Below are 57,671 nucleotides of genomic sequence, written 5' to 3' on the forward strand. Positions count from 1 at the left end.
GTTTCCATGACAGCGGCACGAATGGTTGCAGGATCTTCTGACCGGGGATTGTCATCCGTGACAATGGCATAATCGGCAAAATCATTTGCTGCCTTGCCCATCATGGGGCGCTTGCCCGTATCGCGGTCCCCTCCCGCGCCAAAGACCACAATCAACCGGCCCTTGACGAACGGTCTCAAGGCCTTGAGCGCGACCTCCAGGGAATCAGGAGTATGGGAATAATCGACATAGATCGCCGTATCAGGCCCGGCATGTGCCACAAGCTCCATGCGGCCACAGGCCCCTTTGAGCTGAGCGATGCTTGCAAGAATGCCGGACGGCTCAAGACCACCGGCATAAGCCATCAACCCGGCAACCAGCGCATTTGATACCTGAAAGGCTCCGACAAGCGGAAGCTTGCATTCCACATCGCCCCAGAGGCCAGAAAGTGTCACTCTCTGATCAAGCCCCTCGACAACAATCGAGCGGATCACAAGATCGGCGTCCGGGCTCTGTCCAACCGTGAAGCATGAAAGCCCACGATCCTTGGCAAGCTTGAGGAAATGCGACCCGACAGGATCATCCAGATTGATGACGGCCGTCCCCCCGTCTCGCACCAGACGGGTGAATAACTGGGATTTGGCGTCGCGATAGGATTCAAATGTGCCGTGATAATCCAAATGATCGCGCGTCAGATTGGTGAAAGCCCCCACATCAACCGTAAGACAATCCAGTCTTTTCTGCTCAAGACCGTGACTTGACGCTTCAAGGGCCAGATGTGTGACACCCTCTTGGACGAGATGTTGAACGCTTTGCATCAATCCGACAGGATCGGGCGTGGTCAGACCGCCATAGACGCTCCCCTTTGGCCCTTCGATGCCGATCGTCCCAATATTGGCACCCTGCCTGCCATTTGCGGCCCATATCTGGCGCAAAAAGGAGGCAATGGATGTCTTGCCATTGGTGCCGGTGACCGCGGCCACATGCTCAAGGTCGGCTGAATAAAAGGCCCCTGCAAGACGTGCAAGAGCCAAATGAGGATCCTGAATTCGAAATATCGGCTTGGAACTCGGGTCGAAATCAAACGGCAATTTGGACTGATCCGAAATGAGAGCCAGAATGGCGCCTTGCTTCAAGGCCTGCGGGACGAACTTTGCGCCATCAACCTGCGAGCCGGGAACACCGACAAAGACAAACCCCTTTTCGACTTTGCGACTATCGGCAGTCACGCCTGCAACATGCTTTTCACCCAGATTGACCAATAGAAAATCTGCGATGGGTTCATCCAGAACGCCCAACAATTTAACCAAGTTCATTCAACAGTTCTCCGGCTCTATTATTGTCGACCGGCCTAAGCTTTAGAAGGATGCCTCAACTGTTGAAACAGTCTTTTCATCAAAACGGGGTTTAACCCCCAGGATTGAACCGATCCTTCGGATGACCGCACCTGCAAGAGGCGCAGTATTGACCCCGGCAGTGGCATACCCGTAAGTTTCTTTAAGACCCTTTGGTTCGTCCAGCATGACAAGAACCACATATTGGGGATCATCAATTGGAAATGCGGCCAGGTAGGAGTTGCGCAACCGATTGCTCGCATACTTGCCATCGATCACCTTCTCGGCGGTGCCTGTCTTGCCACCAACCAGATACCCGTCGACCCGACTACGTTTACCTGAACCCTTGACGGCATTCAAGCGCATAAGATAACGCACTTCGGCGCTGGTCTTATCGCTGATAATTCTCTCTCTTTCGCTATCCTGAAGCTTGTGTTTCCGCTTCAGGAAAGTCGGTTTGACATAAAGTCCGCCATTCACCAAGGCAGCGGCAGTTGCTGTGAACTGCAACGGGCTGACCTGAACCCCGTGTCCGAAACTGATTGTCATGGTAGACAGATCGGTCCATCTCTTTCCCTTCGGATAGACGGGAAGACGTGACTCCGGCAGTTCCGTCTGAACCCGTTCCAGCAAGTGCGCCTTGCGAAGGAATTCCTGATGGTTTTCCCGCCCGACCTTCAAGGCCATTTTTGCTGACCCGACGTTGGAGGAATAGACGAACACTTCTGGCACCGAGAGGATCTTTTTCTTGGCATGAAAATCACTGATGGTGCTGCCACTGACACGGATCGGTTTGCGCGCATCAAAACTGTCATTCAGATGCACACTGCCGGAATCAAGCGCCATTGCAACCGTCACGGTTTTGAACACGGACCCCATCTCATAAACGCCCGCCGTCATCCGATTGAGATGATCGGGCTTATTGACATCGACCGGATTGTTGGGATCAAAGTCGGGCAAGGAAGCCATGCCAAGCACTTCGCCATTCTTTGCGTCAAGCACGACACCAGCCGCAGCCATGGCCTTGAACTTGGTCATGCTCTTTTGCAATTCGTCCCGCAAGGCATGCTGAACCCGCAGATCGATGGAAAGCTGGATAGGGCCATTCCCAAGAGTGCTTTGCGACTCCGCCCTTTGCTCGTCATCCTCGCTCAGCACGGTGTCATCGACAAACTTCTCCATCCCCGCGATACCGGCATTATCGACATTGACAAGGCCGAGAATATGGGATGCTGTGCTGCCAGCAGGATAGAAGCGCTTGTTTTCGCTCAGAAAATCAAGACCTGGTATACCCTTTTCGTGGATTGCCTGCTGTTGGCGCGGCGTAATCTCCCGCTTGATCCATGCAAAGTTGGACTTCTTGTTGGAAAGGCGGGCTCGAAGCGTATCGGCATCGAGATCGGGAAAGACACTCAACACGCCTTCAATGGTCTCTTCAACATCAACAATCTTGTTCGGTTCGGCAAAAACCGATGCTGTCTTGATATCAGTCGCAAGAATTTCACCATTTCGGTCAACAAGATCAGGGCGAGTACTGGCAAGTTCTCCCTGTGCGACGGTATTTTTCCCGACAGCCTGCTGCTCCAGCCCCAACGCAACAAGGCGACCAAACATCAACAAGAAACAGCTGAAAAAGACCAGCATTGCAAAAAAAATGCGATCCCGCGTCGCCCGTGAACGCACCTTGTTCGCGCCCTCGAAGTCGAACCGATGACTGACCGATTTTGCAATGTCGAAATTTTGGGCCGCATCAACCATTCTCGTCCCCTATTGCGTTTTCACGGACTGAGGATGTGTCTGGTCCATCAGCGCCTCAAGATCATGCACGACAGCGCCCGGCATAAGCTCATCATCCCTGTCAGGCACATCGGACAAATCTCCGATCTGATAGGGCTCAATGCTTTTCAGCCCCAGTTTGTCGGTGAATTCATCGTTCAGCATTTGCACTCGTTCCGGACGGTTCAAATAGCTCCATTCGGCTTTGAGCAGCAGAAGCGCATCCTTTTCGTCCTGGATCTGCTTTTCCAATGTGGCGATTTTCTCCCCTTCCACCTTGGCCTCATGCTTGACCTGATAGAGCCAGAAGGCCCCGATCAAAACAAAAAGGAAGAGGAGAAAATTGATGAGTCTGCTCATGAACGGCCTCCAGAGCGGTTCTCCGCCAACATGTTGGGCAACCCAAGCCCGCGCGCATCTAGCATGTGAGGCGCTGCATCGGTCCTCAAACCAGCCCTAAGCTTGGCTGATCGGGAACGCGGATTGCGCGCCAATTCTTCTTCTTCAGGACCAACCCCGCCCTTGACGAGCATTTCGAAGCTTGGAGCTGCGAGGTCCTGCTCCGGCAAATATCTCGATCCGCCGGAATGGGTCTTGGAACGCTCCTGAAAGAAGCGTTTGACAATTCGGTCTTCAAGCGAATGGAAAGTCACAACCACAAGCTTTCCACCCGTTCCAAGGCAGAGCTCTGACGCAACCAAACCATCGACCAGTTCATCAAGCTCGCCATTGACGAAAATTCTGAGTGCCTGAAAGACACGGGTCGCGGGGTGTATTTTCTGGTGTGGCTTATGCCCGACCACCCGCTCGATCACATTCGCCAAATCGAGTGTTGTCGAGAAGGGCACCACACCGCGCCGTGCGACAATCGCACTGGCAATCCGCCGCGCCTGTTTCTCTTCACCCAGTTCGCGAAAAATCCGAACCAGTTCGCCCTCACTATATTCATTGACAATATCGGCAGCGGTGGGGCCACTTTGTGACATTCTCATGTCGAGCGGACCATTCTGCATGAAGGAGAAGCCACGCTCTGCCTCATCGAGTTGCATGGAGGAAACACCAATATCAAGAACGACACCATCAAGCGGTTCCTCAAGCGCTTGCCTGGCGATATCCGCCAGTTCACTAAAGCAACCCGCAACAAACTTGAACCGAGAACCATAGCGAGCCTCAAACTCGGTCGCCCTGACCAAGGCATCAGGATCACGGTCAACCGCCAGCACATTGGCTCCAGCCTGAAGAATGGCCTCGGAATATCCTCCATAGCCAAAGGTGCCATCAAGAATCCACTGACCCTCCCGCGGTGCAAGAGCATCGACAACAGCGTCAATCAGAACAGGTAGGTGACGGGCAGTATCGTCCTCGACATCAAGCCGTGAAGGATGGGTCATGCCTTGCCCTCCAGACCAGCCTCTCTTTGCGCGCGCCGTTTAGCCGCCATGGCCTTGCGCAAGGCCAGTGCCTGTCGAGTGGCTTCTGCAATATAGACTTCGTAACGTTCCGGGCTCCAAATCTGGAATTTATACCCGTGCCCCACAAAGACGACGCTATCGGTTATTCCGGTATGATCCTTGATCTTCTCACTGAGCACCACGCGTCCGTCCTTGTCGATTTTCAAATATTCGCTTTCACCCAGGAGAGCTGCACCTAGCATTTCCCTCTCTTCGGTAAAGCCATCAAACTCTTCCAGATGACTATCGATCTTCTTTCTTAGCTCTTTGCCACCGGCATCCACCGCCTCCAGCTCCAGAGATGGCGAACAAAACAAAGTCTCCAGACCATCGCGCGCAAGAACCTGCCGAAAGGACGCAGGGATAGAGACACGCCCCTTTGAATCCAGCCGATTAACAAATTTGGACACGAAATCGTCCATACGCACTGCCTTTTGAGAGCCAAACACCAGACTCGAATACTTGCCGACATCCTTCACCGAGAAATCCAGGTCATTTCTAACGATATGGTCCAGAGGATGCTAAATATGGGATACCATGGGATTTTATGGGCGTCAACGGATTCAAATGGAGTCAGAACGTTAGACAAGAGTCTCGCATTTTGAGAAGATCAATATTAACAAAGGGTTGATGAAGGGTCGAATTTATTGCTGCGACAAAATAAAATTGGGAAAAGTAATTTGGTCGAATGCGAAAGTCTACCGATTGTGCTGATTGAACATGCAGGCAGACACGAACAGCAAATCACTAGCTGCTTCGACAAAAATCGCGCAGTTTCGTAAGATCTCAATTAAGAACTCAAATATTCAGGAAAGAATTACCAGTCGGTCTGTAAGCCGGGTTCTGTATGGCAAGAATAAATTCCTTGCGTGGCAACCATTCATCTGGTGCATCCATTGCTGAATGCCTCTAGCAACCCACCCGAATGACTGGCCTGAAAGCAAGCCGGGCTTGCACCCACGTCATTCCTATTCGGTTTTGCTCCCGGTGGGGTTTACCCTGCCACCTTCATTACTGAAGGCGCGGTGAGCTCTTACCTCACCCTTTCACCCTTACCCGACAGATGTCAGGCGGTTTGCTTTCTGTGGCACTTTCCCTAGAGTCGCCTCCGCCGGGCGTTACCCGGCACCGTGCTTTCATGGAGCCCGGACTTTCCTCACCGGATTGCTTTCGCGCGACCGGTGCGGCTGCCCGACCGACTGGTCTGTTGGACCTAAGCTTTTCCGGCTCCGAGGTCAAGGGGCGATATCACTCAAGAGGCGCGCAAGGCTTGCCACCCCGGCCCTGATCTCCTCCTGATCGCTGGCTGCATAGCCGAACAACAGACCTGACCGCTCCATTTTACCGTCGGCCCAGTAAAGTGATGACAGGGCGGACACTTCAATCCCTCGCCGGCCAAGCAGTGCGGCAACCTGCCCGTCATCAAGCAGGCTGGCATCTCCCTTGAAAAGGCCGGACAGCTGGATGCCACCATCAGGCACCACAGGATCAATCCATTGACCGCAAACCTCTCCCAGATGGTGGACCAGACAATCCCGCCGCTCTCGATAGAGCTTTGTCATGTGAGCCACATAGGCCCGAAAGTGGCCTTCATCGATAAAATGGGCAAGGGCCGCCTGCACCACCCCCGACGGAACCGCTCCCACATTGCGCACCATCCGTTTCACCGGTTCCACAAGTCGCCTGGGAACGATCAGATAGGCAACATGCAGGGATGGCATCAGTGATTTTGAAAAAGTACCCATATAGATGACCTGCTCGCCCTGATCGAGCCCTTGCAGGCTGGAAATGGGTGAGCCGGTAAAGTGGAACTCGCTGTCATAATCATCTTCAAGAATGAAGCAACCCTGCTTTGCGGAAAATGCCAAAAGAGAGAGACGTTCCTGCAAGGACATCAACCGACCAGTGGGAAATTGGTGCGAGGGCGTACAATAGACAAGACGCGGGCGATGCTCACCGCCCAGCAGGTGATCCAATCCTTCATAGGGACGGTCTCTATCCACATTGATCGGCAGAGTGCGCGCGCCAACCGCCTTGAGCGCAGCCAACATGCCTGAATAGCCGGGTTGCTCATGCAGGGCGGCATCCCCTTCATCCAGCAACAATCTTGCAACCAGATCGAGAGCAGCCTGTGCGGAAGAAAAAATCATGACCTGATCTGCCTCAGCAACAATCCCCCGCGTGAGAGAGCCATGATCAAGGATCGCTTTTTTGAGGGCTGGCAGGCCTGAATAATAACCGTAACCGGAAAATTCAGGATGATTGAAGGCTTGTCGCGAGGCGCGACGCAACAAACGCCCCCAGACATCATGAGGAAACTGGCTCACATCCGGCATGCCGGGAAGAAAGGTCATGGAGACGGGTAAATCGCGACGCGCAACTGAAATCATGCGGCTTGCAGTGCTCGACAGCCGAACGTCGTTTGAGTGGATTGCATCACCCCGCTCATTCTTTGCCATTCCCAGAAACCCGCGGGTGGCACCGCTCACCAAGGTCCCCCGTCGGCCGTGAGTTTCTACATAGCCTTCGAGAACCAATTGCTCATAGGCGAAAAGCACCGTGTTGCGCCCGATCCCAAGGTCCGTTGCCAGAGATCGTGAGGCTGGCAACCTTGAACCCGCAGACAGTCGCCCATCCATGATGAGCTGGCGCAATTGCAGAAAGAGCTGCCTATCGAGGCGGCTTTCATCTTCACGATCAAGTCGGATCAGACTGGCAAGCACAATTGGCTCCCTTAAATTATTCATTTTGGCACTTTATTTAGGACCAAAATTGGCGTTTTATCAAGCCAACCAGAAACAAAGGGCATTTTTTTGTGACAAGTGCCATTTCAAGGACCAGAAGAATGACGGATAACCAGACACAATTTTCAGTCACCCCGATCAACAAAGTCCGCGTTTCAAAACGAGCCAATTATGACAAGGAAACCGTCCATGCCATTCTTGACGAGGGACTGATTGCACAAGTCGGCTTCGTACAGGACGACCAGCCCTTCGTGTTACCCATGGCCTATGGCCGCATTGGCGACCAGCTTTACATTCATGGCGCAAAGGCGACACGCATGCTCAAGCAATTGAAACTTGGGCTTCCAATCTGCATCAATGTCACACTTGTCGATGGCCTTGTCGTTGGCCGCTCCGCCTTTCACCATTCGATGAATTTCCGCTCGGTCAACATTCACGGCACGGCACGGCTCGTTGAAGACGAGAAAGAAAAATATGACGCACTGGTCGCGATCACCGACCATCTGGCCCCGGGCCGCTGGGACGAGACACGCGAGACAACACAAAAGGAAATCAATGCGACGACCGTCATCGCGCTGACAATCGAACAGGCCGCCGCCAAGATCCGCACTGGGATGCCAATCGATGACGAAGCGGATTATGCTCTCGATCATTGGGCTGGCATCGTGCCCATCACGACCGCTTTCGGACCGGCCATTGACGACACACGCCTCAAGGAGGGGATCCCTGTGGCCGAAAGCATCCGCAAACTGACAAGCCGCCGCTAGGGTCCAAAATGGTTGGGTTCTTTCGCTTGACAGCCCACATCGCCCCAACTATATCAGCGGCAGGTCGCAGACACCTGCCGCTCGCAGACCTCGGTCATGGTGAAGATCTGTTATCATATATGATACATCACGCCCCACATGCATTTCATGCGGCTGGCAACGCGAGCCCCATCCAATAGAAGAAATGCGTAAAAACTGGAGGCTGGGATGTCATCGGACACCTCAATCAACAAAAATTCGCCGACCAAAGCAAGGCCAGCAAGCCTTGCCGAAGCCAAAAGGCAAGCAAAACTGCTTAGAAGCGAGTTGCAAAAGGACGGCATAAACATTGCTCACAGCAAGTCGCTGGAACTGATCGCCCAACAATATGGCTATCGGGACTGGAACACGCTCTTTGCCCAATATGGCAATCAACTCTCACGAGACTGGCAGATCGGCGACCGGGTTTCCGGTCTGTATCTTTCACAGCCCTTTGAAGCGATCATCTTGGCGGTGCAAAAGCTCGCGGATGGCAGACACAGATTGACATTCCAGTTTGATGAACCAGTGGATGTCATAACCTTCGAAAGTATGAGCAATTTCCGAAGTCGCACGTCACAGGTGATCGGGCCGGACGGCACCACGAGGGAAAAAACCTCGAATGGTCAGCCTCACATGATACTCGATCTTTGATTGCATCAGAGAGGGAACAGACACATCACGCAGCCCTAGAGATTGGGCTGCGTGGCGTTGAGCTTGTAAAGAGTAGAGATGAGGGCAGTGTCTGCAACGCCATCGACCTTTTCAGGCCGAAAATGCAACTGGAATGCCTTGACGACAGTCTCGGTCTGGTCATCAAAGACACCCGTCACTGCGACATCATAACCATAAAGGGCCAGCATCGACTGTAGCGCCTGAATGGGTTGCCCCTCGTCGCCAAGCTGGAAAAAGAGGCTACCGGTATTCCTGTCAGGGTCAGCCCAATGCCCGACCCCGGCAACAGCCAATTGCCTCCATGGGAATTTGACCCCCGGATCGATCTTGCGCCCGGGCGATACATCGGAATGGCCAAGCACGCGCCAAGCCGGAATATCGTGCCGCGAGCAAATATCCATGCTCAGCATCAACAGCGCTTCAAGCTGATCATTCGGGAAAGGCTCCTGCCCTGAATTGGCGATCTCGATGCCAATCGACCGGCTATTGATGTCTCGTTCGCCCTTCCAGAAGGATTGTCCTGCATGCCAGGCACGGGCATTCTCATCAACCAGCTGGATGAGAGAGCCGTCACGATTGACAAAATAATGGCAGGAAACCTCGCTTTGCTCATTGCAAAGCCAATCCAGTGCCTGCTTGTCATCTTCCATGCCGGTATAATGTAAAACCAGCATATCGACGGCTAGACCATCCTTGCGCTCACCGAAATTGGGGGATGGGTAAAGCGCACAGGGGCACAGGGTTTGCACGTCTGTCAGCATGGAAAACTCCGCAAGGCATCAGGCAAAATCAAAAACGAAAGAATCTGGCAGCAGCCAGCCCCACTTACCTAGCGCAAGCCGCGCTCGATCTCAATCATCGACCACGCATTGTTTATCGTTGCCAGTTTTTCGGTTGAAATCCGCACGAATTCCTCCGGTACACCGCGAGCAATCAACCGATCCGGATGATTCTCCCGCACCAGCTTGCGATAATGGCTCTTCAGTTCCTTGTCCGACATGGAACGCTCGGCTTCCAGGATGGTATAGGGATCCTGCTCGTCCGGCTTCACATGACTCATCTTGATGCGTTCAAAGCAACGCTCCGAAATTCCGAAAATGGATGCAACATTTTCAAGATAGATCATCTCCCGACTGTGCATGACGCCATCTGCGGCCGCGATCATGAAAAGGCCATCGAGAATATCGGCCAGTGCTTCGCGCTCTTCCGCATAGAGTTTGGCAATCTGATTGGCATAGGTCTCGTAGCCGGCAACATCCTTTTTGGCCAGATTGAAAATGCGAGCGACATTGCGCTCCTCGCCTTCTGGAATTTCAAAAAGATCCCTGAAAACAAGGATTTCATCCTGAGTTACAACGCCATCCGCTTTTGCCATTTTGGCAGAAAGGGCAATCACGGCGATGGTGAATGTCACCTGCTTGCGATCAAACCCACTACCTAATCCACTCACCGCAGAGGATACTTTCTCGATAATCTGAGAAATTGCCTCGCTCTGACGAATCTCCTCGAAAAGATTGCCAATCTGACTCCAAATACTCATGACGTCTCCCACAAGGCTGAAGCCCATTCTTCAACCACATAGGCGTCAATCTATGTAATCCCCTATGGAATTACGAGCCTTGAAATTGGCAAAACACACTCTGGTACCAAAAAACCGCTGATAAATAAGGGAAATCACTACTGACAAAGACGCCAAGTGCCCTTTTTCCCGTGGCTGCCATGGTCAAAATGGAAATGATTCTGATGATATTTGTCACCGGCAGGACCAATGACAGTTGTAAAATAACGACAGGCGCCCAGATTGACCGCACGCAGAAACCGTCCGTCCTTGTTCCGCTTGCGCCAATCCTCCTCAACGGTCATCGTCCGACCATCTGCCAGCGTGAATGCACTGATATCGATCGCGTTGGCACGACCATGCTCGGAAAGCTTGGCCCCTGTTCGGCTGTTGCGCGGTCGGCAAGAGTAAGACGCAGCAACCTGGATTGAAGCAACTGGTTGGCCGTAAGTCTTGATTGCCAAAGGCTGCACGGTCTCAGAAAAGAAACGATGAAGCTGTGACGTCATCACACAGTTAAGTGTTGCCTCTCTGGAGAAGTCAATGGCGTGCTGCCCTTTCAGCATCGACACGGCAAAGGGCGCCTTGCTACCGCATCCACCCTTTCCAACAATGGAAGGCAGCGCGCGAGCCTCAACAAGCTGCTGCTCCACAACAGGGCAATTTGCGGACGAAATCGCCGGATCTGGCCAAATCGCATTTCGTTGCAAGTCGGATTGCTCCAGATCTTCAAAGTCGGAAAAACCCGAACATCCTGCAAGAAGAAACAAGCTCAACAAGCAAGACAGAAGTAGATTGATCATTGAGTTGCGCATAAACATATTTTTGATTCTCGCTTGCGACTGCTTCCAATTAAGCGCATCCTCTCCGGGAATGGTTAAGATTAAGGCAGCGTTATGACACATGCATCGCATCAATCTGAACTCATCGCCCCCGTCAGCCTTCTGGACACGCTCAAGGCGATCGAGGAAGGAACGCTGACCACTGGCGCTTCGATCGAGCAGTGCATGGAACGGCTCGCGCTTTGTGAAACACAAATCCATGCCTTCACATCCATCAATGGACATTCAATCAAGGAAGCGGAAACCAGCAAAGGGCCATTGGCTGGCATTGGCGTCGCCATCAAGGACATTTATGAGACGGAACGGCTACCAACCGAATATAATTCCGAGATCTACCGATATAATGAAACCGTCCGGGACGCCCCGCTCGTTGCGACAGCTTTCAGCAAGGGCTGCACAATGATCGGCAAATCGGCAACGACGGAATTTGCCTATCTCGACCCCGGCCCGACACGAAATCCCCACAACCCGGACCACACGCCGGGCGGCTCCTCTTCCGGCTCCGCTGCCGCCATTGCCACCGGCATGGCGCATCTGGCCTTTGGCACACAAACCGCAGGCTCAGTCATCCGACCCGCATCCTATTGTGGTGTCACCGGATATAAGCCAACTGCCGGTCTGTTGCCCAAAGGGGGCGTAAAGGAGCTGTCCTGGACGCTGGACACGGTGGGTCTGTTTGCGAAAACCGTTGCAGACTGTGCCTATGCAAGCTCAGTTCTGGCAGACCGCAATCTACAGGTTGACCCCGATGCAGATTTCTCTCTTCCAAAACTCGGCCTCATTCGCAGTCACAAATGGCAGGAAGCAGACCCCGACTATCTTGCACAATTCCTGTCCCTGCTCGACAGCTTGAGGCGCTTCGGGGTAGAAATTCATGAGTTTGAACCAAGCAAGCATTTTCTGGCTGCGTCCAATGCGCATCAGATCATTCACGATTTCGAAGCGCTCAAATCTTTGACCTGGGAATACGCCCACCACAAAGACAAACTCAGCCCGCTTTTGCGACAGGCGCTTGAGTTCGCTCAGACCATAACACCTGCCGACTATGACGAAGCGCGTATCTGCGCAGACTATGCACGCCGGGAAACAAACGAGTTTTTTGAGGAAGTGGACGCCTTCATCAGCCTCTCGGCCACGGGTCCGGCACCAAAAGGTCTCTCTTCCACAGGCTCCCCGGTTTTCAATCGCATCTGGACCCTGTTCGGCCTGCCTTGCATAAATGTGACAGGACTGAAGGCAGACAATGGCCTGCCTCTCGGCGTCCAGATCATTGGTCCATTTATGGGTGATCACTCAAGTCTGAAAATTGCGCATTGGCTTGAAGGTGCCATCGAACGCCATTGTCATTCCTGACGCTGATCGAGCGCCTGAAAGCGCGGATGAAGCGATGGGAAATTCAAGCTTCACCATCCGCCATTTTTACAGTTCCATGAATGCTGCACCGCAACATAACCACTCTATCCCCTATTTTTGTGACGAATTAGTGTCGCACCTTAACCCAAGGGTAGACAAGGAATTCTCGCATAACCGGAAACTGAAATTCGTCTCTTCTCGGCAGTGCAACAGTTTTTTTATTTCACGTTTTTCTCAAGTTGACGTAGAGTCACAAAGTATGAAGGAAAGGCTAATAGGAGGAGCTACATGATTAAATCTTGGAACATCATGTTTGTGTGTGCAGCCTTTGCATTCATCGCTGCAATTGTTGTTGGAATTATTTAAAACCGACACCAGCGAGCAGCGCGGGACAGTGCAAGGCTGTCTTATTATACCCTTGAAAAGACACAACTTTCTTTGTTTTATTACAAAGACAAAACCGGGAGAAATCCCGGTTTTTTACTTGGTGTTTACTTGAGAGGAATGCAACCTTAGAATTAAGGGTTAAGCCTTATAATTCAGAATTGGTGCCAGCCATTTCTCCGCTTCCGACAGGCTCCAGCCCTTGCGCTTGGCATAATCGGCCACCTGATCCTTCTCGATTTTACCGACACCGAAATAGTAGCTATCCGGATGAGCAAAATAGAGCCCGGAAACGGCAGATCCCGGTACCATGGCGAAGCTCTCGGTTAGCCTGATTCCCGTTGCGGCTTCGGCATCCAGCAAAGAGAACAGGGTGCCCTTCTCCGTGTGGTCCGGCTGTGCAGGATATCCCGGAGCGGGACGAATGCCCCGATATTTCTCAGCGATCAGATCGTCCTTGCTCATCGCCTCCCCCGCAGCATAGCCCCAGAACTCTGTCCTTACACGCTCGTGCATGGCTTCGGCAAAGGCTTCGGCCAAACGGTCGGCCAGTGCCTGTAGCAGAATTTTCGAATAATCGTCGCCCGCATCCTGATAGGCCCTGATCCGTTCCTCTTCGCCAAAGCCGGTGGATACAGCAAAGCCACCGATAAAGTCCGCAAGTCCCGTTTCTGCCGGGGCCACAAAATCACTCATGGCGGTGTTGGACCGGCCAGACCGGCCCACGATCTGCTGACGCAAGGTGTGGAGCCTTGCCGCTTCTTGTGTGCGCGTGTCATCGCCAAAGACCACAATGTCATCACCGAATCCGTTTGCTGGCCAGAAGCCGATCACGGCACGTGCCGTCAACCATTTCTCCGCAATGATCTTCTCGAGCATGGCCTGCGCATCTTCGAACAGGCTTGTGGCAGCCTCGCCATAAACCTCATCGTCAAGGATTGCAGGATACCGCCCCTTCATCTCCCAGGTGGAGAAGAAGGGAGTCCAGTCGATATAAGGAACCAGAGAGGCCAGATCATACTCATCAAAGACCTTGGTACCAACAAAACTCGGTTTTGGTGCCTGGTAATCGCTCCAGTCGATTTTCAGCCCGTTCTCGCGGGCCTGCTCTATGGTCAAGCGTTTCTTTTTGTCCTGCGCCTGTTCATGTTTCACACGCACCTGCATATAGGTATTCTGAATGTCTGCAACATATTCATCCTTGTCGCGAGACAGAAGCTTGGTAGCAACTCCGACGGCCCGGCTGGCATCGGTCACATAAATAGCCTGACCATTGTCATAGTTGGGCGCAATCTTGACTGCGGTGTGAACCTGTGAAGTCGTCGCGCCACCAATCATCAGCGGCTGAGTGAAGCCTTCGCGCTGCAACTCGGCGGCAACATGGCACATTTCATCAAGCGACGGCGTGATCAGGCCGGACAGGCCAATGATGTCCACCTTCTCACGGCGCGCAGCCTCAAGAATGTCGTTGGCGGGCACCATGACACCCAGATCAACAACTTCGTAGCCATTGCACTGAAGCACGACGCCGACGATATTCTTGCCGATATCATGGACATCGCCCTTGACCGTCGCCATCAGAACCTTGCCTGCGCTGGTTTTCTCGCCATCCTGCTCCTCTTCCATGAAAGGCATCAGATAGGCCACGGCCTTTTTCATCACACGGGCAGACTTGACCACCTGCGGCAGGAACATCTTGCCATCGCCAAACAGGTCGCCGACGACATTCATGCCGTCCATCAATGGACCTTCGATGACGTCCAATGTGCGCGTGGCATTCTGTCGGGCTTCCTCGACATCTTCCTCGACAAATTCGTTGATCCCCTTGACGAGTGCATGTTCAAGACGCTTTTCAACCGGCAGCTGGCGCCATGCGAGATCCGCGACCTTGTGCTCACCTTTCTGATTGAGATAACGCTCGGCAATCTCCAAAAGACGATCCGTCCCATCCTCGCGCCGGTTCAGCACCACATCCTCTATCCGCTCCAGCAGATCCTTGTCGATCTGGTCATAGACCATCAACTGGCCCGCATTGACGATGGACATATCAAGCCCGACCTTGATGGCATGATAGAGGAACACCGAATGCATCGCCTCGCGCACAAGATTGTTGCCGCGGAAGGAGAAGCTCAGATTCGAGAGACCACCGGAAACATGGGCACCGGGCAGGTTCTTGCGGATCCACTTGGTCGCATTGATGAAGTCCACCCCGTAATTGTTGTGTTCCTCAATACCGGTGGCAACCGCGAACACATTCGGGTCGAAAATGATGTCTTCAGGCGGGAAGCCGACCTCATTGACCAGAATATCATAGCTCTTCTTGCAGATCTCGATCTTGCGCTCATAGCTGTCGGCCTGGCCTTTTTCATCAAATGCCATGACGACAACCGCTGCCCCATACCGAAGGATCGTCTTTGCATGCGCAACGAACGGTTCTTTTCCTTCCTTCATGGAAATGGAATTGACGATCGACTTGCCCTGCAAACATTTGAGACCAGCCTCGATGACGCTCCATTTGGAGCTGTCCACCATAACGGGAACGCGGGAAATATCGGGTTCGGCCACGATCAAGTTGAGGAAGGTCGACATCGCTTCCTCGGAATCGAGCAGCCCCTCATCCATGTTGACATCAATAACCTGAGCCCCATTCTCCACCTGCTGGCGCGCAACATCGAGAGCGGCTTCGTAATCGCCTTCCTTGATCAGTCGACGAAACTTGGCCGAGCCGGTCACATTGGTTCTCTCGCCGATATTGACGAAATTGGTCTCGGGCGTCAGCGTAAAGGGCTCAAGCCCTGAAAGACGCATATAGGGAGCGACCTCAGGCAGCTTGCGGGTCTGATAAGGCTTGATGGTCTCGACAATGGCACGGATATGATCCGGCGTCGTACCGCAGCACCCCCCGACAATATTGATCAAGCCGTCGCGGGCAAATCCTTCCAGGATTTTGGCCATATGCTCGGGGCTCTCATCATACTCGCCGAACTCGTTGGGCAAGCCCGCATTCGGATGCGTGGACACAAGCGTTTCACACACGCGGGAAATCGAATCCACATGCTGGCGCAATTCCGCAGCACCGAGCGCACAATTGAGCCCGACGGCAAAGGGCTTGGCATGACGAATGGAATTGTAAAACGCCTCGGCGGTCTGTCCCGACAGGGTTCGCCCCGATTTGTCCGTGATCGTCCCCGAGACGATCACCGGCCAGCGCATTCCCTTTTCTTCAAACACCTCTTCGATGGCAAAAAGGGCAGCCTTGGCATTGAGCGTATCGAAAATCGTCTCGACAATCAGCACATCCGTACCACCATCGAGAAGCCCCTTCGCTGCTTCGTGATAGGCATCTTTCAAAGCGTCAAAGCTGATCGCACGAAATCCGGGATTGTTGACATCTGGCGAAATGGACGCAGTCCGGTTGGTTGGTCCCATCGTGCCAAGCACAAAAGCCTCGCGCCCCGGATGATCCTTTTTAAAGTCTTCAATTGCCTCCTTGGCCACGCGCGCATTGGCAACATTCATTTCATAGGCCAGATGCTCCATGGCGTAGTCAGCTTGCGCGATGGAGGTGGAGGAAAAACTGTTCGTGCCAACAAAATCGACACCCGCCTCCAGATATTGCCGATGAATATTGCGGATCGCATCCGGCTGGGTGATCGAGAGCAGGTCATTGTTGCCCTTCAGATCCTGATTCCAGTTTTTGAACCTTTCACCGCGAAAATCCTCTTCGCTCAACCCAAGGCGCTGGATCATGGTGCCCATAGCGCCATCCATGAACAAGATACGCTCGGAAGCAAGTCGGTTTAGAAGCTCATAGGATGGGCTTAAGGGCAAGCTTGACATGTTACATCTTCTTTCATCGAGAACAGGGCGGCTTTGACACAGACCCCGTCCCATATAGCGCAAATGCTATGATTGTTTCTTAATCTTGGAACTTTTACAGATGAATTAGCCGCGAACAGGCCGCATGCCGAGCATATGACAAATCGCGTAGGACAGATTCGCCCGGTTCATTGTATAGAAGTGGAAGTCATCCACCCCGCGGGAGCGCAGATCCTCGACCTGCTCGGCAGCCACAGCAGCAGCAACGAGGCGATGGGTCTCATCATCACTCTCCAGCCCTTCGAAACGATTCGCCAGCCACTGCGGCACGCTGGCCCCTGTTTTGGAAGCAAACCCGGCCATCTGCACAAAATTATGGATTGGCAGAATACCGGGCACGATGGGTATAAAAATACCAGCCCGGCGCACCCGTTCGACATACCCCTCGTAAAGATCGTTATCAAAGAAAAACTGGGTGATCGCGCGCGTCGCCCCGGCATCCACCTTCTGCCGCAGCATCTCGATATCGGTTGCAAAATCAGGGCTTTCGGGATGCTTCTCCGGATAGGCCGATACCGATACCTCGAAGTCACCGATTTGCTTGATGCCCGCAACCAGATCCGCAGCGTTGATGTAACCACTTTCGTGCGGCACATATTTCTCCCCGACCCCCGCCGCAGGATCTCCGCGCAAGGCGACAATATGCTTGACGCCAACCTCGGCATAGGAGCGAACAACCTCCTCGACCTCGGCCTTGGAAGCGCCAACACAGGTCAGATGCGCAGCAGCCGGAATTCCGGCCTCCTTGATGATGCGTTCGACAGTGGCATGGGTGCGTTCCCTTGTCGACCCACCGGCCCCGTAAGTCACGGACACGAATTCCGGAGCAAGCGGAGCCAGACGTTCAACGCTCTTCCAGAGATTTTCCTCCATCTTTGGAGTTTTGGGTGGGAAAAACTCAAAAGAGACATTCAGTTTGTGGGTGTCTTTGCTGCGGCGTCCGCTGCGTTCGGTATTGTGGTTCATTTCATTTCTCTCAGTTGCGCCAGCCACTTGATAGAAGGCAGCGCCAAATCATAATCTCAATCCAGTCAAGGAAACCTTATTGCAATTTCTATTTTTCTCGGTGAGCATCCGCCATTTTCGTAGCCAGCCAGATCGTCACGGTAAGGGACGGATCGCTCCCCTCACCTTCCAGCTCATCCGGATGCAAATCCTTGGCGATCTCAACCGACAAACCCGCCTCATCCATCCAGCGGCGCATGGCTTCATGGGAAAATCCAAGTCGCCTATGCGCGTGATCCTTGCGTAGAAACTCATGTTCGTGAGGAGCGAAATCAACAACCAGCATCCGCCCGCCTGGCAACAGAACACGCGACGCCTCCTGCAACGCAGCGGACGGGTCGTCCAGATAGTGCAAGACCTGATGAACCGTGACCAGGTCATATTCGCCGTCAAGAGATGCCAGGTCGAGAATATCGCCCTGCTGCACATGCAGATGTCCGTTGGCAGGACCGTCAAGCCGGGCGCGAGCAATGGCAAGCATGGATCTGTTGGCATCAATACCGAGCCCGTCTCGACACCGGCTTCCCAGCAGTGACAGGATACTGCCCGTGCCCGTTCCCAAATCCAGCAGTTGATCGATTGGTTGCTCTCCGAGACAGTCAAGAATGGCGGCATCCACTGCGCTTTCAGGCACATGCAACGCCCGCAACTCATCCCAATGCTCTGCATTCTGCTGAAAATAGTCCGCGGCCTGCTGGGCATTGGCCTGCTTGATCTGCTCAAGTCGTTCCCGGTCCCTGCGGATCATGACATCCTGCAAATCCAGATCGCGCAATGTTGCGGCAATCAGATCGCCCTTTGATTCATCGCGTGTCAGACAATAATAGACCCACGCTCCCTCAGGCAGTCGCTCGACCAGACCGGATTCATAAAGGAGCTTCAGGTGTCTTGAAATACGTGGTTGGCTTTGGTGAAGAATAGCAGTGAGATCCTTGACGGAAAGATCGCCCTCCGCCAGCAATGCCAGCAGTCGCAACCGCGTCGGCTCGCCACTTGCTTTCAACAACCCAACCATTTCGTCAAGAGTCAGCATCCATAGTCCCTCAAAAGATATAAAGATATCTTTATACCATTAATATTAAGATAGCAAGACAATGCTGAACGACTTTTGCTGTTTGCAAAAAAGCCGGATTGGTCTTTGCAGGACGGGAAGGATTCAGGAAACGAGGCAGGAAGAATCAGTCTCTCTTCGCAGCGGAAAAAGCCATGTCGGCGACACGCACCACATCTTCGCTCAATGCCAGATCAGACCATGGCAAATTCTTTGATGCGAACCATGATGCTTCAAGAGCATCGTCCCCGGCGCGAGGTTCACCGGCTTGCCACTCGCACAAAACGGCAACCATGACATAGTGAAAAGTCAATTGCCCATCCTGTTCGTAAGAGAAGCTATCGAGCGTTGTCAGAATGCGCCCCGCCCGAGCCTTTACGCCGGTCTCCTCATACAACTCCCTTATTGCGGCAGCTTCGATGGTTTCGCCAAATTCGATCTTTCCGCCAGGAAATCCCCATTTGCCCGAATCCGGCTCGTTGGCACGACGAACCAGCAATATGTCGTCCCCTCTGACGACGAGACTGAGCACGGCTGCACGCGGTTTTAGAAACCTGTCATTATTCACATTCATGGGAAGTCACAAACAAAGCGGCCAGGGGAAATCTGCCAAACGAAGATGCCCCTGAAGAAACGATGGCTGACGGACAGCCCGCCAGCCACTAAACCCTTTTAGTCGGCTGAAGGCGCCATCCCCAGGGCATGCAGATAGAGATCAAGCAAGGCTTCCATTTCCTGGCGTTCATTGCTGTCCTGCTTGCGCATGCGAACAACCTGACGCATGACCTTGACGTCATAGCCATTGCCTTTTGCTTCTGCATAGACATCCTTGATATCATCTGAAATGGCCTTCTTTTCTTCTTCCAGCCTTTCAATGCGCTCGACAAAAGCGCGCAATTGATCTGCGGCTACGCCGCCTGGATTCGACATTTCTTTCTCCACAAATTGTATTAACGTCCGTCCACCCGCCACTCTTGTCGCTTCTATAACGGACACTTGTCGGGGAACCAATCCCAACGTTAAAAGAAACACAAGTCAGTCACGCCTTCGCGCCGCAGAGAATGAACAACAGAAGCGGTCTGTGATCTGATTACCTTTCACAAACGTTAATCCGCTGAAAATTTCACAGCAGGAAGGAGCCCCACCCGTTTCCTCACGAAGACCGGGTTGACCCTTTCCGGACCTGATCAAGCAGGCGCCCATCATAGCGACCAAAGCGATCTGAACAAGCGTCTTTTTTGCAAATTCCACCCTCCCTCCTGACGCAATCCAGCCATGCCCAAAGTCATGACATCGAATAGAAAACAAACTGCGATCATGTGTATTTTACCCATACACTCTTGCACCAAAATGCGTCACAATGGCGTCAATATGGTTCGATAGACATGCGCAGGTTTAAAAAGTTCTCACGAATTGAGCCGCTTGCGCCACCTTGAAATAAGAGCGCTATTGCCTAGAATGTCTTCGCCGCTTCATGAATAGTGACAGGTTGATTTATAAGTGACAAACCGTACTCTTACTGAATAACCTTCACGAAATCAGACAAAGAATGCGACTAATGTCGAATTCAGTCATTGACAATAGATGCATGAAACGCGAAACAGGTCTCGGCTCTTCGGCATGGAAAGAAAAACTTGAGCCCAATGTTAATTCAAATTGAAGAACGACTTCCTTGTTCACGACGCCTTGTTACTCGATATGGCAAGGCGTTGGCCATATGTGGCCTCCTGATTGCGGCTAGCAGTATGGAAGCCTCGGCAGACCTTCGTGTTTGCAACAAGACAAGCAGCATGATCGGCCTGTCCATTGGATACGAGCTAAAAGGTGACTGGATTAGTGAGGGCTGGTGGAACCTGGAAACGGGCGTGTGTGAAACCGTCCTTCTGGGCCAACTTCTGGAAACTCGCTTCCTGATACACGCCATTGACTATGACAAGGGCGGTCAATGGAACGGCGACAATTTCATGTGCACCCAGGATCTGGAATTCAAGATCAAGGGAACTCAGGAATGCGTGGCTAGAGGATTTGAACGTACCGGCTTCTTCGAAATCGATACCGCCGGCAAACAGGACTACACGGTACAATTGACCGAAAAAGAATAGGAAAACTGTCGTGACTGTAAAACGCAACCGGAAAGTAAAAATCCTGGCCACCCTTGGTCCGGCTTCCGAAAAAAAGGAACAAATCAAACAACTCTTCCTGGCTGGCGCAGATGTTTTCCGCATCAACATGAGCCATTCCGATCACGAAACGCTCAATATGCGCGTCAAGCTGATCCGCGAAGTGGAAGAAGAAGTTGGTCGTCCGATCGGCATTCTGGCCGACTTGCAGGGCCCGAAATTGCGTATCGGAACCTTTGCAGACACCAAGGTCGAGCTTAAAAATGGCAAGCGCTTCACCTTGGACAGCTCCGATGAGCCGGGCACAACCTCCCGTATCCACCTGCCGCACCCCGAAATTTTCGGGTCGGTCAAGGAAGGCGACATGCTTCTGCTTGATGACGGCAAGGTTCGCCTCAGAACGATCAGCACCACCGCAGACGCCATCCATACGGAAGTTGTGGTAGGCGGTCCGATTTCCAACCGCAAGGGTATCAGTTTCCCGGACTCGACCCTGTCTTTCTCGGCTCTCACACCGAAAGACCGTGCCGACCTTGACGCAGCGGTAGAAGCCAATGTCGACTGGATCGCACTTTCCTTCGTTCAGCGCCCTGAAGACGTTGCCGAAGTTCGCAAGCTGTCTCGTGGCCGCACCGGCATTCTGTCAAAAATCGAAAAGCCGCAGGCAGTTGAACGCATTCACGAGATCATCGAACTGTCCGACGCGATCATGGTTGCCCGCGGCGACCTTGGCGTTGAAATGCCTCTTGAACGCGTACCCGGCATCCAGAAGCAGATCACCCGCGCAGCCCGTCAGGCTGGCAAACCGGTAGTTGTGGCAACCCAGATGCTCGAATCGATGATCACGTCGCCAATGCCAACCCGAGCAGAAGCCTCGGACGTTGCAACCGCCGTGTTCGAAGGTGCCGATGCTGTCATGCTCTCGGCCGAGTCGGCTGCTGGTGACTTCCCTCTCGAAGCGGTTGCCATGATGAACCGGATCGCCGAGGAAGTGGAACAGGATCCTTACTACACGAACATCATCTATGCGCAACGGGCACAGCCTGAAGCAACGGGTGCCGATGCCATTTCAGCAGCCGCGCACCAGATTGCCGAGACGCTCAACCTTGCAAATATCGTGTGCTACACCTCTTCCGGCACGACCGGTCTTCGCGCCTCTCGCGAACGGCCTCAAACCCCGATCATTGCGATCAGCCCGATTGTTGGCACCGCTCGCCGTCTGGCACTCGTATGGGGATTGCATTGCACCGTGTCCGAGGAAGCCTACAATCTCGAGGCAATGGTCGACAAGGCATGCAGCACTTCCTATCTCGAAGGATTTGCAAAGCCGGGACAGCGCGTGATCATCACCGCAGGGGTTCCGCTTGGCACGCCGGGCGCAACCAACATGCTCCGCATCGCCTTTGTGGGCAGCGATGGCCTTGGCGGCATCTGATCTCCCCTCACTGAGGCAGATCATCTGATATGAAAAAGGGCCGTTTACCGGCCCTTTTTTTTATGACATCAGCAGAACCGCCAAAACAAAACGCGCAAGAAGCAATGCTTCCGCGCGTTTTCTGTTCCGCCAATAAAAAAGTCTCTGCGCCTATTAGCCCTGACGAGCCTTGAAGCGAGGATTCTTTTTATTGATGATGTAGATACGTCCCTTGCGGCGAACCATGCGGTTATCACGGTGACGCGTGGCAAGTGCTTTCAAAGAGTTTTTGATTTTCATTGTCCCAAGCCTCGGCCAAATCTTTCGAAACAAAAAGCGCGCCGAGGCGCGCAAATTCGAGCGGAAATTACGATTCCTCTCGCGAATTGTCAACCGGGAAATCATCATCTCTCAAAGGATTTCCTTTTCCCCGGTTCTCAGAGAACCAGCAGAAGGTGATTTTTTACCATGCCTTACACCAAAAATAGATCAAAAGTTGCAATTCAGATTTAAAAAACCTGAAATACTTCGGCCCTCGCGCGCAATATTGAATCAAAACCCCTCGACAGATCTTTGCGGAACAATTAAATTTTCGAGAGCTCACCGGGGAGGGACTGATCTATGGTTTTGGAAAAATCTGCCGACCTTAATTGGCATCACAAGGAAGTCATTTTACTGGACCTCAAATGGGTAGACAAAAAGATCGTTGTCTATGTTGAGATGAAACAGTTCGGAGATCAGGATCATCAAGGCCACGCACCGGCAATAGCCCTGAGCCGGCAATCTGACTCCCAAAAAGGAAGATATACTGATTGTTTCGGGACGAGCAACCGGCAGCGTATTGGTCAGTCTGGACCATGCAGATCGGTTGGTTGGCAGGATCAATCAGTCGAATCCAAATTCTGCTGGTACGGTCAAATGGCAAATTGTAGGCTGAGCCAGCCACACAAGCCTCGCCAACCACAAATCATCTCAAGCCATTACAAGATTGCAATAGAGTGATCTTGAGACAAGCACGCCTAGAAAACCCGCCCAGACAGGGAGGAGCATCCTTTGGACGACCAAGAACAGCCAAGCTATCTTGCCAAAATCGGGCATGAACTCAATACCGCCTTCTTCAAGAAAGATCTGGACAGATGCATCCACCTTTTGCTTCACCCAGTCAACATTGCAAGATTATGAATTCTCCCAGGAAACCCGAGCGATGATTCTCAGAAGATTCTCCAACTAATTCCATCCCGGAATGCTGCATGCACCTGGCAGATCCGGACACAAGACCTGCCCGCCCAGCATGAGCGCACACGCACAGACCATCGACAAATCTCCACTGTGCTCACCGCCTTTCGAAAATGAAAAAAATCTGTCCTCCTCGCCAAAGGGACAGACAGGGTCGTCTTTTGTTCAATTGTTAAGGAAATGCCAAAGAGAGAGAGTGAAACGAACCGGCTATCAGAGCGCATGACAAGACGGGGAATCCCATAAACGGACGGCTCACAGAACTTGATGCGCGCCCCGTCATCGTAACGCTTGCCTTCTGATACAAACGGATACCAAACGATACCATTTGTGTCTTGTAGTAACGCGATTAATTTCAGTATTTTCGAAATAAAAGATAAACACAGAAACACTCTGTCAGATTTCATCTGAAGACAGCATAAAGAGCCTCGATATGAGCATTTTGAAAAAGGCACTCATTCTTCCACCCATATTGATCGCCATCGCCCTCTTCATGGCGTCCGGCAAAGTGGCCAGACCGCCGCAAGCAGCCACGGAGAAACAGGAAAAGGCGACACCGGTCAAGGTGATCCCGGCCAAAGCCGTGGCAGCCGTTCCCTCTGTTTCCCGGATTTGGCAGGGTGCAGCCGGACAGAAGCTGGGATGCAGTCTCTCAGGTTGCAGGCCCCGTAATTTGGACATCGGATAAATTGAAGGACGGTTTGCCTTGTCCCGGCTGGCACCAGCCTGCTCAAAATCGACAAACGGGAATATGAACTCAATCTCGCACAGATTGATGCCCAGATCGAAGCTCTCGACGCCAAGGATGAAACAACCCAGACTTTCACTCAAGATCGAAGAACGCGCCCTTGCCCTGTTCCAAGGATGATCTTGATCGCAAGTTGCAATTGCTCGCAAAGGGCTCGACAGCCCAGTCAACGGTCGACGAAACACCGCAGAAAGAGCCGTGTTGACTGAAGATGCCAAGGTTCAGACATTGCTCAGCACCCTCAAGCTCAATGAAGCCGAGCGCAAAGTCTTGCAACAACAAAGAGAAATCGCTGCTCTCGACCTGGATCGGACTGAACTCAAGGCCCCATTTGATGTGCGCCTGGACGCCGTCGAGATTTCCCTTGGCCAATATGTCAACAAGGGCCAGCAGCTTTTCTCCGGTGACGGCATAGCCGTGGCGGAGATTGTCGCCCAGTTCCCGATAGGTGCCCTGAGCCCGCTTCTTGGAAAGTCCGCTGAAGTGGGGGCACCTCTGGCATCTCTCACCACAGGCGGAGGCGACATTTCAAACCGCCACGAAGCTCTGAAGGCAAAGGTTGTCCTGCGCACCCCGAAAAGCGACATCAGTTGGGATGCAAAGGTAGACCGCGTGACAGCAGCGATGGATCCCAAAACGCGCACACGCGGGATCATTCTCACCGTCAACGACCCCTATGGTCAGGCAACGCCGGGCCAACGCCCTCCTCTGGTGAAAGACACCGCAGTTGAAGTCATCCTTCAGGGACAACCCAAAAAGGACAAGATTGCCATCCCGGCTGCCGCCGTTCGCAAGGGTACGGTCATGGTCGTCGATGCCGAGAAACGCCTGCGCTTCAAGCCGGTAAAAGTGGCTTATATTCAGGGCGACATCGCGGTTCTGATGTCCGGGCTGGAACCTGACGAGAAGGTTGTGGTCTCCGATCTGCCTGCTCCGGTTGACGGCATGCTGCTTGGTCCAAAACCGGACAAACAGCTCCTTGAGCGAGTCATGGCCGAAGCCACCGGAACAGCGCCGAGCAAAGGGAGCAAATAGTCATGATCCGCTATTTCGCAAAGCATCCCACGGCAGCGAACCTGCTGATGGTCGCCATTCTGCTCGTCGGTGCTCTGGCGCTTCCCAAACTGCAAAGGGACACGTTTCCCGAGACAGACCCGACACAGGTTGAAGTCCGTGTCAACTATCCCGGCGCAACGGCGCTCGATGTGGAAGAAGCCGTTTGCCTTCGCCTCGAAGAAGCCCTTGGCATTATTCCTGACAAGCTTGAGCTGACCTGTGAAGCGCGGGAAAACCAGGCAATCTCGGTCGTCACCATGATCGAGGGTCGTGACTTTGACACCTTCTATAATGACATCAAGAGTGAAGTCGAAGCCATTACCGGTTTCCCGGACAATGTCGAACGCCCGGCCGTTACCAAAATGGAACGCACCGCAACGATCTCGACAATCGCAATCACTGGCATTGACGATCCCGGCGCTCTGTTCGCCTACGCCGACAAGGTACTCTCGCGCGTCATGCGCAACAAGCAGATCGCCCAGGCAACCATGAAAGGCTTTGCGGATCCCCTCATAGATATTCGCGTTTCCGAACAGGCCCTCCGGGAATTGGATCTCAGCATCACCGATGTTTCCAACGCTGTCAAAGCGCAAAGCGTCGACTTGCCAGCAGGAACCCTGGAAACCAAAAGCGGGGATCTGGTTCTTCGCTATGCCGATCAGCGTCGCAAGCCACGTGAATTTGCCGAAATCGTAGTCAAGAGCTCGGAAGATGGCGGCATTGTTCGCCTCAAGGATATCGCGACCGTTGCCAAGACCTTCGAATTTGCCGAAGACAAGGTGACATTCAACGGCCAGAGGGCTGCGCTCATCGAGATCGCCAAGACACCCAATCAGGACACTCTGAAGGTGAAGGCGCTGATTGACAAAATTCTGGAAAATGAACGCGCAATAGCTCCCGCCGGCGTCAGCCTGAACATCTCTCAGGATGTGTCTCCGAACATCGTCGATCGGCTGCGCATCCTCACCGACAACGGCATTCAGGGTCTTGTTCTGGTTTTCCTCGTCATGTGGCTGTTCTTCTCGCTCAGATACAGTTTCTGGGTTGCAATGGGATTGCCGGTTTCCTTCCTTGGCGCGATCTTCGCCATGCAGGGATTGGGCTATACCCTCAACACCATGACCATGGTCGGTCTGATCGTCTCGACGGGCCTGTTGATGGACGACGCAATTGTCATCTCCGAAAATATCGGTGCCCGCCTGAAAAAGGGAGAAGATGAACTCGAAGCCGCTGTCAAAGGCACCATGCAGGTTCTGCCAAGTGTGGTTTCCTCCTTCCTGACAACAATCCTGATTGTCGGCCCCCTGGCGCTCATGGCTGGAAAAATCGGTGCTGTCCTCAAGGTATTGCCCGTTATTCTGGTCATCACTCTGGCCATCAGCCTGATTGAAGCCTTCATCATCCTGCCATCTCACCTATACCATTCGCTCAAGAAGCAGGGCACAGGAAAGCAATCGCGTTTTCACGCCGCTTTCGAGCGTGGGTTTGAGAGTTTCAGAAATGGCGTCTTCGGCCCCATGATCGACTGGGCCATTTCATGGCGCTATCTGACGACCGGCGTGATTGTCGGGCTTCTCATCCTGTCCTATGCGGCTTTCGCAAACGGAATGCTGAAATTCCGGTCCTTCCCGACCCTTGAAAGCGATACGATCCAGGCACGTATCCTGATGCCGCAAGGCACTCCACTTTCGGAGACAGAAGTGGCTGTCAAACAGATCGTTGCGGCTCTGGACAAGGTGAATAACGACTTCAAACCGCTTCAGAAAGACGGTCAGGATCTGGTCAACAACGTGCTTGTCTATTACGGCGTCAATGTCGATGCCAACGAGAAGGGACCGCATCTGGCAACCATCAGTGCAGACCTTCTCAGGGCACAGGACCGCAAGGGCTCCCTTCAGGACATGCTCTCCACATGGCGCAAATATACCGGTCCGGTACCGGGTAGCCTCGCCATGAAATTCACCGACAAGGAAAGAGGCGTGGCAGGCAATGCCATCGACATCCGCCTGGCGCGGTGGCGATCTGGAGCAAATCAAGAATGCCGGCGAAGAGCTCAAGGCCTTCCTCTACAGCTATGATGGTGTCGTTGACGTACTTGATGATTTGCGCCCTGGCAAACCGGAATATATCGTCAAACTACATGATGACGCCGGAGGCCTTGGACTCACCGCCAAATCCGTCTCCGAAGAATTGCGCTCTATCGTACAGGGCAACACGGGGCTTGAAATCCAGACCGGTCGCTATGGTGTTGATGTCCGGGTGCGTCTGGCGGACGGAGCGATTGACAGTCGCGGCGGCATCAACTCGATCTATGTCACGGCCTCCGACGGCTCCAAGATCCCTCTTTCCACCGTCGCGGACGTAATGGAGTCCCGCGGCTATGCACGCATCAATCGCGTCGATGGCATGCGAACCGTCTCCGTGATTGGAGCAATCCGGCCAAATGTCGTCAATGCGCGGGAACTGATGATGGAGGTGAAAACCAAATTCCTACCGGGATTGAAAAAGAAATATCCCGAGGTGTCCCCGGCCTTCAACGGTCAGGGCAAGGAAGCCGCAACAACCGGTGGATCTCTTTTGACCAACTTCTATATCGGTCTGGCTTTCGTCTTCATTCTGCTCAGCTTCCAGTTCCGCAGCTATATCCTGCCCATCATTGTGCTGGCCGCGATTCCGCTCGGCGCAATCGGCATGGTTATCGGGCATCTGCTGATGGGGCTTGATATTTCCATTCCCAGTCTGGTGGGCCTTGCAACCCTCTCCGGGGTCGTGGTCAACAACTCGATCCTGCTGGTCTCCTTCATCCATGAGGAGATGCAGGCAGGCCACGATGCGATGGAAGCAACAAAACAGGCGGCAAAGGCGCGCTTCAGAGCCGTTGTCATGACGTCCCTGACTACGATCGCCGGATTGTTGCCACTTCTGGCGGAAACCAGCACTCAGGCCCCAGTTTCTGATCCCGCTGGTCAACAGCCTCGCATTCGGTCTTCTGACAGCAACAGTACTCTCACTGTTCCTCGTGCCGAGCCTCTTCGCGATCCTGACCGATTTCGGTTACGGCAGGAAGAAGGCCTGACCAACAAGGCTCTGAGAATTTCCTCAAACAAAAACCCGGCTCCGTTCCATGCAACGAAGCCGGGTTTTGCTTTTTTTTGAAAAAGCGCCTTGATCAAAGCGCGTTCAGAACACCTTCCGTAATCAGCGCATCAACGATTGTCTTGGCGTCCGATGGCTGCATACCGGCCAGATTCATGCGCCCTGAATCGGCGAAATAGATGCCGTAATTCTGGCGCAAGGCCTTGGCTGTTTCCTTCGACATGTTAAGCGTCGAGAAAAGACCACCCTGACATTTGACAAAGGCCAGATCTGGATGAGCCTCTGCAAGCGCAGCACGGTTTCCGTTCACTCGGGCACACATTTGTACAAGCTCGGCTTTCCACATCGCTGTCAATTCTTCGCTCTCCAGAATGGTGCGAACAATTGCACCACCATGATCGGGCGGCATACCCCAACTTGGCGCGGCACAGGCAGCAGCATTGCTGCCCGCAATTTTCAAATGCTCGGGATTGCGACTCATCAGATACAAAACACCGACGCGATCACGATAAAGACCAAAATTCTTGTCGCAGGAATAGGTAATGATCGCTTCATCGACACGGGATAGAACATGACGCAATGGTTCGACATCTTCCTCCAGACCATTCCCCAGACCTTGATACGCCAAATCGAGGAAAGGAACGAGATTGCGCTCAACCAGCAAGTCCGTAATCTGCCGCCATTGATCCATTGTGAAATTCACTCCGGTGGGATTGTGACAGCATCCATGCAGCAGAATGACGTCCCCTTCAGGAGCGCTCGTCAAAACCTCTAGAACCTTGTCGAACATGATCTTCTGTTCAACCAGATCGAAGAACGGATATTCGACGATCCTTTGCTTTGAATACTCGAAAAACAGATTGTGGCTGATCCAGCCGGGCGTGCCGAGCCAAATGGAAGCATCCGGACTGGCCGTCGCGATGACATCGGCAGCTAGCCGGATCGCGCCGCAACCGCCAGGGGTTTGCAGGCCGACCGTTTTGTCAATCAATTCGCTTCCTTCGCCAAAAATAATCGGCTTGAGCAGCTCAACAAAGGCGAGATCGCCTTCGCGTCCGATATAACTCTTGCTTTGCTGTGTCTCCTGAAGATGCCTTTCAGCAGCCTTTACGGCCCGCATGACGGGGGTGTTGCCTGTCTCATCACGATAAAGACCGACACCAAGATCAATCTTGTTCGGGCGCGGGTCCGCCTTGAAGGCAATGAGTAGCCCCAGCAAGGCACCGGGTTGCTGTTCCTGCAGTTTTTCAAACATGCTTGTCCTCTTGTATTTTCTTTTTTTCACTTATCTACTAGCGCCAAAAACACAGACAGGGCGACAGCTTTTTCTCAGATTGTGCCGGTTCGCTTCAAAAAATGCACCGAAATCAGAGCATTCCGACCTTCAAGGCATAAAAATCAACGCGATAGCATGGAGCGAGCCATCGGTTTCTGAAGCGGAAAGAAAGACCTTGCCAGCCCAGACATTGCCCCCATGCCACCATTCGGCAAAAAAAACGGGCGCTGCGAGTATCGGAAGGATTGACCCGCAACGCCCTATATGACGAGCAACATATATGCGACCGACTGTTACGCTATTCCTCGTCATCCTCTAGAGTCATGCCAATCAGGTCGAAGTCTTCAAAGCTGATATCGACTTTGAAATCACCGCTTGGATTCGGACAACGGATCCTGACAGACGAAATGGTTGCGTCATAGATCCAACCCGTTTCGGCTTCTGCCCATTTTTTGCGATCAAGATACTGCTGAATGCGCTCGCCATCGATTGCCACCCAGAAGGCCCCTTTCTTCTCGTTGATGACATCGATCACAATATCCCTGATTGGAGAGACGTAAGTCCCCACCTTGTTAAAGCTCAAAGTAACCGTGTCACCGGCTTTGAGATTGATGGTTGTCTTCAGATAATCCCCGTTCTTGAACCGGTTTGATACACCGTCATCTTCATAGAGCGTAAAGGAATTGTCCGCACAAGGAGCCACAAGCAAATGCAAATGCTCCATCTGTTCCTTGGCCAGCGAGAAGAGCCCGTAAGTGGTCGGCACAATGGCATTCTCACGCAAGAACATCGGAATGGAATTCATGTCCACATCCATCTCGATGACCTGCCCGCCCGCATGTCGCACATGGGTTCCCCATTCATACCAGTCGCAACCGGCTGGAAGATAGACACGGTGTCGCTTGATGCCCTTCTCGACCACATTGGCCACCATGACCTCTGGACCGAACATGAACTGGAAGCTTTCATTGTCGAGCGCCGGATCATCCTGGAATTCATAAACCAGAGGCCGCATGACAGGCGCCCCCGTTTCATGGGCTTCACGGATGAGCGAATAGAGATAGGGCGACAGCGAATAGCGCAGCTTGATAGCTTCGCGGATCGTGCCCGTATATTGCTCATACATCCAAGGCTCGGTAACGGTGTTGTTGGTGTTGCAGGAATGGATCGAGAAACGCGGCATGAAAATGCCGTTCTGAACCCAGCGCACCAGCAACTCGGCCTCTGGCGATGGCCCCTGGAAACCGCCGACATCGGCCCCATGGTTGGCAACACCTGAAAGCCCCATGCCAAGGATCATCGTGATGTTGTATTTGAAGGTCTTCCATGTTGAGGGATTGTCGCCCGCCCATGTCTGGGCATAGCGCTGGATGCCCGGACCACCGGACCGCACAATCACATACGGCCGCTCATCCGGACTGGTCTCGGCAATCGCGACATGGGACATGCGCGACATCAGATTTGGCAGGATTGCCTTGACCTCACCAACAGGGCGGGCATCCCCATCCCCGTCGCACAAGGTCATATGATCGCCCAGATCATATTCGCAATTGTCATTCCAGATCGAGGAGGTGCCATGGCAGGACAGATTCTCGACAATCATCTTCTTCCAGAAGTCGCGTCCCTTTGGATTGGTGAAGTCCATGAAAGACCCCGGTCCGCCCCACCAGCGATCGATATAGGTTCCGGTCCCGTCTGCGGTCTTGATAAAGGCGTCGGCAGCATCGAAATCCTTGTAATAGGGATGCGTGCAAAGGATCCCCGGCTTGATGTTGGGCGACACCATCACCCCGCGCTCTTTCATACGGGTAAAGAAGCCTTGCGGGTCAGGGAAGCGAGTTTTGTTCCAGGTGAAGAAATAGCGCAAGCCATCTGGCCCCACCGTATAGCCCGATGAGAGCTGGAACCCGTCAACCGGAATACCTTCCTCGTTATTCTTGTCGATGAAGCCGAGAATCTCGTCGTCGCATTTTTCAGGCAGCTCACTGTAATACATCGTCGAGCCGAGATAGCCGATCGAGTAGCGCGGCGGCATAACCGTTTTGCCGGTCAGGTCCGTATAACGTTCCACGACCTTGGCAATCTCGGGGCCATTAATGAAAAACAGATCGACATCCCCCTTGTCAGCAACCCAATAGCTGTAGTGATGCCAATAGTTGGAATGCTCGCCCCCCATATCGAATTCAGAGGGCCATAGGTTGTGATAGAACAGCCCCACTGCATGGCGGCTCCCGCCCTTCATCTTGATATAGAAGGGAATATGTTTGTAGAGGCAATTTTGCAGTTCCGCGTCATAGCCAAGGGCATCCTTGGGAGCCATGCGCACGCGTTTATAATGCTTATCGAGGTCTCCCGATGCTTCCCCAAAGCCGTAATAGCGATCATCAAGCTCGCGCTCCACATAATGATAGACGCGACCGAGATGGTCCTGGCTATAAGACTTTTCCTTCAGATCCTTGTGCAGCAAGGTCCCCTCGGCGTCATATATCTCAAGGCCAAACGGGTCCTTGGTGATCGACAGCTTCAGGCTCGCGGTCTCAAAGACCACGCGCTTTGTTGTTTCCTTGACCGAAGGCACCACGGGGGTGACACGGTTACGCTCCTCCCCGAACAATTCATCAAGATGATCGTCCCATGCGGTCATTGTCAACACATAGGATGCTTCCTTGAAAGCACCGTCAAAACTCGCCCGAATGCGAAGAATATCATCGCTCAGAAAAACAAGGCGAATGTCGGGGCCGTCGGTCTTTAGCACCACCAAACCATCGGCTTGAGTGAAATCCAGCAGTTTTCTTGCAATTTTCATGTCTGGCTCCCCAGTAATTGTGCGCAGAAGAGGCCCGCGCAGCACCAACAACCGCGCGTCAGCCCATTTCGGTAAGGAGTTGGCTCTAGATGAGCCCGAGCATTCTTGGCAGACCGGTTGAAATTGCCGGAATGTAGGTAACCATCATCAGTGCCGCGATGAGGACCAGGAAGAAAGGCAACAACGGTTTGAAAACCTGTTCAATCGTCACCTCCCCGACACTGCAACCGACGAACAGCACGGCACCAACCGGTGGCGTCATGTTGCCGATCCCCAGGTTGAAGATCATCATCAGTCCGAAGTGAACCGGGTCCATGCCCAGATCCTTCGCAATCGGCAGGAAAATAGGCGTGAAGATCAGCACCGCCGGGGTCAGATCCATGAAAGTTCCAACCAGCAGCAGGCAGACATTCATGATCATGAAGATCAAAACCGGGCTGTCAAACTGCATCAGATATTCGGCAATCACGTCGGGAATGCTGGTAATCGCCATCACGTAGGACATGATGCCGGATGCCGCGATCAGGAACAGGATCGAAGCGCTCATGACGGCCGTGGTACGCAGCACTTCCAGATAATTGCGCCAGGTCGCCATGCGATAGACCAGAGACAACAGGAAAGAATATAGCGCTGCCACCGCGGCACCTTCTGTTGCCGTGAAAACACCCGCGACAATCCCCCCGATAACGACAACAACCATCAGCAGGCTTGGCATCGCATCAAGCACGATATGCAAGGCTTGTTTGCAGTCGGGTGTTGGAGCGATGGGATAGTTTTTTCTGCTGGCAATTATGAAGGCCACGACCATGATAGAGACACCCATCAGGATGCCCGGCCCGTAGCCACCAATGAAGAGAGCCGAAACCGAAGTCCCACCGGAAACCAGCGAAAACAGGATCAATGGCCCGCTGGGCGGAATGAGAATGCCGCAAGGAGCGCTGGCGATATTGACCGCAGCAGAAAAGGCCGGATCATAGCCTTCCTTTTTCTGCAAAGGGGCCATGGTGCCACCAACCGCAGCCGCAGCCGCAATGCCTGAACCGGAGATCGAGCCAAACAGCATGTTTGCGATCACGTTGGTATGCGCCAGTGAACCGGGCAACTTGCCCGATATCAGCTTTGACAGATTGACCAGCCGGATTGCGATGCCGCCCTTGTTCATCAGGTTGCCCGACAGAATGAAGAAGGGAATTGCCAGAAGCGTGAAACTGTCCATGCCGGCAAACATCTTCTGTGTCGCGACAAAATAGGCGGTATCAGCTGGCAGGAAGAACAGGGCAGTCAGAATGGAGGAAACCGCGATGCCAACAGAGATGGGAACGCCCGTGATCAGGAATGCAAAGAAGAAGCCGAACAGACAGATGGCCGCAAAAAGGGCTTCGTCCATAAATGAAAAGATGATATCCATGTCAAAGATTCCAATTACTTACAAGGGCTGAAGTCGGTCATTTCTCATCATCCGGCATCGCCGTTACCGGCTCTTCGGAAGATGTCAATTCGAGGATCGTGTTGAGGCCCTGAAGCAAGAAAATCAGCACGGCGGTGATTGGCAGAATGTAATAGACCTGTCCCATTGGAAGGCGAAGAATGGGGGAGAACTGCTGCATCGAACTTTCAACGGCCCGCATTCCACCCATGAACAGGATGAAAAAGGCAAAGAACAGCACCACCAGGTCATTGAACAGGACGAGCGCTTTGCGCTTTTTGCCCTTCAGCATCGCGGGCACTATGCCGAGCGACAGATGCTGCTTGATACCGAATGCATAGGCTGCCCCGAGCAATCCCATCCATATCATCGAAAAGCGCAGAAGTTCTTCAGTGAACAAGGCAGGCGTTTTCAGAACATAGCGGGTAAAGACCTGCCAGATAGCGAGCGCCACCAGCATGACCAGCATGGCAGATGTGATGCTGGCGAGCGCGACCTCGACGAATGATTTGATTTTTCTGAGCATGTGAACTCCCTCCCTGACGGATGAATGAACTTGCCAGACGCATCATTTGTCTCTCAATCCGATTCAGCCGCATTGTTTGCGGCGGCTCACCCTGCTTTGAGCATGATGTCAACGAGCCGCCACAGATCCTTGATGACAGACTTATTTAACCGCTAGAATTTCGGTAACCAGCTCATTGATAGCCGGGTCTTTGCGGTATTCGTCATAAAGTGGTTTTACGGCTTCGCGGAAAGGTGCTTTTTCCGGATAGGAAATTTGGACATGCAGCTTGTTCTGCGCTTCGTCGATGGCAGTTTTGACAGCAGCTTCCCAGAGACCGCGATGGAATTTGGTTGCATTGCGAGCAGCTTCCTTCACGATTGCCTGCTGCTCTGGTGTCAGTTTATCCATTGCCTTGTTGGAAATCACCAGAAAATCCGGAATACGGCCATGTTCGTCAAAGGAATAATATTTGACGACTTCGCCGTGACGACCAAGGGTAAGAGCGGTCGGGTTGTTTTCCGCACCATCAATCACACCCTGCTGAAGCGCGGTGTAGATTTCGCCATAAGCAAGAGGAGTTGGGGTGCCGCCCATCAGTTCGACCATGCGGATCGAAGTGTGGGAGTTCATGACGCGGATTTTTTCGCCTTTGAGATCTTCAGGTTTGTTGATTGGTCTGTCTTTGGTGTAGAAGCTTCTGGCGCCACCGTCAAAGAAAGTCAGGCCAACAAAACCGCTATCCTTGGATGCTGCATAGATTTTGTCAGCAATTGGACCTTCCATCACTTTGTAGAAGGTATCTTCGCTATCAAACAGATAGGGCAGCGTAAATGCTTGAAAAATCGAGTCGAAATTTTCAAGCGACGAAGCGCCAACGCGCGTCATGTCCACGGCACCATTCTGCAACTGTTCCAGAACCTCACGTTCTGAACCCAGCACGCCATTCAGGAAAAGCTTGATTTTGACGTCGCCGTTGGTTTTCTGTTCAACCTCATCAACAAAATGCTGCAAAGCCTGACTGGTTGGATGATCTTCTGCCAGATTGTGTGCGAGTTTCATGCGAGTGGCAGCATTGACATTGCCTGCGGTGACCATCATGGCGACAGCGGCAATTCCCATCATCAGCTTGTTCAATTTTCCTCTCCTTAAATTTTTATCAAATCCTGCGAACTGATTCTCGCAGAACAGAGGTGTCTTGCCCAGCAAATCACCCCTTCTCTCTCCCAAAACCCATCAAAAACTAAACGTTTCGAAATGAGCTTGCAGAAAGAGTAACAAATTTTCCCGAAAAGGCAATATGCTCTATTTGCGATTTTCGTCGCATTTTTCGATTTTTTTGAGCTAATCATGCGTATTTTAGCCTATTTTCAAAAAACAGCCCCATCTTAAACAAATTATCAGTTGCACAATCTTCGGTCTTTCTTTATGAATAATCTAAACGTTTAGATTTTTGGAACATGCATTATGCTATGCTTGGCATGCTCAAAAAATCACAGGAGAATTCCATGGCAACAATGCATGATGTTGCAAAAAAGGCAGGTGTATCCATTGCAACGGTTTCAGCCGTTATAAATGGCGGCGTCAATGTGAGTGAAAAACTCACCAAGCGCGTACAGGATGCCATTCGAGACGTCGGCTACAGGCCGAATATCGTCGCGCGCTCCCTTAAAACCGGCGGAACAAAAACCCTGGTCTGCATTGTCCCCGGCATCATCAACCCCATCTATGCCGAAATTGCCCAGGCCATCGAAGTCTTCGCCAATGCCAAAGGATATGCAGTCTTCCTCTGCAACGCCCAGGAAGAATGCAAGCTGCAACGCAAATATCTCCACCTCGCCCGATCCATGCAGGTCGCTGGCGGCATCATTATTCCCGCAGCCGAGCAAGATGTGAATGTCGAACAGCTCGAAATGGATCTTGGCGCACCGTTGGTCGTCGTTGACCGCGCCCCGCTCGAGACCACTGTGGACTCGGTCGTGGTAGACAATTTTCAGGCCGCCGAGCGGGCTGTCTCGCTCCTGATCAATCTCGGTCACCGCCGCATTGGAGCCGTGGCATCCTATCCGCTCAGCACGACATCGCTTCAGCGCATCGCTGGCTACGAGGCTGCCATGGACAAGGCTGGCCTGTCGACAGAAGGGCTTGTTCGCCAGAATTGCTCCAATGTCGATCGCGCCAAGTCCGCTGTTTACGATCTGATGAGATCGGACAATCGTCCCACTGCTTTGTTCGCCACCTACGAACATGCCGGTATGGGAGTGGTACAGGGCCTGAACAGTCTGGGCCTCAGCTACCCCAAAGATGTCTCCTTCATAACTTTTGACGGTAACGCCTGGGCTGATGCCTTGCACCCCAGCATTACCCGAATTCGCCAACCGACTGAAAATATGGGACGGGAAGCTGTCCGTCTGGTGCTGGAGCGCATCGAATCCAAAACCGAACTTTCTGTTAGACGCCTCGTCTTGGAAACAGAGTTTATCCTGAAGGATTCCTGCGCTGCCTATATAGCTGGAAAAGAGGCAGACCCGTCCTGAAAAACCAGCAAATCGCTGGCTAAGGGAGAAAAAAGAATGAGCAAGAAGGTCGCAATTTACTGGCCGGGAGAATATGTGTCCGCCCCCAATGAACTGGCGCGTCCACAAGTGGAGGAATCGACGCGCCAGATGGAAAAGGCGCTCACTTGTCTGGGGCTGTCGCCCTATCGCGTAGAAGGCTTCATTGACCGCCCCCACAAGGGCATAGAAAAGCTCGGTCCGATCGACGACCCCATGATTGGCATTCATTGCCACTGGGTCTGGGGCTCTCACGTTGTCGATGGCGTCGCAGGCAAGGACACCCCCCTACTTCTGGCCAGCAACTTCAAGCGTCAGTGGCCCGGCCTCGTAGGCATGCTCAATACTTGCGCCTGCTTTGAATCCATCAACCGACCCTATAGCCGCATCTGGACCGATGCGCCCGATTGGTCTGAAGACGCAACCTTCATGGAACGGCTCGAAGAATGGACGACCACAGGCCGCATTCGCTATTCATCCGATGACTTGAGTTCGAGCGCAGCGATCAGCCCTGACGCTCTTGCCAACGCCAGAAAGGTTGCTGCCGACATTCGCAAGCGCCGCATCATGATGATGATGCTTGGCGACACGTCTCAAGGCATGATCAATGGCTATTTCGGCACGCGCATCCTGACTAAATACGGATTTACCGAACACAAGATCGATCAGGCCTGGGTGATCGAATGGGGCCGGGAAATCAAGGAAGAGCGGATCGACGCGGCTCTGCAATTCCTGCTCGACAAGGGAATTACATTTCACTGGGGAGAGGAAGACCTTGATTGTTCCGATTTCCACCAGAGAGCAAACCCGTGAACAGTTGAGAGATTATCTCGCCGTTCTCGACATGATCGACGAGTTCAAGGCCGATTGCATGGGCTGGCAATTCCAGATTGGTCTATTGGGCCTGCGCCCCGCTTCCGATCTGGCCGAAGGGCTGTTCAACTCCCAATGTCGGCCTGAAGGAAATGGCGACACGATCGTCTGCGCTACTGAAGCGGATCAGGGCAATGTGATCCCCGCCGAATTGCTCAAGCGCCTGCTGAAGCAGAAAGGTCTCAATCCTTCGGTCTTCATGCATGATACCCGCTGGGCCGGAGACCATGAAGGTCGCACCATCTGGATGCTCTGCAATTCGGGAAACAGTGGCGCTTATGCCTTCAACCAGAATCCGGACAGCCTGGAAGGCGTCCATTCCTATCGTCAGGTCAGGCGCAAATTCAAGCTTGGTGGCGGCACATTTGCTGGCCTCGGACTTCCCGGCGACATCACATGGGCCCGCACCTTCTTGCGCGACAACGAACTCTGGATGGATATCGGACGCGGCGAGATCGTCGATCTGCCGGAAGAAAAGCGCAATGAATGGTGGAATGGGGCCACCCCTCAATGGCCATTCCTGCCGACCTATCTCGGCGTCGAACGCGATACCATGATGGCACATTACATGAGCAACCATATTGCCCTTTGCTATGGTGATGTGTTCGAGGAGATGGTCGCACTCAGTCAGGAACTCGGCTTCAAGATCCGTATTTTCGGCCAGCAATCAAAAGGGGGGACCAATGACTAAGCGCAATCCACTTGGCACCCACATTCAGGTCTGGACGGCAAGTCTCGCCCCCGAGGATATCAGCAAAGCCGCAGAAAAAGCCTGTATCTGTGGTTATGATTTCCTGGAACTGCCGGTCAGAGATCCCCATAGCCTCAATGTCGACGGCATTGCCAAAGCCCTGCAAGACAATGGCATGTTTTGCTGCACGCCTTTCCTGCATACCCCGGAAACGGATATCGGCAGCGAAGACAAAGCCCTCGTCGCCAAGGGTGAAGCCCTGATGTATGACGCCCTTTCCGTCGCCCGTGACTTGGGCTCCCATCATATAACCGGGCCATCGCACACCGTTCTTGCCAAACATCAGACCATGCGCACGGATCTGGGCAGAAGAAATGCGATAGACGTTCTGCAACGGGTCGCCGAACGTGCAAAGAGCATGGACATATCCATCAATTTTGAATGCCTCAATCGCTATGAAAGCAACTTCAGCAACACCTGTTCAGAGGCCCTTTCCATGATCGACGCAATCGGCTCTGACAATTGCCGCGTCCATCTGGATACATTCCATATGAATATAGAAGAGCCGGACCCGGCCGGAGCGATCCTGAAAGCAGGCAATCGTCTTGGCTATTTCCACGTCGCGGACAATTATCGCGGTTATCTGGGCACAGGGACCATCGACTTCAAGGCTTTGTTCCGGGCGCTCGCAGATATCGACTATCAAGGCCCGATCGCTTTGGAAGTCTTCTCTTCGGCAATCACCGATCCCGTTCACTCAGCAAAGCTAGCAATCTGGCGCGACACATGGTCCGATAGCATCGACATGGCCAGCCACGCCATGACATTCATTAAGGATCAGATGGCAACTGCCAGTCGTCGGGTCCACTGACCAAAACCCATTGGCATCAACTCATCCACCGCCTTGCATCAGGGCGGTGGATTCGTTGTTAGGCAGCAAGCCCGCTCCTCGACACCCATTTCCGAACCAAATCGGCCCGGTCATCAGAACAGGGCGACGGATCCACATGCGACAAACTGTCCAGATTTGGAGTTTGGGAAAATTGTGTCATCCGAACCAGAATTTCGAAGTTCCCCCTCGCCAAACGACCCGCCCGTCGCACCCAGACACATTGATCCCCGCTATTCCCTGACCAGACAAATTGACCAACCAAAATAATGAGTTGTCGTGGATTTCCCGAAAAGGATCAGGCATCTCAAAACGAAATGCGATCAGATTTCTTGCCGATTTTCCTTCGAATCCGAAGCATATATGAGCAGTTGCGCGACCTGCAAATCCAGCCTCTTCAGTTCACGATTTTCGCAATCTGCGTATAATTCATCGGTGGATAGAAAAACCGGAATTGCCATATATCAATTTATATTTTCATACTTACGAATATACAAAAGCATTAAGACAAAGATCCAAAACTTTCCATCGGAACGGACCGTCCTGATCTGGACTTGCTGACGGAAGTTGACCCGGAAATCGAGATTTCCGGGAACGGGATAACTGTGCCTTTGCTTGAGTTCCGGGAGGGGATTTGACCGCAAGGGCTCGAAAAGAGAGGGGCGTTTGCATGAGTAAAACCTACTCAGAGATCAAACTTTTCATCACACTCCTTGTCGTTTGGCTGCTTTTGAATGGCTCCATCGCACCCCAGCCAATCATTGTTGGCGTGGTCGTTGCCGGGCTGCTCACCATCTTGCTAAGAGATCCCCGCAAACCTTCAAAGATGTCCCTGTTGTCAGGCTATCGCTTTTGCCCAGCATCAATACTGGCAACGATCATCTTTTTTCTGGTTTTCCTCAAAGCACTGGTCAAAGCCAATCTGCAAATGGCCGCCTTGGTGTTGTCGCCAAAACTGCCGGTCAAGCCTGCCATCGTGCGCATTCAGACCAGACTGACCAACCCGGTCGCGCGCCTCATTCTGGCCAATTCCATTACTCTGACCCCGGGCACCCTTACTGTCGAGATGGACGGCCAATGGCTCTACATCCACTGGGTGGTGGCTGAGACAACAGATCTGGAAAGCGCCAGCCGAGAAATCGCAAGCGATTTCGAAAAATATCTGGAGGTCATGTATGGTTGAGGTACTCGCCATTCTGGCAGGCACAGCCACAGCGATTGCGCTGCTTCTTGCCTTCTACCGCTTTGTCGTTGGGCCCCATCTGGTCGATCAGGTTGTTGCCTTTGATGTCCTGACGATTATCGCTGTCACGGCTATCGTTCTTGCGGCGCTCGCCACCGGCCGGGAAATCTATCTCGACGTGGCGTTGGTTTATGCCCTGCTATCCTTCCTCGGTGTCATCGTTGCGGCCCGCTATCTCGAAGGGGGTGAGAAATGACCGATCTTCTTCCCCTTATCGGCGGCCTGATCATTTTCCTCGGAACGCTTTTCCTTCTGCTTGGAGGCCTCGGTCTCTTTCGCATGCCCGATAGCTATACCCGCATTCAGGCCGGAACGAAGGCCACCACGCTAGGCACTTTGCTTACCCTTCTCGGGGCAGCAATCGTCATGCCCGGCTGGTTCATCAAGCTCCTGCTGATCGTCGTCTTCATCATGTTCACAAACCCGCTATCCAGCCACTTTCTTGCGCGTGCGGCACATCGGGCCAAACTCAAGCCCGAAGCGTACAGCGACCATTTGGCTGATCATCTGGCTGCCTCGTTAACCTCGGAAGAAGGAGAAAAGGCATGACAATCCTGCTTCTCCCCATGGGGATTATTCTCTCGCTCGCAATGATCGCAAGCGCCGCTATGGCCATCATGACAAACCGTCGTTCGACCGCCATTCTCGCAGCCGGTCTGATCGGGTTGTTGGCATCCGTCCTCTTCCTGCTCCTCTCCGCGCCGGACGTCGCCATGACAGAAGCCGCGATTGGCTCGGGCCTCACGACTTTCCTCTTTTTCTTCGTGTTGGGCCGAATTCGCAAGGAGGACCAGTCATGAATGCACGCCATGTTATCGTCATCCTGCTGCTGGCCTTGCTTGGAACAGCCTTTGTAACCCTGTTCTCCGATTTCCAGCCTGCCGACACCCTGAACCGCACCGCCCAATATTATGCGGACAATACGGTTTCCGATACCGGTGCACAGAATATCGTCACGGCGATCATCGTCACCTATCGCGGTTCTGGACACCTTAGGAGAGGTCACCGTTCTATTTCTGACAGCGGCTATCGTCAGCCTTGTTTTGAGACGCTCGCACGCCAGCAGGGAGAATAAGGAACAGCCAACAGGTGAGCTGCTAACGACTGGAGCCCGGCTGCTGATCCCACTGATCCTGCTATTCGGGGCCTATGTCTTCATCAATGGTCACCTGACCCCCGGCGGTGGTTTTCAGGGCGGTGCCATTCTCGCCTCTGGCGTTATTCTGTTGTTACTCGCCGATCCGGGCAAACGTCTTAGCCACAGCCTGTTGTCCCGCATAGAAAGCAGCTCCGGCCTTCTTTATGTGGCGATTGGGGTGGCTGGTGCCCTGCTTGCCGGAGGTTTCCTGGACAACCGCATTCTTCCCTTGGGTCAAATGGGAGATCTGCTGTCTGCCGGAGCCATCCCGCTGATCTACACGCTGATCGGGCTGAAAGTGGGAGCTGAATTCTCCTCCATGCTCGAAAGCTTCAAGGAAACGGAGGACGTGTCATGACCCAGCTCGCCATGGCAACCGGTTTCATTCTCATCCTGATGGGCCCTCTATGGAGCGCTCACCAATCGCGACATTTTCCGCATGATCATTTCCTTCGCGATTGCTGATACGGGCGTCAACATAGTGCTCGTCTCGGTGGGAGCAATGACCGGCAGGACCGCCCCCATTCTTGACACGATTGCTCCCGCTGAGGCCGCAGCAAGGATCATAGATCCCGTACCGCAAGCCCTCGTGCTCACGGCAATCGTCATTGGCCTCGGCATCACAGCCTTGATGCTGGCCTATGCCTACAGGCTTTTCCAATTGCGCAACACGCTCGATATTTCTCACTTCAGGGATCTCAAATGGTAATCGCGCTTTACATAATCGTAGCAGGCCTTGGAGGCGCGTTTGCCCTTGGTCTTGTGAAAGAAAATCGGGTTCAAACGGCCTACTCGCTCACCCTTGCCTTCATCGCCGTGATGGCATTGATCGCACTGGGCTGGACCTATCTGTTCGCAACAGGATCTGCCGAGCCGTTTGACATTCTGACAGCAGGCACCAAGCCGCCCTTTGCCATCAATCTGCATCTTGGGCTGAATGAAGCAGTCATTCTGTCTCTGATCACGGTAGCAGGATTGCTCTCTGCCATCGTCATGCGCGATGTGCTGCTCGAGCATGGTCATCGTGCCATGGCTGTCTATCTGGTCCTCATCATGGCCCTGTCCGGTCTGGTGATGACACGGGATATCTTCAACCTGTTCGTTTTCATCGAACTCATTGTGATCGCCTCTGCCGGTCTCATTCTGCTATCCGATGACAACCGCACAATCGCAGCCGGTTTCAAATATCTGGTCGTCTCGCAGATCATTTCAATCCTGCTGCTCATAGGCATCATCTTTGTCTATCACGCTAACGGTTTCTCTCAATATCGACGACATCGCCGCAACGCCATTGGGATTTGCTGGCCCAGCCCTTGCGACCTTCCTTGTGCTGGCTGCGCTGATATTGGAGCTCAAACCTTATCCTGCCAATGGCTGGGCGCTGGACATCTACGAGGCAGCGCACCCTGGCTTTGCCGCCCTTTTCTCGGCAGCTTCCAGCACGGCGGTGTTATTTGCAGCCGACAAGCTGTTTATCGCAGCCGGGGCCACAATGGCTTGTTCTGGCAACCTGCGTCGGGATCATCACCTTCCTTGCCGCCAACATCGTTGCCCTCTCCCAACAAGGTGACAGACGCCTTCTGGGCTATTCCTCTGTTGGACAGATTGGCTTGATTCTCGCAGTCATCGGGCAGCGCGATATTTTGGGAGAAAATTATCAGCTTGTTGCAGGCGGATTGATCCTCACCCATGCAACGGCCAAGGCTGGCCTCTTCTGGCTATCACAACTGGTACAAGGCAGACGGCTGGTTGACTGGGCGTCTCTGCGCTCAAGTCCCATCGCACTGCTGGCTTTTGCCACCTTCATTGCCATGCTGGTCGGGCTTCCCCCCCTTCCCGTCTTTCTATGCGAAGTGGGATCTGGCTCATGCTCTTGTTGCAGCGAACCGCTTGCCGCTTCTGGCCCTGATCCTCATCGGGACGCTGATCGAAGCAGGCTACATGTTCCGCTGGTTCGGTTATGGCCTCAAGCGTGACACAGAGCATGTATTCTCCATGATCAAGCCAACGTCATATGCGATCCTTGCAGCGCTCATTCTGGGCTGGGTTCTGGGATATATGTGGGGATGGCTGAGTGGTCACACCAACCTGCTCACCCTTATCCCGGTACTCTTTGCGCTTGTTTTCATTCCGCTCGATTATCTTGCCGCACGCACCAAGAACATCATCGCAATTGCTGGTCTCATCGCCTGGTTTGCCTTGCGTTCTTCCAGCTATGACCCGATCCAGATGATTTTTGCTGGCGTCATGTTGGTCGGTGGAGCGGTCATTCTTCTGGCCTCTTTCAACGAAACAGGTCGCCGCATGGGCTTCTATCCATCGGCCATGCTGATGTATGCGGGGTTGGCCCTGTTGGTCGAAGCACCAACGAGCTTTGACTTCTTTGCCGCCTGGGAGATCCTGACCATCGGATCCTATTTCCTTATTCTCAGGGGGAAAATTATCAGAGCCCCATGCGCTCAGTTATATCCTCTTCTCTCTTGGCGGAGCCTTTACCATCCTGTTTGGCTTCGCGTTGGCATCCGGCGGAGTTCAGCCTTTCACCATCGAAGGCCTGTCGACGCTCTCCGCCGAGCTTGCACCATGGGTGTTCGTTCTTCTCGCCATCGGCTTCATGACCAAGACCGCCTCGATGGGCTTCCATATCTGGTTGCCCGGCGCTCATGCCGAAGCTGAGACGGATGTTTCACCCATGGTGTCCGGCATTCTTCTCAAGGCTGGACTGTTCGGTCTCTGGATGATGCTCAACCAGCTGGGCCGCCAAACACTCTACGGTTTCGACTTGCCAACCGTACTTGTCTGGATCGGAGCCTTGTCAGCCTTTGTGGGAGCCGTGCTGTCAGCCTTTCAGGAAGATGCAAAAAGGCTGTTGGCCTACTCGTCTATCAGCCAGATGGGCTATGCCCTGTTCGGCCTTGGCTTGATGAACCATCTCGGTTGGCTTCTGGCCCTGATGTTCGTCATCAACCATTATTTCTACAAATCGATGCTCTTCCTGGCTGTTGGTGGTGTCTATAAACGCACCCACACCAAGCTGATGTATAGAATGGGTTGGCCTGATCACGCTCATGCCCTTCTCCTTCATCTCGGTTCTGGTGGGCATCATCGCCATGTCCGGCGTACCGCCCCTGTCCGGCTTTGGCGGACGTTGGCTCTTCTATAATGCCATTCTTGATCAGGATCTGAAACTTCCCCTGATCCTTGTCTTCATGGCCGGCCCGGTGAGTTTTCTCTATCTCTTCCGGCTCATTCACACCATTTTCCTTGGCCAGCGCAAGGATGAGCATAAAGAACTCAAGGAAGCCCCCTTCTGGATCCTGTTACCGCAGATGCTCTTCGTTGCCTTCCTAGTCGGCTTTGCCATTCTTCCCGGCATGGCCTTGCAGAAAGTGGATGGCTATATCGGCACGATCTTCGGCGACCAGCCACTGGTCTGGCATGGGCGGGAAATCATCTCAGCCTATGGCAACTGGAATCCGGTCGTCATCATTCTGGTCATCATAGCGATTTTCGTAACCGTATTCCTCATTCTTCTCGGTCTCAATCACAATGCCCAGAAGGTAAAGCAATTCAACATCGTCTTCTCGGGCGAACGGCCATTCAAACCCAACACGACCCACTTTGCCTGGAACTTCTTTGCCCCTTATCGCAAGGCGATGGGCATGATCGAAGCCCCCCTCGCAACAAGCTTCTGGACAGGCATCACCGATGCTCTTTCCGGTACCGCTGACTTTGCTCGCAAGGCTTACACAGGCAATGGCCAGACCTACGCCGTGCAGGGTCCTGTTCTTCGTCGTTGCTGTCTATCTTATCGCCATGGGAGGTGCGTCATGAGCTTTCAATGGATCCAGATCACCTATGCGCTTTTGACCCTGTTCATCGTGATCAACTACGGCATGATCATGACTGCGCTGGTGCGCAAGATCGCCGCCCGCGCAGGCGGTAGACATGGCATTCCGATCTGGCAGAATTATATCGATCTGTTCAAGAATTTCGCGCTGCGCTCCAAGATCAATCATGGTGTGATGTTCTATCTCGGCCCGGTTTTCCGACTAACCGGCGGCATCGGGGCTGCTGCTCTTTGTGCCAACCATTTATGGTTCCGAATGGTTTCAGAATTTTTCCTATTCCGGAGATCTGATCCTCGCTCTCTATTTCGTTTTCTTCGGAACGCTGGGGATGGCACTCGGGGCTGGTGAGTCAGGTCATCCTCACTCTGCCATTGGCGTCTCGAGAGGCCTCTCGCAGGTCACCATGGCCGAATTGCCCCTGGCGCTCGCGGTCTATGCCATCACCTTGCAATATAACAGCCTGGACATCACGACGATTGTCACCGCCCAGCAAGGCTCGATCCTGAACTGGACCCTCTTTACCAACCCCATCGCAACATTTGCGGCCATGTTCGCCTATGTCGGCACTATGATGCGATCCCCGTTTGATGTGGTGCTGGCACCGCAGGAAATCCCCATTGGACCGCCAACCGAATATCACTCGGCCTATCTGTCGCTGATGCTGACCAACCGGGCCGTCTTCCCGGTCGCCAAAGCGGTCATCTATATGAACCTCTTCTTCGGCGGAGCGTCCAACTGGTTCGAATTCGGGATCAAGATCTTCGCCCTCTACATGATCCCGACCATCATCGGAGTGGTACATCCACGCTTCCGCGTTGAACAATCCATTCGCTTTTTCCTCAAATGGGGACTGCCGGTCGGCATCCTCGCAATCCTGATGGTGTAAATGATGAAACATGTCGATCCCAACTTTGTCAAAAACGCCGACAAGGAATTCCCCTTGCGTGAGGAAATGCGCCCGCGCACGGTAGAAACGCCCGATGGCCAGACCATCGAGATTGACCCGCTCAATGACTATTTCTGCGACGCGGCCCCAAAGGTCCACCGCAAATCCTACTCAAAAATCGTCGAGGCCTTCTACAATTGGGCTCGGGCCGAAAGCCTTTGGGTTCTCGGTTTCGGCACGGGGTGCGGGGCAATTGAAATGCGCCCTCTGATGACCCCGCGCTTTGACGCCTACCGCTATGGTATCCAGTGGCGCCCAACCCCGAGGCAGGCAAATCTGCTGATCGTGTCCGGCTATCTCTCGGTCAAGACTTTAAAGCGAGTGATCCGCTCCTACGAGCAGATGCAAAGCCCCAAATATGTCATGGGCCTTGGTTCCTGCACCATCAATGGTGGCATGTATTGGGACAGCTACAACACCATCAAACGTCTTGATGACTATCTGCCCGTTGATGTCTACATCACCGGCTGCATGCCGCGTCCTGAAGCCCTTCTCTCCGGATTTGATACGCTGAAACAGATCATCAAGGCCGGAAAAGGGGAAGGTGCCAATATCTACGCCGAGAATTTTGCCCAGTACAAGGCCAACCAGAAGGCCGTCATCAAGGACTGGGACATGCCGGATTACTCATGGTGAGCAATATGAAAAAACTGATCACCCGCCTCCAGACCCGTTATGAGCTGACCGATCTCGTCTATCAGCGGCCTGACCTCACATTGGCAACCATCCGCAAGGATAAACTGCGTTCGCTTCTCATCGAGCTGCGCGATGTGGAAGCCTTCACCCATCTGACCCTGCTCACCGCGGTTGACTGGATGGAAGAGGATTTGTTCCAGCTCACCTACATGATGACCAACCGCAGCGCCAATCAGACATTGGCCGTTCGGGTCATGCTTGATCGCAGAAACCCGGTTGGAGACACGATCCATGATCTCTGGCCCACGGCAGAAACCTATCAGCGGGAATTGAAGGAAATGTTCGGCATCGATTTCCCCAGCTCGCCCCGCGTCGATGAGGAATTCATCCTTGAAGGCTGGACCGATCTGCCCCCTTACCGGCGCGATTTCGATAGCCTTGCCTATTCCCAGCAGACCTATAGGGATCGCCCGGGCCGTCAGACCCACGACCCGCGCGAGCATATGAAAAAGCATCTCTATCCAGACACCGAGCCGGGAGGGACCGAATAATGCTCAGCTATCAGACAGACCGTTCCCAATATCCCGCCACCGGACCAGACGGCAAGCTCGAAATAGACCTGGAATCAGGCAAATATCTCAAGCTCTGGCAGGGTCCGAACCACCCCGGCATCACCGGCAACATGTCGGTGGAGTTGACCGTCTGCGGCGACGAGGTTGTCGAAGGCAAAACCCATGTGGGCTATCTGCATCGCGGCTTCGAAAAACTGATGGAGCGACGCTCCTTCATTCAGGTTTTCCCAATCGTCTGCCGGGTTTGCGTGCCCGAACCCGACTTCAATGAATATTGCTATGCCGCCGCTGTCGAAGAGCTCTCCGGCATTGAAGTGCCAGAGATGGCAAACTGGATCAGAACCCTTATCCTCGAGATGGGGCGGTTCAACTCCTACATGATGTATATGGGCGGGCAATCGGGCTCCATGGGCCTTGGCATCGTGGGTCAGTGGATGACCTATGTCCGCGACCTGATGCTGGACCGCTTCGAAGAGCTGACCGGAGCACGCGTCTATCACATGTTCATCATGCCCGGCGGCGTTCGTGGTCATCTGCCCGAAGGTTTTGAAGATCGCATGGAAGGCGTCCTCAAAACCGCCGAGCGCTATCTCGATGATGTCGAGAAGGTGATGTTCCGCAATGCCGTTTTCAAACGTCGCACGAAGGGGACGGGCTATATCGACCCCGCCCTGTTCGAAGCCTATGGCGTCACCGGACCCAATGCACGAGCGGGCGGCGTTGCCAAGGACGTGCGCAAAGATTCGCCTTACCTCGTCTATGACCAACTGGACTTTGACATTCCGACCGCAACGGACAGCGACATTTACGCCCGTGCCGACGTTCGCTACCGCGACTTGAGAGAAACAATTGGCCTCATCCGTCAGATTCTTCAGAAGATGCCCAAAGACGGCCCCGTCATGGCCAAACTGCCCAACGTGATGCATTGGAAGATCCCGCGCGGAGAAACCTACATCAAGGGCGAAAGTTCACGTGGTGAATTTGGCTATTATCTGGTCACGGATGGTTCGGGTTATCCGCGCCGGATCAATGTGCGTGGCCCTTCCTATACCCATGCCATGGCCCTGCTGGAGCATCTGATTCCGGGCACCAACATCTCCGATGTCGCTGGACTGCTCGTCTCGCTACACACCTATCCGCCGGAAATCGAGAGGTAATCCCATGTCTCTTCGTGACGTTTTTTCTCCCTATACCGCATGGAAACATGTGTTCGAGCCGCCGGTAACCATCAAGGATCCGATTGGCAGGGAAGCCTCTGATATTTACCGTGGCTTCCACCAGAATGATCAGGACACCTGCATCGGCTGCGGTTCCTGTGAAGTCATCTGCCAGAATGCTGCCATCGATATGGTACCGGTTACCGACCCCAAAAAAGGCGATTCAGGCCTGCGTCCCGTGATCGACTATGGCCGCTGTTGCTGGTGTGCGCTGTGCGTCGATGTCTGCATGACCGGCTCACTGACCATGTCCAATGAATATACCTGGGTTGAAAGCGATGCTGACGCTTTCCGCTTCATTCCCGGCATTGATGCCAAATCCTGGGATGACAAGGAAAAGGGCTACAAACGCGAAAATAACGAGCGCCGACTGGCTGCCACCGAACGCGTTGATATGCGCATGATGTCGGTGGAGGAACGCGGCGACAATTTTGAAGAAATGGTCTTTGGCTATTCCCGCGAGGAAGCGGTGCTCGAGGCCGACCGCTGTGTCGAATGCGGTCTTTGCGTCTCGACATGCCCGGTTCACATGTCCATCCCGGACTATATAGCGGCGGTGCGCGAGGGTGACTATGATCAGGGTCTTCAACTGCTTTATGAAACCAACCCCTTCTCGGAGGTCTGCGGCCGCGTCTGCACGCACAAATGCGAAGACATATGTGCCGCTGCTCATGGTGGAGATGCCATCGCCATTCGCTGGCTCAAGCGCCACATCATTGACGAGGTGCCAATGGAGCGCCGGCTTGAGCTCATCAAAAAACCGGACCTACCTGTAACGGGAAAATCCATCGCCGTCATCGGTGCCGGTCCCGGTGGCTTGACAGCAGCCTATGATCTTGCCCGATCCGGTCACAAGGTGGTGGTTTTTGAAGCCTTGGACGCTCCCGGTGGCATGATGCGCTATGGCATCCCTGAATATCGCCTGCCTTATGATGCCCTCGACCGGGATATCTCGGTCATTCAGCAAATGGGCGTCGAGATCCGCACCAATACGCGCATTGGCACAGACATCTCAATGGATGATCTGCACAGCCAACATGACGCTGTGGTCATGTCGGTGGGTCTACATATTTCCCGTTCGACCCGCATTCCGGGTTGCGAGGCCCCTGGAGCGGAAAATGCCATCGAACTTTTGCGCCGCTTTACCAATGGCGAGGATATTCCTGTCCCGGAAAAAGTCGTCGTGATCGGTGCGGGCAACGTCGCCATGGATATCGCGCGAACAATGGGCCGCTTGCAGAAAAAGAAATATGGCAAAGTGGGCACCACCATTTGCGCCCGCAAGGATATTTCCATGTTCCGCGCCGACAAGGAAGAAATCGAGGAATCGCTTGAAGAAGGCATCGAGATCATCGAGCTACGCGCACCACAGGAAATGATGCTACACGAGGAAGGCGACAAGAAAGGCTGCGTCAGTTGCCTCAGAACATGGAAAGTCGTGCCCGGATGGGATGAAAAGGGACGCTTTGCCCCCGGATACGAGCAGGACGATGTCAAAATCCCGGCCGACATGATCGTCGAGGCCACGGGCCAGCAGGCTGATGTGTCCTTGCTTGGAGAGACCCTGACAGAAGCCCTCGAATGGAACCGCGGCTATCTTCAAACTGACAGCATGGGCCGCACTGCACTGCCGTGGCTCTGGGCAGGTGGTGATGCGATCAAGGGTCCTGATGTGGTCAATGCCGTCGCCGACGGCCACCGCATTGCACAGAGCATCAACCACTATCTCGGTGAAAAAGGAGGAACGCAATGAGCGAAGCTGACAAGGAAGCCCTGCATGGCATGACAACCGTCAAGGAAATTCTCGACACAGCGACCAAGTTTGAAATTGCTGCCAGAGACTTCTACACCGCACTCATTCCCAATGTATCGAAAAATTTCCGCTGGCTCGTTGAGGAATTGGCAGAAGAAGAACAGGGTCACGTTGATCTCTTCTCCACACTGGCGAACGATCCCAATGTGATCGGGGCGATGGAAGAAAAGATCGCCTGCCCGACGGCAAACACCAAATTCTCCGAATGTGTGCAAACACCAGATCTGGGTTTGAACCCGGATGATCAGGCGGTCTTGCAATATGCCCTGTTCCGGGAAACGGCTGCCATGGAGCAATATACCGAACTGGCGGCAACCGCTCCGGAAGGACCGCTTAAAACGACCTTCACATTCCTTGCCAACGAAGAGACCGAGCACAAGGAAGAGCTAGAGAAGGTTTATGACGAGCTGGTTCATTCGACGGACGAATAATCGTTCTGTCGGAATGACACAGCGGACAGGTCCCCGGCGGTCATAGCTTGATCTTGCCTGCAATTTGTTCTTCAGAAAGACGAGTGATTTTCATTGCTCGTCTTCATGAAGCGAGCGAGATCTGGCTGGAACTGGGCGGGAAAGGTTTTTAAGGCCGGATCACTTCGCAAACGGCCAACGCTTGCCCGCTTTCATCCTAGAGCAGAGAAACCTCGATGATATCTCCGGGTTTTATCTGGGTGACTTCTTCAGCTGGAAGCACGACCAATTCGCGACCTTGGCGTCTCTGAATGGACAATATGCCGTCCTTTCCAGATTTCTTGCCAGTATTGGAAGCCTGAAGGCCGACCTCATTCTCCTTTTGAAGAAGGGCAACCCTCGATTTTGCTGTTTCCAGGCTCATCTGCGCATCCAGAATATTCTGCTCTGTTTCCACAAGATCTCCCGCAAGAGAGCTGAAATAAGTCAGGTCATGCTCGTTGGCCAAACGCTGGGCTTCGGCAAGATTGCTTTGAGTTGCATAGAAGTTTGCCGTTGCTTCCTTCGCTTTCCGCCTCGTTTCAATCAAGGCCTGCTTGTCGCGTCTCCGCCCTTCAGCAGCCTCTCGGGAGACATCAAAATACTTTGGCAGATATTTCTTGTTCCAGTCATTATAGGCTTCAACGGCGGCGGCTTCTTCCTCACTGACATTTTTTATGAGCTCTCGCACTGTCCGCACCTGTGCCGCAGCAAGATCAATCTTGGCCTTGTCCAGTGCAACACGCCGCTTCCAAAGATCGAAAGACTGTTTGTAAACGCCAATCTGCTTCTGAAAAAGATCTTGAGCCTTGCTTGCTCCCAAAAGCTCCACAAGCTCGGATGGCATGTCGATCGTGTCCTTTTCATCGATCGCCGCCTGCAATCGTGCCTTGCGTGACAAAAGAGACGCCAATCTCAGTTTGGCCGCATCCACATTCTGCTCGGCTTCCATGATCGGCAACTTGGAAGAGACATCGCGCCCAACCTTCAAATAACCTGAAGCAAGCGCCAGAAGCTGAGACACGGTCATGTTGGGAATATAGCGATAGGCGCCGGGTTTGTTGACGTCTCCCTTGATGAACACCGGCGGACGCGATGCATATCCTACACGGACGACGAGCTTGATGTCATTGAGCTTCAGGCTCTCGTCTTCAAGTTGATCCGCAATTGTGCCAAGTGACTTTTCCAGCACATTGAAATTACCCAGAATAGGCAGATTGATCATGCCCGAACCGGAAACCGTATATTTTCCCGAAAGGTCATTGCGTTTATAAAGCATCGTTTGGGTGGTATCAGCAGAATGATCAAGAAATGTGATTTCCAGCTCATCCCCCACCATGACAGGGAAATCCTGCATGGTTACGGGAAGAGAGGGCGTCGCCTCAACTGCCTGACCACCAAGGATAACCAAGGCCAGACATAGCGCTGCGAGAAACGCAATTGCCGACCGGAAACGCACTGAAATACTCATGAACTCTACTCTATTGCGCCAAACCATCATTTGCGTAGAGCGGCTCTACTCCCTGAACCGGGAAGGCCCCTCCCAACACCGTCAAAACGCGCATATATTCACTCTCGTCCAAATTTCTCACAAAATCCGCATAATTGGAAAGCAAATCCTCAGGTAAAGCCCGTAGATCTTTTATTAAGGTAAACAGCCCAATCAAGTCATCTGCTGAGAGCAGCTGCCGGGCAAGATCAAACCACAGACCGGTTTGGCTTTTCGTGACATTTTCAAGCTCGACCTGCTTGAAATAATAATTGGCCTCGGAGCGGTTCCCTTCCATCAGCGCAAACCGACTGGCAACCAGCGGATAGAACGGAAGCTGCTCTTGAGGAAGATAATGGCCTATCTCTTCGGCTATAACGTCTTCATGGCTGGCAAACAAATCTTCAAGCAAATTGGCAATTGCATCATGTGATACCTTGTCTGGGCCATAAGAGCGCAAAAACGATATCGCGCCATCCAAGTCACCAATTGTGCTCTTGAGCGAGATCATCGTCTCGGCATCACCATCGGAAAAAGGATAATTGGCTGCAATCAACGCATCCAGATAAGCATTGACCTGAGCTTTGTTGCCCAGCTTGAGTGCATAGGAACTGGCCAGGAAACTCATCTGAGGATGCTTGGCAATGACCTGACTGGACAGATTGGATATCAAGTCTGCCCGCCCAAATTTGAGACACTCATTGAACATGATCGTCAGGCCAATTGTAAGAGGACTGCCATTTATGGAGTTTTCGAGCCAATGCCCGGCCCGCTCAAGAGCCTCCTCATTCTGACCTTGTCTCAACAGCAATTTGAAAATCTGCGCACGCATGGGCCACAATGTCTGATCAGCATCCCTGTCGCTATCCATTTTTCGGAAATAGGATAGGGCTTCCTTTGCATTGCCATCTTTGAGAAGCAGCATGACAAGCCTCTGCTCATAGACCGTAGGCATTTCCCCACGCGCTGCAAAAAGCTTGAGAAGCTCGGTTTCTTGCTCATACTGGCCTTGTAATCGACGGCGACCAATCAGCGTCTCGAGATATTGAAGATCTGGCGAATGCCTGGCCAAATAGTCAAGCTGCTCGAAATATCCATCCTCTTTCTCCAGGGTCAGATAGAAATTGAGCATCATCTCGTGGATTTCCAGATTGCCCGGATCAGTTTTTAGAATGAGTTTGAGCGTTTCCTCATAAGCATCCAGATCGCCGACAAGGCTTTGCAGCTTTGCAAGCTCCACCAGTATGTAGGGATCCCGGTTCCCGCCCTTAACCAACCTGTCCGTAAGACGATAGGCTTCCTGAAAATTCCCATCCTTGAGATAGGCGCTGATTTCTTCCTTTGGGTCAGGCAGCAACAGATAACCGGCACCGAGGGCCACCGCCAAAAGGATGATCACCTTGTAATATATCGGCTTCATCCCGCAACCTTTTCTCTGGCTGGCATGGCTCTGTCAGGCTTGAGCAAAGAGTGAATTTCTACAGAAACCGTCCGCTGACTGGCAAAGGGCAAAGTGACGGAGAGAAGATGATCCTCACCGACAGATATCTGTTGGTCGAACGCTCCCTCAGACCAATGCGCCACGACGCGATAACAACCTTTGGGCAACCCTTTCCAGAGCATTTCACCTCGACCAAAGCCGTTGGCCTCAAATGTCAGTTTGCATTCCCCCGTATCACAATCTGAATGGTTGACGTTGCGCACTTCCCAACGGGACGATTCAAGAAATGGAACAGAGGCAACCACCTGGTTTGCGTCATCGCGTTTCATAATCGCGAGAACCGGCACAGCCACTGATGCATCAAGGGCGACATAAAGAGAGCCCGCATGCCGGTTCTGACCAATCACGCCCTTGCTGTTAAGCCAATCAACGCCAAGCTCATCGGCATGATCAAAACGCAAGGTCTGCAAAAAATCACGATCATGGATCGCCCAGCGCATCGAACCCAGCTTTTCAATTCGAGCCTCGAAAAAGCTGTCGGCAATGGCTGCATAGTGTGACGCAGTCAAAGGAAAGTAGGGTCCGTCGCGGGCGAGATCCAGATGGGTCTGTATTGCCTTTATGGCATTTGCACGCTCGCCTGAGAAAGAATGATAATAGACATTGAAGGGCTTGAGGCGGCGAGGAAACTCGGTGTTCTTCAAGGTCTCTTCCAAAGCAGCAAAGCCATAGAAGGGCCCCTTCCAATTGTTGGTGAAGGTCTCCTCATTGCTGGCAGCTGCATATATCTGGCGCTGATCACCAATAACCCGCGACAGGGCCGGTACATAAATGACCGATGGATTGCTAAGGTCATAACGGGAGTCGCCCCCATTCAGATTTCGGACGCCAGCAAGTCGCGAAGCGCGTATCGCCGCTTCGAACGGTCGCGTATTTCCACTCCAAAACAGAATTTCTGCCTTTTTGCCTTTCGGCGCCTGTTGAGTGGCAAAATCCAGCGACCCCTTGATTTCCGTATCAAGATCGAAAGGAAAGCGCAGATAGGCCCGCAATGCCCCTTTCAAGCCATCCAAAATGTAATTGTCGGTTTTAACATCGGGAGAAATTCTATTCAAAATCGTCTCGACTGAACCGATGACACCGGTTGGAGCGGAACTGGACTCTTCATTTTTTTTCTTCAGAAGTGCCAATTCCTTTTCCCGATCATAATTTTCGAAAAAATTCCAGTCAAAGGGATGCGTATGTGTATGGCTGGCGACCTCTACCTGAGGCTGGGCAAGGATTTCCCTGGCTATCTCCAATCCATCGTCGGTTCCCCCGATAGCCTTGTCAAAGTCACCGGTAACCAGCCCTATGGACACGGGAAGACCCGGATAAGGCTTGATCAACTCTTCCAGCATCACCTTTGAGGAAAAAACACGATCTTTCTTGTATTTCTCCATGAAGGAAACATTGTTCCAGCCATCCCCGTCAACATGCGAGAAATAAATGCGGTTGCCATAAAGAGTGGTCGTATCGGGAATTGGAAAAGCATGTCTTCCCAGCACCGTTTCGAATAACTCAAACGGATTGAGCAGCCACTGCATCAAATTGACGCTTGCTTCATAATCAAACTCATACCCCGAATGGACAAACGCTCCGTTTGCATTCGTGGTAATCAGCGCCGATTGCTTCAAACCGGTTTGGTCTGCAAAGTGAACACTTAAGTGAATCCTGGTTTCCGGGCTGATTGCTTCAAAATAGTCAAAATTGGGAAGAACACGAAAAGGCTCTCTTTCAAAAGCATAGATTTTCCGATCAATGACCTCATATCCGGCATCCGATGTATCAAACAGAAAAGAGAAATGGTTTTTCAGCCCCAATTGCGCAAGGAACCGATTTGTCAGTTTTTTGGACTCTTGGCTGTCGATACCTCCAACCTGAGAAAAAACAACGAACTGAGTGCCACCGCGAATGCACTCCTCAGCCCAAATCAGATAGTCTTTCCAATTGACCAGGGATCGATGAAACCAAGTGACGACCGCTTTCTTGTCTCTCATCTCGTCAACGGACGGAAGCCCTTGTTGAATATCGTGATAATCTACCTCATAGCCCAAGTAATTCAGCGGCATTTCAAGATAGGCGTGAATATTGGTGTCAACCGGCTCCTTTTCATCACGACTGTCATACAGGGCAAGCACGGTCCGTTTAACAAAAGGCTCGAAACGCTCGGCCTTTGCCGAGGGGGCAATACTGGATTGAGCGAAACAAGATCCAGCCATGCCCGCCACAATGACCGTAACCCTGATAAAGAGAACGAGCGCTTGCAGAACGACTTCACGCATTTCAAATCCTACACAAAACAGTTGCGCAACCCTGGCAAGATCAGATAAAGCCGCAACCAATTTATACAAACCGAAATATTTACTATTCTGATCCGAGAAAAGCCAAGCTGATTATAAAAATCAACTTTAGCGATATTTACCATTTTAAATCAAATTGTTCGATGATTTAGAGTTAATCCTGTACAATTTATCAGAGCGTACTATAAATGCCACGGATCAACAGCTGCGTGGGAAACCGAGATCAAAAAATGCTTAGTGTAATGTATCGATGGATTAAACCTTCTATTGAAGGCTTTGCACTGTTTTTCATCATTTTTGCCCTTGACGAGCTGATCCCGGGTGTCGATCTGATGGCGCTATCTCCTCATCCGTTTTGGTTACCAGTCATACTCTTCTCTCTGCAATATGGGGTAACGGGCGGAATTCTGGCGTGCATGGCGAGCGTGGCATTGCAGCATCATTTCGCACCACCCATTCAGGGACTAGATGAAGGTGTGTTTGAATTTCAGCTCCGCCTCTGGTTGCTGCCGATCTTGTGGTTGCTGTCCGCCATTTTGGTTGGCAGCCTGCGCAGCCGTCAAAACTGGCAACTGAACCAGCTCATGACACACATCCGTCAACTGGAGACCGAACAAGACACGATCAAGGAATATAACCGATCCCTTGAAACGACGATTGATCAGTTGCAGAGAGATTTCGTTACCGTCAAGCAGTCTGATGCCAACGAGAGCCAGAAGCGCGCCCCTGAAGATGGTGGTCTTCTTTCAACCCTTGATGATCTGCGAAACCCGCAAGGGCGTTGGACAGAAGTGGGTCTTGAAGAAACGCTGACCGGGTTGATTGGCCCCGTCACCAGAATTTCCATCCTGACGAACGATGGTCACTGTTTCTATCCGACAGAGCTTGTCAGGAAAATGAAGCAGTCAAACCAGAAGCCAAAGACCGGGCAGGACCATTATGACCGCATCGATCATGGCAAAGTGGTTGAATTGCGCATCAACAAGGACAACTCGACACAGCAGCCTGACGCCGAACGCGACAACCA

The 57,671-nt window shown here is 52.9% G+C and carries 55 protein-coding genes and 1 other RNA gene (2 of these 56 only partly in view); 31 read left to right on the top strand and 25 right to left on the bottom strand.

Annotated elements, in window-relative coordinates; translation table 11 throughout:
* The 7 genes from ACHZB8_RS10015 to ACHZB8_RS10045 form a co-directional block, all read right to left on the bottom strand.
* Window positions 1–1,295, bottom strand: the 5' portion of a protein-coding gene (locus ACHZB8_RS10015) for a UDP-N-acetylmuramoyl-L-alanyl-D-glutamate--2,6-diaminopimelate ligase (protein WP_316860120.1). Its footprint begins 202 nt before the window's first position; only the first 1,295 of its 1,497 coding nucleotides appear in the window; the start codon lies at window positions 1,293–1,295; the stop codon falls past the left edge of the window.
* Between the two features lie 42 nt (window positions 1,296–1,337).
* A complete protein-coding gene (locus tag ACHZB8_RS10020) occupies window positions 1,338–3,071 on the bottom strand; it encodes a penicillin-binding protein 2 (protein ID WP_316860121.1) in 1,734 nt (577 codons plus the stop codon).
* 9 nt (window positions 3,072–3,080) lie between these two features.
* Window positions 3,081–3,449, bottom strand: coding sequence for a hypothetical protein (locus tag ACHZB8_RS10025; RefSeq protein ID WP_316860122.1), 369 nt, complete (start codon window positions 3,447–3,449; stop codon window positions 3,081–3,083).
* Window positions 3,446–4,480: a 16S rRNA (cytosine(1402)-N(4))-methyltransferase RsmH gene (gene rsmH, locus ACHZB8_RS10030; RefSeq protein WP_316860123.1), complete on the bottom strand. Its 1,035-nt coding sequence runs from the start codon at window positions 4,478–4,480 to the stop codon at window positions 3,446–3,448. The genes ACHZB8_RS10025 and rsmH overlap by 4 nt, the downstream gene beginning before the upstream one ends.
* Window positions 4,477–4,950 carry a division/cell wall cluster transcriptional repressor MraZ gene (locus ACHZB8_RS10035; RefSeq protein ID WP_316860124.1) on the bottom strand — a complete coding sequence of 158 codons (474 nt, stop codon included), beginning with the start codon at window positions 4,948–4,950 and terminating at the stop codon, window positions 4,477–4,479. The genes rsmH and ACHZB8_RS10035 overlap by 4 nt, the downstream gene beginning before the upstream one ends.
* A 406-nt stretch (window positions 4,951–5,356) precedes the next feature.
* Window positions 5,357–5,743: RNase P RNA component class A (gene rnpB / locus ACHZB8_RS10040), an RNA gene on the bottom strand.
* A gap of 32 nt (window positions 5,744–5,775) precedes the next feature.
* Window positions 5,776–7,263: a PLP-dependent aminotransferase family protein gene (locus tag ACHZB8_RS10045; RefSeq protein ID WP_316860125.1), complete on the bottom strand. Its 1,488-nt coding sequence runs from the start codon at window positions 7,261–7,263 to the stop codon at window positions 5,776–5,778.
* 122 nt (window positions 7,264–7,385) lie between these two features.
* Here ACHZB8_RS10045 and ACHZB8_RS10050 point away from each other — a divergent pair, with 122 nt between their 5' ends.
* Together ACHZB8_RS10050 and ACHZB8_RS10055 are read left to right on the top strand one after the other, a co-directional pair.
* Entirely contained in the window at window positions 7,386–8,051 is a 666-nt protein-coding gene (locus ACHZB8_RS10050) for a pyridoxamine 5'-phosphate oxidase family protein (protein WP_316860126.1), read from the top strand.
* Between the two features lie 207 nt (window positions 8,052–8,258).
* Window positions 8,259–8,723: a glyoxalase superfamily protein gene (locus tag ACHZB8_RS10055; RefSeq protein WP_316860127.1), complete on the top strand. Its 465-nt coding sequence runs from the start codon at window positions 8,259–8,261 to the stop codon at window positions 8,721–8,723.
* Window positions 8,724–8,758: 35 nt separating this feature from the next.
* Here the strand turns inward: ACHZB8_RS10055 and ACHZB8_RS10060 are convergent, their stop codons facing one another.
* The 3 genes from ACHZB8_RS10060 to ACHZB8_RS10070 all read right to left on the bottom strand — a co-directional run bounded on the left by ACHZB8_RS10060 (window position 8,759) and on the right by ACHZB8_RS10070 (window position 11,105).
* Window positions 8,759–9,505: an N-acetylmuramoyl-L-alanine amidase gene (locus ACHZB8_RS10060; protein ID WP_316860128.1), complete on the bottom strand. Its 747-nt coding sequence runs from the start codon at window positions 9,503–9,505 to the stop codon at window positions 8,759–8,761.
* A gap of 68 nt (window positions 9,506–9,573) precedes the next feature.
* Window positions 9,574–10,284 carry a DnaJ family molecular chaperone gene (locus tag ACHZB8_RS10065; protein ID WP_316860129.1) on the bottom strand — a complete coding sequence of 237 codons (711 nt, stop codon included), beginning with the start codon at window positions 10,282–10,284 and terminating at the stop codon, window positions 9,574–9,576.
* Between the two features lie 137 nt (window positions 10,285–10,421).
* Window positions 10,422–11,105 (bottom strand): extensin family protein, encoded by a 684-nt coding sequence (locus tag ACHZB8_RS10070; RefSeq protein ID WP_316860130.1) that lies wholly within the window; start codon window positions 11,103–11,105, stop codon window positions 10,422–10,424.
* Window positions 11,106–11,198: 93 nt separating this feature from the next.
* Between ACHZB8_RS10070 and ACHZB8_RS10075 the strand changes: the two genes are divergently transcribed.
* On the top strand, window positions 11,199–12,497 hold the full coding sequence (locus ACHZB8_RS10075) for an amidase (protein WP_316860131.1): 1,299 nt from the start codon (window positions 11,199–11,201) through the stop codon (window positions 12,495–12,497).
* Between the two features lie 525 nt (window positions 12,498–13,022).
* On the opposite strand, the gene metH is transcribed toward ACHZB8_RS10075, so the two are convergent.
* From metH to ACHZB8_RS10100, 5 genes are all read right to left on the bottom strand, one after another.
* Window positions 13,023–16,721, bottom strand: coding sequence for a methionine synthase (metH, locus tag ACHZB8_RS10080; protein ID WP_316860132.1), 3,699 nt, complete (start codon window positions 16,719–16,721; stop codon window positions 13,023–13,025).
* A gap of 105 nt (window positions 16,722–16,826) precedes the next feature.
* Window positions 16,827–17,726 carry a methylenetetrahydrofolate reductase [NAD(P)H] gene (gene metF / locus ACHZB8_RS10085; RefSeq protein WP_316860133.1) on the bottom strand — a complete coding sequence of 300 codons (900 nt, stop codon included), beginning with the start codon at window positions 17,724–17,726 and terminating at the stop codon, window positions 16,827–16,829.
* Between the two features lie 88 nt (window positions 17,727–17,814).
* Window positions 17,815–18,798, bottom strand: a complete 984-nt coding sequence (locus ACHZB8_RS10090; protein WP_316860134.1) for a metalloregulator ArsR/SmtB family transcription factor — start codon at window positions 18,796–18,798, stop codon at window positions 17,815–17,817.
* A 145-nt stretch (window positions 18,799–18,943) separates the two neighbouring features.
* Window positions 18,944–19,390, bottom strand: coding sequence for an NUDIX hydrolase (locus tag ACHZB8_RS10095; protein WP_316860135.1), 447 nt, complete (start codon window positions 19,388–19,390; stop codon window positions 18,944–18,946).
* Between the two features lie 98 nt (window positions 19,391–19,488).
* Complete coding sequence (locus tag ACHZB8_RS10100; protein ID WP_316860136.1) at window positions 19,489–19,746, bottom strand: DUF2312 domain-containing protein; 258 nt, start codon at window positions 19,744–19,746, stop codon at window positions 19,489–19,491.
* A 713-nt stretch (window positions 19,747–20,459) separates the two neighbouring features.
* On the opposite strand from ACHZB8_RS10100, the gene ACHZB8_RS10105 reads away from it, so the two are divergent.
* Together ACHZB8_RS10105 and pyk are read left to right on the top strand one after the other, a co-directional pair.
* A complete protein-coding gene (locus ACHZB8_RS10105) occupies window positions 20,460–20,918 on the top strand; it encodes a DUF1036 domain-containing protein (RefSeq protein WP_316860137.1) in 459 nt (152 codons plus the stop codon).
* A 10-nt stretch (window positions 20,919–20,928) separates the two neighbouring features.
* Window positions 20,929–22,371 (top strand): pyruvate kinase, encoded by a 1,443-nt coding sequence (pyk, locus tag ACHZB8_RS10110; protein WP_316860138.1) that lies wholly within the window; start codon window positions 20,929–20,931, stop codon window positions 22,369–22,371.
* A 153-nt stretch (window positions 22,372–22,524) separates the two neighbouring features.
* On the opposite strand, the gene ykgO is transcribed toward pyk, so the two are convergent.
* The gene (gene ykgO, locus ACHZB8_RS10115) at window positions 22,525–22,650 is read right to left on the bottom strand and encodes a type B 50S ribosomal protein L36 (RefSeq protein ID WP_316860746.1); all 126 of its coding nucleotides are present in this window, start codon (window positions 22,648–22,650) and stop codon (window positions 22,525–22,527) included.
* A 321-nt stretch (window positions 22,651–22,971) separates the two neighbouring features.
* Here ykgO and ACHZB8_RS10120 point away from each other — a divergent pair, with 321 nt between their 5' ends.
* Window positions 22,972–23,352 (top strand): hypothetical protein, encoded by a 381-nt coding sequence (locus ACHZB8_RS10120; protein ID WP_316860139.1) that lies wholly within the window; start codon window positions 22,972–22,974, stop codon window positions 23,350–23,352.
* Between the two features lie 630 nt (window positions 23,353–23,982).
* On the opposite strand, the gene ACHZB8_RS10125 is transcribed toward ACHZB8_RS10120, so the two are convergent.
* Window positions 23,983–24,417 carry a hypothetical protein gene (locus ACHZB8_RS10125; RefSeq protein WP_316860140.1) on the bottom strand — a complete coding sequence of 145 codons (435 nt, stop codon included), beginning with the start codon at window positions 24,415–24,417 and terminating at the stop codon, window positions 23,983–23,985.
* Window positions 24,418–24,532: 115 nt separating this feature from the next.
* Here ACHZB8_RS10125 and ACHZB8_RS10130 point away from each other — a divergent pair, with 115 nt between their 5' ends.
* Genes ACHZB8_RS10130 through ACHZB8_RS10140 form a run of 3 tightly spaced genes read left to right on the top strand, consistent with a single transcriptional unit; the run spans window position 24,533 to window position 28,546 of the window.
* Window positions 24,533–25,369 carry a hypothetical protein gene (locus ACHZB8_RS10130; protein ID WP_316860141.1) on the top strand — a complete coding sequence of 279 codons (837 nt, stop codon included), beginning with the start codon at window positions 24,533–24,535 and terminating at the stop codon, window positions 25,367–25,369.
* A gap of 2 nt (window positions 25,370–25,371) precedes the next feature.
* Entirely contained in the window at window positions 25,372–27,468 is a 2,097-nt protein-coding gene (locus ACHZB8_RS10135) for an efflux RND transporter permease subunit (RefSeq protein WP_316860142.1), read from the top strand.
* Window positions 27,380–28,546, top strand: a complete 1,167-nt coding sequence (locus ACHZB8_RS10140) for an efflux RND transporter permease subunit (protein ID WP_316860143.1) — start codon at window positions 27,380–27,382, stop codon at window positions 28,544–28,546. Before ACHZB8_RS10135 ends, ACHZB8_RS10140 begins: the two co-directional genes overlap by 89 nt.
* 13 nt (window positions 28,547–28,559) lie before the next feature.
* Here ACHZB8_RS10140 and ACHZB8_RS10145 read toward each other — a convergent pair whose 3' ends face one another.
* From ACHZB8_RS10145 to ACHZB8_RS10165, 5 genes are all read right to left on the bottom strand, one after another.
* Window positions 28,560–29,741, bottom strand: coding sequence for an aromatic amino acid transaminase (locus tag ACHZB8_RS10145; protein ID WP_316860144.1), 1,182 nt, complete (start codon window positions 29,739–29,741; stop codon window positions 28,560–28,562).
* A 319-nt stretch (window positions 29,742–30,060) separates the two neighbouring features.
* Entirely contained in the window at window positions 30,061–32,568 is a 2,508-nt protein-coding gene (locus ACHZB8_RS10150) for a glycoside hydrolase family 31 protein (RefSeq protein WP_316860145.1), read from the bottom strand.
* Window positions 32,569–32,653: 85 nt separating this feature from the next.
* The gene (locus ACHZB8_RS10155) at window positions 32,654–33,976 is read right to left on the bottom strand and encodes a TRAP transporter large permease (protein WP_316860146.1); all 1,323 of its coding nucleotides are present in this window, start codon (window positions 33,974–33,976) and stop codon (window positions 32,654–32,656) included.
* Window positions 33,977–34,013: 37 nt separating this feature from the next.
* The gene (locus tag ACHZB8_RS10160) at window positions 34,014–34,520 is read right to left on the bottom strand and encodes a TRAP transporter small permease (protein WP_316860147.1); all 507 of its coding nucleotides are present in this window, start codon (window positions 34,518–34,520) and stop codon (window positions 34,014–34,016) included.
* Between the two features lie 141 nt (window positions 34,521–34,661).
* Window positions 34,662–35,636, bottom strand: a complete 975-nt coding sequence (locus ACHZB8_RS10165) for a TRAP transporter substrate-binding protein (RefSeq protein WP_316860148.1) — start codon at window positions 35,634–35,636, stop codon at window positions 34,662–34,664.
* Window positions 35,637–36,007: 371 nt separating this feature from the next.
* Between ACHZB8_RS10165 and ACHZB8_RS10170 the strand changes: the two genes are divergently transcribed.
* The 21 genes from ACHZB8_RS10170 (at window position 36,008) to ACHZB8_RS10270 (ending at window position 51,354) form a co-directional block, all read left to right on the top strand.
* Complete coding sequence (locus ACHZB8_RS10170; protein WP_316860149.1) at window positions 36,008–37,036, top strand: LacI family DNA-binding transcriptional regulator; 1,029 nt, start codon at window positions 36,008–36,010, stop codon at window positions 37,034–37,036.
* Window positions 37,037–37,072: 36 nt separating this feature from the next.
* Window positions 37,073–37,867, top strand: a complete 795-nt coding sequence (locus ACHZB8_RS10175; RefSeq protein ID WP_316860150.1) for a hypothetical protein — start codon at window positions 37,073–37,075, stop codon at window positions 37,865–37,867.
* The gene (locus ACHZB8_RS10180; protein ID WP_316860151.1) at window positions 37,830–38,618 is read left to right on the top strand and encodes a hypothetical protein; all 789 of its coding nucleotides are present in this window, start codon (window positions 37,830–37,832) and stop codon (window positions 38,616–38,618) included. Before ACHZB8_RS10175 ends, ACHZB8_RS10180 begins: the two co-directional genes overlap by 38 nt.
* Entirely contained in the window at window positions 38,611–39,489 is an 879-nt protein-coding gene (locus tag ACHZB8_RS10185; protein WP_316860152.1) for a sugar phosphate isomerase/epimerase, read from the top strand. Before ACHZB8_RS10180 ends, ACHZB8_RS10185 begins: the two co-directional genes overlap by 8 nt.
* A gap of 688 nt (window positions 39,490–40,177) precedes the next feature.
* Window positions 40,178–40,690: a Na+/H+ antiporter subunit E gene (locus tag ACHZB8_RS10190; RefSeq protein ID WP_316860153.1), complete on the top strand. Its 513-nt coding sequence runs from the start codon at window positions 40,178–40,180 to the stop codon at window positions 40,688–40,690.
* Window positions 40,683–40,946, top strand: a complete 264-nt coding sequence (locus ACHZB8_RS10195) for a monovalent cation/H+ antiporter complex subunit F (protein ID WP_316860154.1) — start codon at window positions 40,683–40,685, stop codon at window positions 40,944–40,946. Before ACHZB8_RS10190 ends, ACHZB8_RS10195 begins: the two co-directional genes overlap by 8 nt.
* Window positions 40,943–41,299 carry a monovalent cation/H(+) antiporter subunit G gene (gene mnhG / locus ACHZB8_RS10200; RefSeq protein ID WP_316860155.1) on the top strand — a complete coding sequence of 119 codons (357 nt, stop codon included), beginning with the start codon at window positions 40,943–40,945 and terminating at the stop codon, window positions 41,297–41,299. Before ACHZB8_RS10195 ends, mnhG begins: the two co-directional genes overlap by 4 nt.
* Window positions 41,296–41,550, top strand: coding sequence for a DUF4040 domain-containing protein (locus ACHZB8_RS10205; protein WP_316860156.1), 255 nt, complete (start codon window positions 41,296–41,298; stop codon window positions 41,548–41,550). Before mnhG ends, ACHZB8_RS10205 begins: the two co-directional genes overlap by 4 nt.
* On the top strand, window positions 41,547–41,825 hold the full coding sequence (locus ACHZB8_RS10210) for a hypothetical protein (protein WP_316860157.1): 279 nt from the start codon (window positions 41,547–41,549) through the stop codon (window positions 41,823–41,825). The genes ACHZB8_RS10205 and ACHZB8_RS10210 overlap by 4 nt, the downstream gene beginning before the upstream one ends.
* Window positions 41,794–42,246: an MnhB domain-containing protein gene (locus tag ACHZB8_RS10215; protein WP_316860158.1), complete on the top strand. Its 453-nt coding sequence runs from the start codon at window positions 41,794–41,796 to the stop codon at window positions 42,244–42,246. Before ACHZB8_RS10210 ends, ACHZB8_RS10215 begins: the two co-directional genes overlap by 32 nt.
* An 81-nt stretch (window positions 42,247–42,327) precedes the next feature.
* Window positions 42,328–42,597 (top strand): NADH-quinone oxidoreductase subunit K, encoded by a 270-nt coding sequence (locus ACHZB8_RS10220; protein WP_316860159.1) that lies wholly within the window; start codon window positions 42,328–42,330, stop codon window positions 42,595–42,597.
* Window positions 42,591–43,502 carry a proton-conducting transporter membrane subunit gene (locus ACHZB8_RS10225; protein WP_316860160.1) on the top strand — a complete coding sequence of 304 codons (912 nt, stop codon included), beginning with the start codon at window positions 42,591–42,593 and terminating at the stop codon, window positions 43,500–43,502. Before ACHZB8_RS10220 ends, ACHZB8_RS10225 begins: the two co-directional genes overlap by 7 nt.
* Window positions 43,433–43,864, top strand: a complete 432-nt coding sequence (locus ACHZB8_RS10230; protein WP_394706184.1) for a proton-conducting transporter membrane subunit — start codon at window positions 43,433–43,435, stop codon at window positions 43,862–43,864. Before ACHZB8_RS10225 ends, ACHZB8_RS10230 begins: the two co-directional genes overlap by 70 nt.
* Before the next feature lie 539 nt (window positions 43,865–44,403).
* A complete protein-coding gene (locus tag ACHZB8_RS10235) occupies window positions 44,404–45,051 on the top strand; it encodes a proton-conducting transporter membrane subunit (protein ID WP_316860161.1) in 648 nt (215 codons plus the stop codon).
* Window positions 44,957–46,087, top strand: coding sequence for a hypothetical protein (locus ACHZB8_RS10240; RefSeq protein ID WP_316860162.1), 1,131 nt, complete (start codon window positions 44,957–44,959; stop codon window positions 46,085–46,087). Before ACHZB8_RS10235 ends, ACHZB8_RS10240 begins: the two co-directional genes overlap by 95 nt.
* Window positions 45,972–46,625, top strand: a complete 654-nt coding sequence (locus tag ACHZB8_RS10245; protein WP_316860163.1) for an NADH-quinone oxidoreductase subunit H — start codon at window positions 45,972–45,974, stop codon at window positions 46,623–46,625. Before ACHZB8_RS10240 ends, ACHZB8_RS10245 begins: the two co-directional genes overlap by 116 nt.
* Complete coding sequence (locus tag ACHZB8_RS10250; RefSeq protein WP_316860164.1) at window positions 46,626–47,321, top strand: NADH-quinone oxidoreductase subunit NuoB; 696 nt, start codon at window positions 46,626–46,628, stop codon at window positions 47,319–47,321.
* A gap of 5 nt (window positions 47,322–47,326) precedes the next feature.
* Window positions 47,327–47,872 carry an NADH-quinone oxidoreductase subunit C gene (locus ACHZB8_RS10255; protein ID WP_316860165.1) on the top strand — a complete coding sequence of 182 codons (546 nt, stop codon included), beginning with the start codon at window positions 47,327–47,329 and terminating at the stop codon, window positions 47,870–47,872.
* Window positions 47,872–49,050: a hypothetical protein gene (locus ACHZB8_RS10260; RefSeq protein WP_316860166.1), complete on the top strand. Its 1,179-nt coding sequence runs from the start codon at window positions 47,872–47,874 to the stop codon at window positions 49,048–49,050. Before ACHZB8_RS10255 ends, ACHZB8_RS10260 begins: the two co-directional genes overlap by 1 nt.
* A gap of 4 nt (window positions 49,051–49,054) precedes the next feature.
* Window positions 49,055–50,863: an FAD-dependent oxidoreductase gene (locus tag ACHZB8_RS10265; protein WP_316860167.1), complete on the top strand. Its 1,809-nt coding sequence runs from the start codon at window positions 49,055–49,057 to the stop codon at window positions 50,861–50,863.
* Window positions 50,860–51,354, top strand: coding sequence for a ferritin family protein (locus ACHZB8_RS10270; RefSeq protein ID WP_316860168.1), 495 nt, complete (start codon window positions 50,860–50,862; stop codon window positions 51,352–51,354). Before ACHZB8_RS10265 ends, ACHZB8_RS10270 begins: the two co-directional genes overlap by 4 nt.
* Window positions 51,355–51,550: 196 nt before the next feature.
* Here the strand turns inward: ACHZB8_RS10270 and ACHZB8_RS10275 are convergent, their stop codons facing one another.
* The 3 genes from ACHZB8_RS10275 to ACHZB8_RS10285 are packed head-to-tail and all read right to left on the bottom strand — an operon-like array spanning window position 51,551 to window position 56,626.
* Entirely contained in the window at window positions 51,551–52,843 is a 1,293-nt protein-coding gene (locus tag ACHZB8_RS10275; RefSeq protein WP_316860169.1) for a polysaccharide biosynthesis/export family protein, read from the bottom strand.
* Window positions 52,844–52,853: 10 nt separating this feature from the next.
* Window positions 52,854–54,281: a hypothetical protein gene (locus ACHZB8_RS10280; RefSeq protein WP_316860170.1), complete on the bottom strand. Its 1,428-nt coding sequence runs from the start codon at window positions 54,279–54,281 to the stop codon at window positions 52,854–52,856.
* The gene (locus ACHZB8_RS10285) at window positions 54,278–56,626 is read right to left on the bottom strand and encodes a hypothetical protein (RefSeq protein ID WP_316860171.1); all 2,349 of its coding nucleotides are present in this window, start codon (window positions 56,624–56,626) and stop codon (window positions 54,278–54,280) included. The genes ACHZB8_RS10280 and ACHZB8_RS10285 overlap by 4 nt, the downstream gene beginning before the upstream one ends.
* 248 nt (window positions 56,627–56,874) lie before the next feature.
* Between ACHZB8_RS10285 and ACHZB8_RS10290 the strand changes: the two genes are divergently transcribed.
* Window positions 56,875–57,671: the 5' portion of a hypothetical protein gene (locus tag ACHZB8_RS10290; protein ID WP_316860172.1), read on the top strand. The gene runs 322 nt beyond the window's last position; the window shows 797 of its 1,119 coding nt (coding positions 1–797); it begins with the start codon at window positions 56,875–56,877; its stop codon lies off the right edge, out of view.

It is taken from the genome of uncultured Cohaesibacter sp., from assembly GCF_963556055.3.
Classification (GTDB): domain Bacteria; phylum Pseudomonadota; class Alphaproteobacteria; order Rhizobiales; family Cohaesibacteraceae; genus Cohaesibacter.

Coding starts and splice junctions, on each gene's coding strand:
- ACHZB8_RS10020 (WP_316860121.1), bottom strand. CDS start 3,071: ATGGTTGATGCGGCCCAAAATTTCGACATTGCAAAATCGGTCAGTCAT.
- ACHZB8_RS10025 (WP_316860122.1), bottom strand. CDS start 3,449: ATGAGCAGACTCATCAATTTTCTCCTCTTCCTTTTTGTTTTGATCGGG.
- rsmH (WP_316860123.1), bottom strand. CDS start 4,480: ATGACCCATCCTTCACGGCTTGATGTCGAGGACGATACTGCCCGTCAC.
- ACHZB8_RS10050 (WP_316860126.1), top strand. CDS start 7,386: ATGACGGATAACCAGACACAATTTTCAGTCACCCCGATCAACAAAGTC.
- ACHZB8_RS10055 (WP_316860127.1), top strand. CDS start 8,259: ATGTCATCGGACACCTCAATCAACAAAAATTCGCCGACCAAAGCAAGG.
- ACHZB8_RS10060 (WP_316860128.1), bottom strand. CDS start 9,505: ATGCTGACAGACGTGCAAACCCTGTGCCCCTGTGCGCTTTACCCATCC.
- ACHZB8_RS10065 (WP_316860129.1), bottom strand. CDS start 10,284: ATGAGTATTTGGAGTCAGATTGGCAATCTTTTCGAGGAGATTCGTCAG.
- ACHZB8_RS10070 (WP_316860130.1), bottom strand. CDS start 11,105: ATGATCAATCTACTTCTGTCTTGCTTGTTGAGCTTGTTTCTTCTTGCA.
- ACHZB8_RS10075 (WP_316860131.1), top strand. CDS start 11,199: ATGACACATGCATCGCATCAATCTGAACTCATCGCCCCCGTCAGCCTT.
- metH (WP_316860132.1), bottom strand. CDS start 16,721: ATGTCAAGCTTGCCCTTAAGCCCATCCTATGAGCTTCTAAACCGACTT.
- metF (WP_316860133.1), bottom strand. CDS start 17,726: ATGAACCACAATACCGAACGCAGCGGACGCCGCAGCAAAGACACCCAC.
- ACHZB8_RS10090 (WP_316860134.1), bottom strand. CDS start 18,798: ATGCTGACTCTTGACGAAATGGTTGGGTTGTTGAAAGCAAGTGGCGAG.
- ACHZB8_RS10095 (WP_316860135.1), bottom strand. CDS start 19,390: ATGAATGTGAATAATGACAGGTTTCTAAAACCGCGTGCAGCCGTGCTC.
- ACHZB8_RS10100 (WP_316860136.1), bottom strand. CDS start 19,746: ATGTCGAATCCAGGCGGCGTAGCCGCAGATCAATTGCGCGCTTTTGTC.
- ACHZB8_RS10105 (WP_316860137.1), top strand. CDS start 20,460: ATGTTAATTCAAATTGAAGAACGACTTCCTTGTTCACGACGCCTTGTT.
- ykgO (WP_316860746.1), bottom strand. CDS start 22,650: ATGAAAATCAAAAACTCTTTGAAAGCACTTGCCACGCGTCACCGTGAT.
- ACHZB8_RS10120 (WP_316860139.1), top strand. CDS start 22,972: ATGGTTTTGGAAAAATCTGCCGACCTTAATTGGCATCACAAGGAAGTC.
- ACHZB8_RS10135 (WP_316860142.1), top strand. CDS start 25,372: ATGATCCGCTATTTCGCAAAGCATCCCACGGCAGCGAACCTGCTGATG.
- ACHZB8_RS10140 (WP_316860143.1), top strand. CDS start 27,380: ATGCCATCGACATCCGCCTGGCGCGGTGGCGATCTGGAGCAAATCAAG.
- ACHZB8_RS10145 (WP_316860144.1), bottom strand. CDS start 29,741: ATGTTTGAAAAACTGCAGGAACAGCAACCCGGTGCCTTGCTGGGGCTA.
- ACHZB8_RS10150 (WP_316860145.1), bottom strand. CDS start 32,568: ATGAAAATTGCAAGAAAACTGCTGGATTTCACTCAAGCCGATGGTTTG.
- ACHZB8_RS10155 (WP_316860146.1), bottom strand. CDS start 33,976: ATGGATATCATCTTTTCATTTATGGACGAAGCCCTTTTTGCGGCCATC.
- ACHZB8_RS10160 (WP_316860147.1), bottom strand. CDS start 34,520: ATGCTCAGAAAAATCAAATCATTCGTCGAGGTCGCGCTCGCCAGCATC.
- ACHZB8_RS10170 (WP_316860149.1), top strand. CDS start 36,008: ATGGCAACAATGCATGATGTTGCAAAAAAGGCAGGTGTATCCATTGCA.
- ACHZB8_RS10175 (WP_316860150.1), top strand. CDS start 37,073: ATGAGCAAGAAGGTCGCAATTTACTGGCCGGGAGAATATGTGTCCGCC.
- ACHZB8_RS10185 (WP_316860152.1), top strand. CDS start 38,611: ATGACTAAGCGCAATCCACTTGGCACCCACATTCAGGTCTGGACGGCA.
- ACHZB8_RS10190 (WP_316860153.1), top strand. CDS start 40,178: ATGAGTAAAACCTACTCAGAGATCAAACTTTTCATCACACTCCTTGTC.
- ACHZB8_RS10195 (WP_316860154.1), top strand. CDS start 40,683: ATGGTTGAGGTACTCGCCATTCTGGCAGGCACAGCCACAGCGATTGCG.
- mnhG (WP_316860155.1), top strand. CDS start 40,943: ATGACCGATCTTCTTCCCCTTATCGGCGGCCTGATCATTTTCCTCGGA.
- ACHZB8_RS10205 (WP_316860156.1), top strand. CDS start 41,296: ATGACAATCCTGCTTCTCCCCATGGGGATTATTCTCTCGCTCGCAATG.
- ACHZB8_RS10210 (WP_316860157.1), top strand. CDS start 41,547: ATGAATGCACGCCATGTTATCGTCATCCTGCTGCTGGCCTTGCTTGGA.
- ACHZB8_RS10220 (WP_316860159.1), top strand. CDS start 42,328: ATGATCATTTCCTTCGCGATTGCTGATACGGGCGTCAACATAGTGCTC.
- ACHZB8_RS10225 (WP_316860160.1), top strand. CDS start 42,591: ATGGTAATCGCGCTTTACATAATCGTAGCAGGCCTTGGAGGCGCGTTT.
- ACHZB8_RS10240 (WP_316860162.1), top strand. CDS start 44,957: ATGCCCTTCTCCTTCATCTCGGTTCTGGTGGGCATCATCGCCATGTCC.
- ACHZB8_RS10250 (WP_316860164.1), top strand. CDS start 46,626: ATGATGAAACATGTCGATCCCAACTTTGTCAAAAACGCCGACAAGGAA.
- ACHZB8_RS10255 (WP_316860165.1), top strand. CDS start 47,327: ATGAAAAAACTGATCACCCGCCTCCAGACCCGTTATGAGCTGACCGAT.
- ACHZB8_RS10260 (WP_316860166.1), top strand. CDS start 47,872: ATGCTCAGCTATCAGACAGACCGTTCCCAATATCCCGCCACCGGACCA.
- ACHZB8_RS10265 (WP_316860167.1), top strand. CDS start 49,055: ATGTCTCTTCGTGACGTTTTTTCTCCCTATACCGCATGGAAACATGTG.
- ACHZB8_RS10270 (WP_316860168.1), top strand. CDS start 50,860: ATGAGCGAAGCTGACAAGGAAGCCCTGCATGGCATGACAACCGTCAAG.
- ACHZB8_RS10275 (WP_316860169.1), bottom strand. CDS start 52,843: ATGAGTATTTCAGTGCGTTTCCGGTCGGCAATTGCGTTTCTCGCAGCG.
- ACHZB8_RS10280 (WP_316860170.1), bottom strand. CDS start 54,281: ATGAAGCCGATATATTACAAGGTGATCATCCTTTTGGCGGTGGCCCTC.
- ACHZB8_RS10285 (WP_316860171.1), bottom strand. CDS start 56,626: ATGCGTGAAGTCGTTCTGCAAGCGCTCGTTCTCTTTATCAGGGTTACG.